The 57671-nt window shown below is 37.3% G+C and carries 56 protein-coding genes and 3 tRNA genes (2 of these 59 only partly in view); 45 read left to right on the forward strand and 14 right to left on the reverse strand.

What is annotated here, in order from left to right; translation table 11 throughout:
- A protein-coding gene (glgB, locus tag H8S40_RS01195; RefSeq protein WP_186864355.1) for a 1,4-alpha-glucan branching protein GlgB crosses the window boundary here: on the forward strand, positions 1 to 1380 show its 3' portion. Its footprint begins 603 nt before the window's first position; the window shows 1380 of its 1983 coding nt (coding positions 604–1983); its start codon lies beyond the left edge, outside the window; its stop codon occupies positions 1378 to 1380.
- Positions 1381 to 1426: 46 nt separating this feature from the next.
- On the opposite strand, the gene H8S40_RS01200 is transcribed toward glgB, so the two are convergent.
- The 9 genes from H8S40_RS01200 to H8S40_RS01240 all read right to left on the reverse strand — a co-directional run bounded on the left by H8S40_RS01200 (position 1427) and on the right by H8S40_RS01240 (position 10072).
- A complete protein-coding gene (locus H8S40_RS01200) occupies positions 1427 to 2050 on the reverse strand; it encodes a V-type ATP synthase subunit D (RefSeq protein WP_186864356.1) in 624 nt (207 codons plus the stop codon).
- A 56-nt stretch (positions 2051 to 2106) separates the two neighbouring features.
- Complete coding sequence (locus H8S40_RS01205; RefSeq protein ID WP_022075714.1) at positions 2107 to 3498, reverse strand: V-type ATP synthase subunit B; 1392 nt, start codon at positions 3496 to 3498, stop codon at positions 2107 to 2109.
- Between the two features lie 15 nt (positions 3499 to 3513).
- Positions 3514 to 5313, reverse strand: coding sequence for a V-type ATP synthase subunit A (locus tag H8S40_RS01210; protein WP_022075713.1), 1800 nt, complete (start codon positions 5311 to 5313; stop codon positions 3514 to 3516).
- Positions 5273 to 5860 (reverse strand): V-type ATP synthase subunit E, encoded by a 588-nt coding sequence (locus tag H8S40_RS01215; RefSeq protein WP_022075712.1) that lies wholly within the window; start codon positions 5858 to 5860, stop codon positions 5273 to 5275. Before H8S40_RS01215 ends, H8S40_RS01210 begins: the two co-directional genes overlap by 41 nt.
- Positions 5861 to 5872: 12 nt before the next feature.
- Positions 5873 to 6181 (reverse strand): V-type ATP synthase subunit F, encoded by a 309-nt coding sequence (locus H8S40_RS01220; RefSeq protein ID WP_022075711.1) that lies wholly within the window; start codon positions 6179 to 6181, stop codon positions 5873 to 5875.
- A 52-nt stretch (positions 6182 to 6233) separates the two neighbouring features.
- Positions 6234 to 6668 carry an ATP synthase subunit C gene (locus H8S40_RS01225; protein ID WP_022075710.1) on the reverse strand — a complete coding sequence of 145 codons (435 nt, stop codon included), beginning with the start codon at positions 6666 to 6668 and terminating at the stop codon, positions 6234 to 6236.
- Between the two features lie 27 nt (positions 6669 to 6695).
- Positions 6696 to 8642: a V-type ATP synthase subunit I gene (locus H8S40_RS01230; RefSeq protein ID WP_118738269.1), complete on the reverse strand. Its 1947-nt coding sequence runs from the start codon at positions 8640 to 8642 to the stop codon at positions 6696 to 6698.
- The gene (locus H8S40_RS01235; protein ID WP_186864357.1) at positions 8639 to 9685 is read right to left on the reverse strand and encodes a V0D/AC39 family V-type ATPase subunit; all 1047 of its coding nucleotides are present in this window, start codon (positions 9683 to 9685) and stop codon (positions 8639 to 8641) included. The genes H8S40_RS01230 and H8S40_RS01235 overlap by 4 nt, the downstream gene beginning before the upstream one ends.
- Before the next feature lie 75 nt (positions 9686 to 9760).
- The gene (locus tag H8S40_RS01240; RefSeq protein ID WP_022075707.1) at positions 9761 to 10072 is read right to left on the reverse strand and encodes a hypothetical protein; all 312 of its coding nucleotides are present in this window, start codon (positions 10070 to 10072) and stop codon (positions 9761 to 9763) included.
- Between the two features lie 269 nt (positions 10073 to 10341).
- Between H8S40_RS01240 and trmB the strand changes: the two genes are divergently transcribed.
- From trmB to H8S40_RS01255, 3 genes are all read left to right on the forward strand, one after another.
- Complete coding sequence (trmB, locus tag H8S40_RS01245; RefSeq protein WP_118738268.1) at positions 10342 to 10995, forward strand: tRNA (guanosine(46)-N7)-methyltransferase TrmB; 654 nt, start codon at positions 10342 to 10344, stop codon at positions 10993 to 10995.
- Positions 10996 to 11387: 392 nt separating this feature from the next.
- A tRNA-Lys gene (locus H8S40_RS01250) sits at positions 11388 to 11460 on the forward strand.
- Positions 11461 to 11603: 143 nt separating this feature from the next.
- Positions 11604 to 12440, forward strand: coding sequence for a hypothetical protein (locus H8S40_RS01255; protein ID WP_243238139.1), 837 nt, complete (start codon positions 11604 to 11606; stop codon positions 12438 to 12440).
- Between the two features lie 91 nt (positions 12441 to 12531).
- Here the strand turns inward: H8S40_RS01255 and H8S40_RS01260 are convergent, their stop codons facing one another.
- Complete coding sequence (locus tag H8S40_RS01260) at positions 12532 to 13800, reverse strand: ATP-binding protein (RefSeq protein ID WP_186864358.1); 1269 nt, start codon at positions 13798 to 13800, stop codon at positions 12532 to 12534.
- Positions 13801 to 14095: 295 nt separating this feature from the next.
- Between H8S40_RS01260 and H8S40_RS01265 the strand changes: the two genes are divergently transcribed.
- A complete protein-coding gene (locus tag H8S40_RS01265; protein ID WP_118738266.1) occupies positions 14096 to 15085 on the forward strand; it encodes a RelA/SpoT-related domain-containing protein in 990 nt (329 codons plus the stop codon).
- A gap of 235 nt (positions 15086 to 15320) precedes the next feature.
- Here H8S40_RS01265 and H8S40_RS01270 read toward each other — a convergent pair whose 3' ends face one another.
- A complete protein-coding gene (locus H8S40_RS01270; protein ID WP_186864359.1) occupies positions 15321 to 16649 on the reverse strand; it encodes an IS4 family transposase in 1329 nt (442 codons plus the stop codon).
- Between the two features lie 211 nt (positions 16650 to 16860).
- Positions 16861 to 17598 (reverse strand): GntR family transcriptional regulator, encoded by a 738-nt coding sequence (locus tag H8S40_RS01275; RefSeq protein ID WP_118738265.1) that lies wholly within the window; start codon positions 17596 to 17598, stop codon positions 16861 to 16863.
- 254 nt (positions 17599 to 17852) lie between these two features.
- Here H8S40_RS01275 and H8S40_RS01280 point away from each other — a divergent pair, with 254 nt between their 5' ends.
- The 9 genes from H8S40_RS01280 (at position 17853) to H8S40_RS01320 (ending at position 26847) form a co-directional block, all read left to right on the forward strand.
- Complete coding sequence (locus H8S40_RS01280; protein WP_186864360.1) at positions 17853 to 18638, forward strand: GNAT family N-acetyltransferase; 786 nt, start codon at positions 17853 to 17855, stop codon at positions 18636 to 18638.
- A gap of 9 nt (positions 18639 to 18647) precedes the next feature.
- Complete coding sequence (locus tag H8S40_RS01285) at positions 18648 to 20075, forward strand: MFS transporter (RefSeq protein ID WP_186864361.1); 1428 nt, start codon at positions 18648 to 18650, stop codon at positions 20073 to 20075.
- 34 nt (positions 20076 to 20109) lie between these two features.
- On the forward strand, positions 20110 to 20973 hold the full coding sequence (locus tag H8S40_RS01290; protein ID WP_186864362.1) for an SAM hydrolase/SAM-dependent halogenase family protein: 864 nt from the start codon (positions 20110 to 20112) through the stop codon (positions 20971 to 20973).
- Between the two features lie 2 nt (positions 20974 to 20975).
- Positions 20976 to 21815: an SAM hydrolase/SAM-dependent halogenase family protein gene (locus H8S40_RS01295; protein WP_186864363.1), complete on the forward strand. Its 840-nt coding sequence runs from the start codon at positions 20976 to 20978 to the stop codon at positions 21813 to 21815.
- Positions 21816 to 22068: 253 nt separating this feature from the next.
- Positions 22069 to 22551 carry a nucleoside deaminase gene (locus tag H8S40_RS01300; protein ID WP_121056414.1) on the forward strand — a complete coding sequence of 161 codons (483 nt, stop codon included), beginning with the start codon at positions 22069 to 22071 and terminating at the stop codon, positions 22549 to 22551.
- A 46-nt stretch (positions 22552 to 22597) separates the two neighbouring features.
- Positions 22598 to 23872, forward strand: a complete 1275-nt coding sequence (locus tag H8S40_RS01305; RefSeq protein WP_118689238.1) for a cytosine permease — start codon at positions 22598 to 22600, stop codon at positions 23870 to 23872.
- 4 nt (positions 23873 to 23876) lie between these two features.
- A complete protein-coding gene (locus H8S40_RS01310; RefSeq protein WP_172696980.1) occupies positions 23877 to 24050 on the forward strand; it encodes a hypothetical protein in 174 nt (57 codons plus the stop codon).
- 226 nt (positions 24051 to 24276) lie between these two features.
- The gene (locus H8S40_RS01315) at positions 24277 to 25041 is read left to right on the forward strand and encodes a GntR family transcriptional regulator (protein WP_186864364.1); all 765 of its coding nucleotides are present in this window, start codon (positions 24277 to 24279) and stop codon (positions 25039 to 25041) included.
- A gap of 219 nt (positions 25042 to 25260) precedes the next feature.
- Entirely contained in the window at positions 25261 to 26847 is a 1587-nt protein-coding gene (locus H8S40_RS01320) for an AAA family ATPase (protein ID WP_186864365.1), read from the forward strand.
- Positions 26848 to 26961: 114 nt separating this feature from the next.
- Here H8S40_RS01320 and H8S40_RS01325 read toward each other — a convergent pair whose 3' ends face one another.
- Positions 26962 to 27765 carry a ThuA domain-containing protein gene (locus tag H8S40_RS01325; RefSeq protein ID WP_118737690.1) on the reverse strand — a complete coding sequence of 268 codons (804 nt, stop codon included), beginning with the start codon at positions 27763 to 27765 and terminating at the stop codon, positions 26962 to 26964.
- Between the two features lie 193 nt (positions 27766 to 27958).
- On the opposite strand from H8S40_RS01325, the gene H8S40_RS01330 reads away from it, so the two are divergent.
- The 19 genes from H8S40_RS01330 (at position 27959) to nagB (ending at position 43730) form a co-directional block, all read left to right on the forward strand.
- On the forward strand, positions 27959 to 28846 hold the full coding sequence (locus H8S40_RS01330) for an exonuclease domain-containing protein (protein WP_186864366.1): 888 nt from the start codon (positions 27959 to 27961) through the stop codon (positions 28844 to 28846).
- 133 nt (positions 28847 to 28979) lie between these two features.
- Positions 28980 to 30221 (forward strand): ammonium transporter, encoded by a 1242-nt coding sequence (locus H8S40_RS01335; protein ID WP_022075223.1) that lies wholly within the window; start codon positions 28980 to 28982, stop codon positions 30219 to 30221.
- A 26-nt stretch (positions 30222 to 30247) separates the two neighbouring features.
- On the forward strand, positions 30248 to 30604 hold the full coding sequence (locus tag H8S40_RS01340; RefSeq protein WP_022075224.1) for a P-II family nitrogen regulator: 357 nt from the start codon (positions 30248 to 30250) through the stop codon (positions 30602 to 30604).
- 140 nt (positions 30605 to 30744) lie between these two features.
- Positions 30745 to 30816: transfer RNA gene (locus H8S40_RS01345), tRNA-Glu, on the forward strand.
- 37 nt (positions 30817 to 30853) lie between these two features.
- Positions 30854 to 30925: transfer RNA gene (locus H8S40_RS01350), tRNA-Cys, on the forward strand.
- 216 nt (positions 30926 to 31141) lie between these two features.
- Entirely contained in the window at positions 31142 to 32947 is a 1806-nt protein-coding gene (locus tag H8S40_RS01355; protein WP_186864367.1) for a Na/Pi cotransporter family protein, read from the forward strand.
- 170 nt (positions 32948 to 33117) lie between these two features.
- Complete coding sequence (locus H8S40_RS01360) at positions 33118 to 33882, forward strand: GntR family transcriptional regulator (RefSeq protein ID WP_118737692.1); 765 nt, start codon at positions 33118 to 33120, stop codon at positions 33880 to 33882.
- Positions 33883 to 34021: 139 nt separating this feature from the next.
- Entirely contained in the window at positions 34022 to 34741 is a 720-nt protein-coding gene (locus H8S40_RS01365; protein WP_186864368.1) for a GntR family transcriptional regulator, read from the forward strand.
- Positions 34742 to 34888: 147 nt separating this feature from the next.
- Complete coding sequence (locus H8S40_RS01370) at positions 34889 to 35311, forward strand: PTS sugar transporter subunit IIA (protein WP_121056416.1); 423 nt, start codon at positions 34889 to 34891, stop codon at positions 35309 to 35311.
- A gap of 32 nt (positions 35312 to 35343) precedes the next feature.
- Positions 35344 to 35817 (forward strand): PTS sugar transporter subunit IIB, encoded by a 474-nt coding sequence (locus H8S40_RS01375; protein ID WP_118737696.1) that lies wholly within the window; start codon positions 35344 to 35346, stop codon positions 35815 to 35817.
- An 11-nt stretch (positions 35818 to 35828) separates the two neighbouring features.
- Positions 35829 to 36596 carry a PTS mannose/fructose/sorbose/N-acetylgalactosamine transporter subunit IIC gene (locus H8S40_RS01380; protein ID WP_118737697.1) on the forward strand — a complete coding sequence of 256 codons (768 nt, stop codon included), beginning with the start codon at positions 35829 to 35831 and terminating at the stop codon, positions 36594 to 36596.
- Positions 36583 to 37410, forward strand: coding sequence for a PTS system mannose/fructose/sorbose family transporter subunit IID (locus H8S40_RS01385; protein ID WP_186864369.1), 828 nt, complete (start codon positions 36583 to 36585; stop codon positions 37408 to 37410). The genes H8S40_RS01380 and H8S40_RS01385 overlap by 14 nt, the downstream gene beginning before the upstream one ends.
- Positions 37411 to 37433: 23 nt before the next feature.
- Positions 37434 to 38435, forward strand: coding sequence for an SIS domain-containing protein (locus H8S40_RS01390; protein WP_243116280.1), 1002 nt, complete (start codon positions 37434 to 37436; stop codon positions 38433 to 38435).
- Between the two features lie 60 nt (positions 38436 to 38495).
- A complete protein-coding gene (locus tag H8S40_RS01395) occupies positions 38496 to 39353 on the forward strand; it encodes a PfkB family carbohydrate kinase (RefSeq protein WP_118737698.1) in 858 nt (285 codons plus the stop codon).
- 2 nt (positions 39354 to 39355) lie between these two features.
- Positions 39356 to 40000 (forward strand): HAD family hydrolase, encoded by a 645-nt coding sequence (locus H8S40_RS01400; RefSeq protein WP_118737699.1) that lies wholly within the window; start codon positions 39356 to 39358, stop codon positions 39998 to 40000.
- 84 nt (positions 40001 to 40084) lie between these two features.
- Positions 40085 to 41098, forward strand: a complete 1014-nt coding sequence (locus H8S40_RS01405; protein WP_022075235.1) for an SIS domain-containing protein — start codon at positions 40085 to 40087, stop codon at positions 41096 to 41098.
- Between the two features lie 71 nt (positions 41099 to 41169).
- The gene (gene pfkA, locus H8S40_RS01410; protein WP_186864370.1) at positions 41170 to 42129 is read left to right on the forward strand and encodes a 6-phosphofructokinase; all 960 of its coding nucleotides are present in this window, start codon (positions 41170 to 41172) and stop codon (positions 42127 to 42129) included.
- Positions 42130 to 42164: 35 nt separating this feature from the next.
- A complete protein-coding gene (locus tag H8S40_RS01415) occupies positions 42165 to 42980 on the forward strand; it encodes a Cof-type HAD-IIB family hydrolase (RefSeq protein WP_118737701.1) in 816 nt (271 codons plus the stop codon).
- Positions 42981 to 42998: 18 nt separating this feature from the next.
- On the forward strand, positions 42999 to 43730 hold the full coding sequence (nagB, locus tag H8S40_RS01420; RefSeq protein ID WP_118737702.1) for a glucosamine-6-phosphate deaminase: 732 nt from the start codon (positions 42999 to 43001) through the stop codon (positions 43728 to 43730).
- A 48-nt stretch (positions 43731 to 43778) separates the two neighbouring features.
- On the opposite strand, the gene H8S40_RS01425 is transcribed toward nagB, so the two are convergent.
- Entirely contained in the window at positions 43779 to 44723 is a 945-nt protein-coding gene (locus H8S40_RS01425) for an AEC family transporter (protein WP_186864371.1), read from the reverse strand.
- 723 nt (positions 44724 to 45446) lie between these two features.
- Between H8S40_RS01425 and H8S40_RS01430 the strand changes: the two genes are divergently transcribed.
- The 12 genes from H8S40_RS01430 to H8S40_RS01485 all read left to right on the forward strand — a co-directional run.
- Positions 45447 to 47360 carry a BglG family transcription antiterminator gene (locus tag H8S40_RS01430; protein ID WP_121056388.1) on the forward strand — a complete coding sequence of 638 codons (1914 nt, stop codon included), beginning with the start codon at positions 45447 to 45449 and terminating at the stop codon, positions 47358 to 47360.
- Positions 47361 to 47501: 141 nt separating this feature from the next.
- Entirely contained in the window at positions 47502 to 47813 is a 312-nt protein-coding gene (locus tag H8S40_RS01435; RefSeq protein ID WP_022075241.1) for a PTS sugar transporter subunit IIB, read from the forward strand.
- 18 nt (positions 47814 to 47831) lie between these two features.
- The gene (locus tag H8S40_RS01440) at positions 47832 to 48089 is read left to right on the forward strand and encodes an HPr family phosphocarrier protein (RefSeq protein WP_022075242.1); all 258 of its coding nucleotides are present in this window, start codon (positions 47832 to 47834) and stop codon (positions 48087 to 48089) included.
- Between the two features lie 95 nt (positions 48090 to 48184).
- The gene (ptsP, locus tag H8S40_RS01445) at positions 48185 to 49807 is read left to right on the forward strand and encodes a phosphoenolpyruvate--protein phosphotransferase (RefSeq protein WP_022075243.1); all 1623 of its coding nucleotides are present in this window, start codon (positions 48185 to 48187) and stop codon (positions 49805 to 49807) included.
- Between the two features lie 327 nt (positions 49808 to 50134).
- Positions 50135 to 52270, forward strand: a complete 2136-nt coding sequence (locus tag H8S40_RS01450) for a M28 family peptidase (protein ID WP_243238141.1) — start codon at positions 50135 to 50137, stop codon at positions 52268 to 52270.
- Positions 52270 to 52899 (forward strand): GNAT family N-acetyltransferase, encoded by a 630-nt coding sequence (locus H8S40_RS01455; RefSeq protein WP_022075245.1) that lies wholly within the window; start codon positions 52270 to 52272, stop codon positions 52897 to 52899. The genes H8S40_RS01450 and H8S40_RS01455 overlap by 1 nt, the downstream gene beginning before the upstream one ends.
- A gap of 56 nt (positions 52900 to 52955) precedes the next feature.
- On the forward strand, positions 52956 to 54257 hold the full coding sequence (locus H8S40_RS01460) for an amidohydrolase (RefSeq protein WP_186864372.1): 1302 nt from the start codon (positions 52956 to 52958) through the stop codon (positions 54255 to 54257).
- Positions 54241 to 54849, forward strand: coding sequence for a Maf family protein (locus H8S40_RS01465; RefSeq protein ID WP_186864373.1), 609 nt, complete (start codon positions 54241 to 54243; stop codon positions 54847 to 54849). The genes H8S40_RS01460 and H8S40_RS01465 overlap by 17 nt, the downstream gene beginning before the upstream one ends.
- Before the next feature lie 76 nt (positions 54850 to 54925).
- Positions 54926 to 55117, forward strand: coding sequence for a DUF6472 family protein (locus H8S40_RS01470; protein ID WP_186865702.1), 192 nt, complete (start codon positions 54926 to 54928; stop codon positions 55115 to 55117).
- Between the two features lie 14 nt (positions 55118 to 55131).
- Positions 55132 to 55923 carry a copper homeostasis protein CutC gene (locus tag H8S40_RS01475; RefSeq protein WP_366482139.1) on the forward strand — a complete coding sequence of 264 codons (792 nt, stop codon included), beginning with the start codon at positions 55132 to 55134 and terminating at the stop codon, positions 55921 to 55923.
- Positions 55924 to 56112: 189 nt separating this feature from the next.
- On the forward strand, positions 56113 to 56481 hold the full coding sequence (locus H8S40_RS01480) for a hypothetical protein (RefSeq protein ID WP_186864374.1): 369 nt from the start codon (positions 56113 to 56115) through the stop codon (positions 56479 to 56481).
- Positions 56482 to 57378: 897 nt separating this feature from the next.
- Positions 57379 to 57671, forward strand: partial view of a F0F1 ATP synthase subunit A gene (locus H8S40_RS01485; protein ID WP_366482141.1) — the beginning only. It continues 388 nt past the right edge of the window; only the first 293 of its 681 coding nucleotides appear in the window; its start codon is at positions 57379 to 57381; its stop codon lies off the right edge, out of view.

A 57671-nucleotide genomic window follows, 5' to 3' on the forward strand; every position in this document is an offset into this window, starting at 1 on the left:
GAGCTGATGGGAATTTCGGAGTATCCATATGATGGCTCCTGGGGTTATCAGGTGACAGGATATTATGCACCGACTTCTCGTTATGGAACGCCGGAAGATTTTGCTTATATGATTGATTATCTGCATAAGAATGATATTGGTGTTATTCTTGACTGGGTACCGGCACATTTTCCAAAAGATGCACATGGACTGGTTGAGTTTGACGGACAGCCATTGTTTGAATACGCAGACCCAAGAAAGGGAGAACATCCTGATTGGGGAACAAAGATTTTTGATTATGAAAAACCAGAAGTACAGAACTTTTTGATTGGAAGTGCATTATTCTGGATTGAACATTTCCATGTAGATGGATTACGTGTAGATGCAGTAGCATCTATGTTGTATTTAGATTATGGAAAAGAAGCCGGACAGTGGATACCGAATAAATTCGGCGGCAATGAGAATCTGGAAGCAATTCAGTTCTTTAAACATCTGAATTCAGTGGTACTTGGCAGAAATCATGGCAGTGTAATGATTGCAGAAGAGTCTACTGCATGGCCGAAGGTGACAGGAGATCCGGAGAAGGATAGCCTTGGATTTAGCTTAAAATGGAATATGGGCTGGATGCATGATTTTACAGAATATATGAAACTGGATCCGCTGTTCCGTAAAAATGCACATTATATGATGACATTCTCAATGGAGTATGCTTATAGTGAAGACTATATTCTTGTATTGTCTCATGATGAAGTTGTTCATTTGAAATGCTCTATGTTGAATAAGATGCCGGGAGAAGGATTGGACAAGTTCCGTAACCTGAAAGTGGCATATGCATTTATGGCAGGGCATCCTGGTAAGAAGCTATTGTTTATGGGACAGGAATTTGCACAGCTTCGTGAGTGGAGTGAGGAACGTGAATTAGACTGGTATCTGCTGGCGGAAGAACCACATCAGCATATTCAGAACTGGGTACAGGATTTACTTCATTTGTATAGAGACCAGAAAGCATTGTATGAATTAGATACGCAGCCAAGTGGCTTCCAGTGGATTAATAAAGATGATGTATTCAGAAGTATTTTCAGTTTTGTAAGATATTCAAAGGATAGAAAGAAGAGTTTATTGTTCATATGTAACTTTACTCCGGTAGAACGTCCGGATTATCGTGTCGGAGTACCAAGAGGATGTCAGTATAAATTAATCTTGGATAGTGAAGATCAGAGATATGGTGGACAGGACAGAAAAATAGGTTCTGTAGTCCGCGCAACGAAACAGGAATGTGATGGACAGGATTATTCATTCGCATACCCATTAGCCGGATATGGAGTGGCGGTGTTTGAGTTTGACGGAAACATAAGAACAACGAAAAAGACTCATGGAAAGCCAAGAAAGAAAAGAAAATAGCAGATGATTTGAAAAACCAATAAGAAAAAAGGGTGGAGCAAATGCTCTAACCCTTCTTTTCTTTCATACGTTTGATAACTTTTAGCCGAGTAAATTCTTCACGTTCTTTTTCTTCCAATGCATTACTGATCGTATAAACAAGATTTGTATACATTGGAATTGTAATATTCTGAAGTGCGTTTGCACGCTTTTGAGTTTTCTTTATATTCGTTGCAAGACGATAAGCTGCATTTTCGACCATGGATAATTTAACGGTCAAATCTTTTACCTTCTGAAATGCCTTTGTGGCAAGGTCTATGGACTCCCTGGTTGTGCTAAATGAATAGGTTGGCATAACATTGGCGGGAGTATATTTTACATGGGGAATCTCCGTTCCCATAATACTTCGGGTCTGTATTACGATAGAATTCTCAATCGGAACTGTATATGCAAGCTGGGAAACCTGGTTAATTCCATGTTCGATGTTTGCACGCTGCAGACATTGGTATGCATAGGTAAAGGTCGAATCAATCTCGTCCTGAATATCGCGGGCTTCGTCGATAAGATCCATCAGCTCCCGGATCAGGATGTTTCGTTTTTTGTCCATCAGATCGTAGCCTTGCTGTGCCAATGCCAAAGAATTCTTGGCAAGCATCAGATTTCCTTTTGTGGGAAATGTACGAGGATCCATGAAATCCCTCCTTTCATCTGAAAAATTGATAGTGCATTGATGTTAAAGATGAAAAGTTATTCTTCCTCAGTCTGCATAGGATGATAGTATTTATCCAGAATTTTAGTATCTACACGGTCTAATTCTTCTTTTGGTAATCTGCCAAGCAGTTCCCAACCGAGGTCTAAGGTTTCTTCTATTGTACGGTTTTCATTTACGCCTTGTCCGATGTAACGGGTTTCAAATTCTTTACCAAATTCCAAATATTTTTTGTCGATTGGAGAAAGCTCATCCTCGCCGATAACAGAGGCTAGGTTACGGGCATCTCCAACTTTTGCATAAGCAGAGAAGAGCTGATTGGCGAGATCTTGATGATCTTCTCTTGTATATCCTTTACCGATACCATCTTTCATCAGACGTGACAGAGATGGAAGAATATTGATCGGTGGATAAATGGACTGTCCATGCAATTGTCGCTCTAATACGATCTGCCCTTCGGTGATATATCCGGTCAGGTCAGGGATTGGATGTGTGATATCATCATTTGGCATTGTGAGGATCGGGAGCTGGGTAACAGAACCATTCACACCTTTTACGATGCCGGCACGTTCATAAATAGTTGCCAGTTCACTGTACAAATATCCTGGGAATCCTTTACGGCTTGGGATTTCTCCTTTTGATGATGAAACCTCTCGCATTGCTTCTGCGAAAGAAGTCATGTCGGTAAGGATAACGAGGATATGCATATTTTGCTCAAATGCAAGATATTCGGCAACGGTCAATGCAACCTTCGGTGTGATCAGACGCTCCACTACCGGATCGTTTGCCATATTCAAAAACATGGCTACGTGGTCGGCAACTCCGCTGTCTTCAAAAGTGCGGCGGAAGAAATCAGCAACATCATGCTTAACACCCATTGCGGCAAATACAATCGCAAACTGTTCGTCGGAATTTTCTCCCAGAGAAGCCTGTTTTACAATTTGTGCGGCAAGCTGGTCGTGTGGAAGTCCATTTCCTGAGAAAATCGGAAGCTTTTGTCCACGAATCAAAGTGGTTAATCCATCAATCGCAGAAATACCGGTACGGATATAGTTACGTGGATATTCACGTTCTACCGGATTTAAAGGAAGTCCGTTGACATCTCGTTTTAATGAAGAATGGATTGGACCGAGGTCATCGATTGGCTGTCCGATACCATTGAAGGTGCGGCCAAGCATATCCGGGGATAATGCAATCTCCATCGGATGACCGGTCAGTTTGGTATGTGTATTTTTTAAAGACATATTTTCGGAACCTTCAAAAACCTGAATGACGGCTTTGTCTTCATAAAGTTCAATAATACGTCCGATTTTACGTTCTGTTCCATCTACGACAAATTCTACGATTTCATCATAAAAAGCGTCCTGTATGCCCTCCAGTGCAACAAGAGGACCATTGATACTGCTTAAGCCTAAATATTCAATTGACATAGTATAGTTTCCTCCTTATGCATTCTTTTCCAGTACATGTTGATAGAACGCGTCAATATCACGATGATACTGTTTAAACATTTCAAGCCGGTCATTCGGCACATCATATTTGATGGCGATAACGCGGTCAAATATATTTTCTGATTTGAGAACAGACATTGGATGCCCCATAGTTACAAGAGCTCTTGCCTGTTTGTAAAGATACAAAATCGTATCCATCATAAGAAACTGTTTTTCCAGTGAAACGCAGGTATCATCTTTGTGGAATGCATTTTGCTGCAGGAATCCAAGACGGATAACACGTGCGATTTCAAGAATCAGCTTCTGGTCATCAGGAAGTACATCACTACCAATCAGCTTGACAATCTCCAAAAGACTGCTCTCTGAATTTAAAAGTGCCATCAGGCGGTTGCGGTAGTCCACAAATTTAGGAGAAACATGATCCTGATACCAAGGTGATAAATCTCCCAGATATTCGCTGTAGCTTGTCAGCCAGTGGATTGCCGGGAAATGTCTCGCATAAGCAAGACTTTTATCCAGTCCCCAGAAGCAGCGGACAAATCGTTTGGTATTCTGCGTTACCGGTTCAGAGAAATCACCACCCTGAGGTGATACTGCACCAATGATAGTAACAGAACCATCCGTTCCATTTAAGTTATGCATCATACCGGCACGCTCGTAAAAAGCTGACAGACGGGATGCAAGATAAGCGGGGAAACCTTCCTCGGCAGGCATTTCCTCCAGACGTCCGGAAAGTTCTCTAAGCGCTTCAGCCCAACGAGATGTAGAGTCAGCCATAATCGCTACATCATATCCCATATCGCGATAATATTCAGCCAGTGTCAATCCCGTGTAAATAGAAGCTTCACGTGCGGCTACAGGCATGTTGGAAGTGTTGGCAATCAGTGTGGTACGGTCCATCAAAGGGTTACCGCTTCGAGGATCTACCAACTGGCTGAATTCTTCCAGAACCTGCGTCATTTCGTTGCCTCGTTCGCCACAACCGATATAGATGATGATGTCGGCATTAGACCATTTGGCAATCTGATGCTGAGTCATTGTTTTACCGGTACCAAATCCACCAGGGACAGCAGCAGTTCCGCCTTTTGCAATTGGGAACATCGTATCAATGATTCTCTGTCCTGTAATCAGCGGAGTAGAAGCCGGAAAACGATGATGAGTTGGTCTTGCAACTCGGATAGGCCAGCGTTGTGTCATAGTAAGTTCTTTTGTAGTGCCGTCATTTAATTGCAGAGTAATAAGAGTTTCATCAATTGTGTAAGCTCCGTCGGGAACAACATGGACAACGGTTCCTTCCACTTCCGGTGGAACCATGCATTTATGAACGATGGCACGAGTCTCCGGAACCTCTGCGATAATATCTCCGCCACGAAGAAAATCTCCTTCTTTTACGGTGATGTGTGCTTCCCATTTCTTTTCACGGTCCAGAGAATCAACAGTGACACCGCGAGTGATAAAAGCTCCGCCGCTCTTGGCGATTTCTTCAAGAGGACGTTCGATACCATCAAAAATATTATTTAAGATTCCAGGGGCAAGAGTGACTGATACGGCACTTCCGCTGGCAACGACTTCCTCGCCGGGACGTAGACCGCTGGTCTCTTCATACACCTGGACAGTTGTCATATCTTTTGTCAGGGCAATTACTTCTCCGACAAGTTTTTCCTTTCCTACATAAACCATCTCGGACATGCGAAATCCTGTATTTCCCTTCAGATAAATGACGGGACCATTGATTCCGTAGATTGTAGCAGTATTAAGCAATTCCGTCACCTCCTGAGAATAAGAATTTATCATATTCATCTCGTAATTGTGTTTTAAATGAATGATCGATCAAAATATTTCTGTCGCGGATGACACAGCGGACTCCACCAATAAAATCTTCTGTACTGATTGTAAGCTGTGTGCCCGTAGCTTCCTCAAGAGAGGATTTCAAGGATTCATCTGACGGGTTAATATAAATCGTCATAGAAGATCCGTTCGCAAATGTAAGAGCATCCCGGATACAGCGAATCAAGAAATCCGGATAATCTGCTGATTTCATATAATCATGGACAAGCTCCAGAGTCTCTTTAAAAATCTTATCTTTCAGATCCTGCTGGATTTTGCTCTGCTCACGTTTTAAGTCAAGTTGTGCTTTGGCAAGCGATTGATTGATCTGCTGTTTTGCATTGATCGTCTCTGTTTTAATACGGATCTCAGATTGTCTTTGAGCTTCTACTTTGTGATCCTGTAATACTTTTTCAAGAGCATCCCGGTATGAGTCAATAATCTCATTGCCCTGAGCCCGGGCCTCCTCCATGGAGGTCGCCTGTAAATGTGCAATTTTTTCTTCTAAAGTCAAGGTACTACCTCCCTATAATTTTAATCCGATTGCTTCTGTGATATAAGAAGTGATAAAGTCTTTTTTACGTCCTGTACCATGTCGGTCAGGAATCTCGATCAAAAGAGGCATCTTTCGCTCCAGACGGAATTGATCAATGATGTCTGGAAATTCCTGACCGAATTTTTCTGTCAGGAGGACGATACCAATTGTTTTGTCGAGCAAGACCTTCTCCAATTCTTCACGAAGTTCGTCACGTTCATGGACAACAACACCATCTACGCCGGCAAGACGCATGCCGGTATAGGTGTCGACGTTGTCACTGATTAAATACATTTTCATAAAATACTCCATTCCGGCTGCTGTATTAAATACCTGCAGCCCAAGCGGTGTTTTACAACTTTCCTAAAATCATGAAGGAGATAATCAGTCCATACAGACAAACACCTTCTGCAAGACCTACGAAAATTAAAGATTTACCAAGTACGCTGGAATCTTCACTGATTGCACCAAGAGCAGCACTTGCAGCACTTGCTACGGCGATACCGCCACCGATACAAGAAAGTCCTGTAACAAGAGCGGCTGCGATATATCCAAGTCCTGTTGCAAGTGAACCGGAAGTAGCTGCTGCATCAGCGGCGTGTACAGTTGGTCCGCCCAGCATCATGATCGATGCGATGGCAAAAGCACCAAAGAAGAAAAATGCATTGACACCGATAGTACGTTTATAACGTTTTTTGTTTTTTTCTCCGATTAAGTAATATCCAAAAGGAATGATGATGCTCAGTACGAGAGCGACGATAAAAATAAGTTTTGTTGCAGTTGTCATAATAAACGCCTCCTATAAAATGATAATTTATTTCTTTGAGTTTGATTCAGTTTTTTGTGAATATGGTGAAAATGCATGTCCGGAACCACTGTAGAATCGACTGAACATTTCATAATATTCCAGACGAAGAACCTGAATTCCGACGATCAATCCCTCCATACCACACACGAACAAGTTACCGAGTACAATGACGATCCAGTTCGGATTACCCTCTTCGACACCGGCAAGCATCAGTACAACTTCCATCATTGCAGCATGACTGACAGCGAAAGCACCGATACGGACAAAGGACAAGGTGTTGGAGAAGTAGCTGAGCAGTGTTTCAAATAATTCAAAAAATCCCTGAATGAGGAACATTGCTTTGCTTTCTTCCATTTTGTTACTTTTCTTTTCAATCTTCTTTGTGAGTGGCTCACGGAATAAGATTAAAAGAAGAGGAATGCCAAACATAATGGCAAGAACCCATCCGGCAGGGGTTTTATGCCCTGTCATAAATAAAACGATAACAGCTACAATGGAAGCATAGAATACAAGTCCTGCAACACCATTGATATCAAACCAGGTAGCTTCTACATCGTGGCTACGAGCCGCATTTATAATATGGAGGATCATAGCAAATATAATGACACCCATACCAAAAGCAACAGCGACAATAAATACGGTGTTTAACTTACCGATAAAAGGTAATGTCGTCATATGGTCGATTGGTCTTAACCAAAGCGGCTGAATGATATCTTCAAATCCGAAAATGCTTCCGAATAAAAATCCAAAAATGGTGGAGAAGAAACCGGCACAGGATACAATTCCTGCCAGAGGAATCTTCTTAAAGTGATATAAAAGTCCGCCTCCGATCAAGAGGAGAAGTCCCTGACCAACATCACCGAACATTGCACCAAAGATGAAGGAATAAGTCAATGCAACGAAAATGGTAGGATCCATTTCATTGTGCGCAGGCAAACCATACATCTGTACATACATTTCAAAAGGTTTAAATAATTTTGGATTTTCCAGTTTCGTTGGCGGTTCTCCAAAATATTTATCCCGTTCTTCCTCTACAACAACAAAGACTTTGTCATCATTTTTAATTTCTTCTGTAAATTTTTCGACATCATCTTCTGCCATCCATCCGCATAAAATGTAATAATCTTCTTTGTTTTCTTCCATGCGGGCTGCCATCTTACGAACATCAAAGTTATTAGAAAGCTCTTGCAGACGTTTTTGTGCAGCAACCAGCTGAGGTCCCTGTTTTGTAAGGAAATCGGCAATTTGTTGATTTAGAGCTTCAATCTCTTTTTGTGATTTATCAATCTCACGTGAAAGTGCTCGATATGCCTGTGAAGGTGTTCCTTTGTATTCATCTGTTAAAGTGATTCGCTCAAAATGAAGCGAACGGAAAATAGCATCCGCTTTCGGGGCTTCACCAGGCGATACGAAGTAAGCTCCGTATACATAAGTATCATCACGTTCGCCTTCTACATAAATAGCATCCAGGTCATCAGCCAGATATTTCTGCATTTTATGATAATATTCAATAGGAAGTTTTCCAAAGCGGTAAGCAATAAATCGATAATTCAGAACCTCTTGAATGTTGCAGTCCAGTGGCTGGAAAGGCGAAATAATCTGTTGTTTCTGCTGAGCAGCTCCAATAGCCTGCTTCTGTTTTTCTTTTTTCTCTTGCAAATGTTCATACTCTTCATTTGCAGTACGTACAAGTTCAAACATATCGTCCAGAGCAAGTGTCGCATCTGGTTTGATCTTGTCGGGATTGTCCAGATAGCCAACAAATTTATTAGCCATACTAAGAGCATCTCGATATGGATTGAGTTCAACAAATGGTCGGAGATTGTCGACTGTTTTTAATTCAGACAATGCCGATTCCAATTGGATTTCATATTTGGAAAGGTATGTGTCGGTCACGCGGTCGATATCATTTCGAGGACCCGAAATGTTGATAAATTTCATTTTTACAATCATAGAGTTTTACCTCCAATATACGCTAACGTTTCACCAGGAGACAAATGGTAACGCACACATTCCATGGCGGTTGTCAGCTTTCTTAATTCTTCTTCTTTTAAGAACAGATACGTATTGAGCGTAGCAATAGAATAAGGATTTCTGCGTCGGTCTACCGTGTAAAGATGGTAAAGACAATCACGATACATCTGTTCAATTGTTAGTGTTTCATTGAAATCATAGTGCCTCCAGTAAGAAGTTTTTCGTAGAATATGATCAAATTCTTCTACAGAAGGTGTTTCAACCAGTTCTTTAACAAGTTCGGTTGAAAGTTTATAATGAATCGGTACTAATAATGCATAAATGTCTACCGGTTTCATTTCATAATATTTCTTTGCTCGATAAATCCATTGAAGATTTAACAGATCAATCTTTGAACCATAATCTCTTGTAAGAATCTCAAGCTCTTTTTTCTTTAAAACTTTTTTTCGCTTTTTCCAGACCTTGGCAAATGCATATTGATCCAGAGCAAGGTCGTAATCAAAAAGAGTAATGTTAGGTTTTTCCTTTAATCGCTTCAATGGTTCATAATATTCCGTATCTTTCAAATTCTCGATTAATTCATCCGTTGTACGTGATGTGATTAGTTTATCGATAGAAATCTGAGAATATTTATCGAAGAAATTCTTCTTATAATTTAAATCAAAAGGCTCGGAGTAATGATTGATCACAATACGGAAGCAATAATTGATCAAATCTACTTCATAGCGGGAAACATAAAGTTCCAGAAATTTTCGTTGTTCCAGCCCGCAAAAACGATAGATTTTAGAATAATCATAATATAATTGTCCAATTAAAACTTTCTCAATATTACCGCGATGAAGCTGCTCGTCAGACAAATCATTTAATACAAAGCTGTAAGAAGATTTCTCTTTTAGATAAGAAACAATTTCCGGGACGCTGTGAAGCTCGGCAATTTCTTCGAAATTTTTATCATTCAGAAGCCTTGCTTCCATTGCACGAATCTTAGTTACAATACCACTGTATGCCAGTAAATTTCCCATGTTTGTCACCTCGTTTGCATGAAAATGTGTTGTTACTTATAGTAAAATGTAAACAATGATGTGAAAACCTGTGATCTACACGGTCGTAATACGTGCTAAGATTTCCTGTGCATATTGCGAATGCCTTTCTTTATAATTCTTCTGCAAGGCAATGGTTGCAGAATTGTTATCACTACTTTGACCATTTAAAACATTTTGTGTATCAGTTTCCAGATGATCACGGATCTTTTGAATCTCGGACATGGTACGACTTTCTAATTCAATATCAAAGAGCCGTCGTTTTTCCTGATATTCTTTATCCAAAACTTCCTTTTGTGCCTCAGCATGCTCCACAATGGAAGAAGCGGCCGATTCGATTTCGGATAGTTTTTTTACAATAGAATCCATAAGAAGCCTCCCTTGTTGATTTTTACTTGTGATGTTTTTATCATACACCTTTTTGAAAAAAATACAATAAAAATAGCGGAATACAAACGATAAAATTATACAAAATCACCAGAAAAACAGAGGGCGAAAAAATATTATCAAAAATTGACCGGTAGGATTGGTTTATGATATGATGAAAAAAATTAAAAATAAAAATGATAAAAATGATGGAAAATAGCAGGTCAAACGAAGAATGACCTGATGAATGTTAGATAGTAGGAGGAAACAGTATGAGACTTAGAAATATTCCAAGAGCGGAAAGTACAATAGAGGCACATGATGTGGTAATCAATCAGCCGGAGGCAGAACGAGGAAAGTGGGCAAAGGTATTTGGGAATAGTAAACCAATTCATATTGAGATTGGGATGGGAAAAGGTCAATTTCTGCTAAATATGGCACTGGCTCATCCAGATGTAAACTATATTGGAATCGAACGTTATTCAAGCGTACTGCTTAGAGCAGTGGAAAAATTTGACAGAGATGAATACAGAGAACTTGAAAATATCCGTTTTATTTGTATGGATGCAAAAGAATTGGATAAAGTATTTGCACCGGAAGAAGTGGATAAAATTTATCTGAATTTTTCAGATCCATGGCCAAAAGCAAGACATGCAAAACGAAGACTGACATCGAAAGAATTTTTGAAAAGATATGAAGGAATCCTTGCTCAGCATGGAAAAGTTGAATTTAAGACAGACAACACAGAGCTGTTTGATTTTTCCTTAGAACAGATAGAAGAAGCAGAAGGCTGGGAGCTGCTTGCACATACCTTTGATCTGCATCACAATGAAGAGATGAATAAAGGCAATATTATGACCGAGTATGAAGCAAAATTTTCAGCAAAAGGTCAGCCGATCAATAAGTTGATTGCAACAAGGAAATAAAAAAGTAGTTGTTACATATAATATAAAAAGCTTACGTTACTGTTCACAATCTAAAGTGAGCAGTAGCGGTGTTTGTGGGGATGTGTAAATGAAGAAAAAACGCAGAACCTGGAAAGTAGCGTTGAGTCAAAAGCTATATTGTAATGTAAAGTGGAATAAAATTGTGGTGTGTGTGAAGGACTCGTTGGACGAAGTAAGCAAGGTCTTGAATTCTATAGGAAGAAAATGTTAAAGTAGCTTGTTTGAAAATGTAATTATTACCTTTGATAGGTGCAAAAATAAAAAAATGTTCGAAATATGAAAAAAATATAAAAAAATACTTGCATTTTTTAAAAGCCTCCGATATAATATCTATTGTGTCACAGATGAGGCATACAAATTTAATAAAAGATGCGCGATTAGCTCAGTTGGTAGAGCACCTGACTCTTAATCAGGGTGTCCAGGGTTCGAACCCCTGATCGCGCACTCAGGAATCACTGTTTTTAACGGCTGCGAACGTTGGGGGCGGTGGTTTTTTTGTATTCTTTTTTAGTAATTTTGCAGGACTTATGTTATACTGTGGATAAATCAAAATGCAGAGGAGAGGATGCAAATGGGAATCTATTTGAATGGGACAACAGCATATACTTTGTACAAAAGTGAAACAGTTTGATGAAAGGAAGCGTATGAATAACAAAAGAAAGCAAATTATAAAAATAGTTATACCATTAATAATTGCATTATTGTCTGTTTTTGTATTCGCTCGATTCACAACATCTACAGAATATCATGCCAAAACAATACAGTTTTTGAATGAAAAGAAGACAACGGTTATGGAATTGACAGCGGCTTCCACGGCAGCTTCAGCGGCAATCACGTTGATTCCGGGAGATACAGGAACTCCGATTGCGGAAAAACTGGCAGATTTGAGCTCGTATTTTCTGGTTGTATTATGTGCATTATTTTTGGAAAAATATTTGCTGACGATAACGGGCTATGCAGCATTTATGATATTAATACCAATTGCCTGTGTATTATATTCGGCGAGTGAGATATTTAAACGGAACATATGGAAGCAGTTTGCATATAAGTTGGTGTTATTTGGACTTGGTATCTATCTGATTGTGCCGGTCAGTGTAAAGGTATCGGATATGATAGAGACAACATATCAGACATCTATTGAGCAAACAATCGATTCGGCAAAACAGACGACAGAAGAAATCAAAGATAGTAGCGACGAAGAGGAAAGTAGTGGTGTGAGTGGATTTATTTCCAAAGTGAAAGATGGAGTATCGGATACAACGGCTAAAATACAAAATGTGTTGAATAATTTTATTGAGGCGTTGGCGGTTATGATCGTAACTTCATGTCTGATTCCGATATTGGTAATGATATTCTTTGTGTGGATTATTAAGAGCATGCTGGGAATGGATATGACCGGATGGAAGCGGATTGAGAGAATATAGGTATGGACCCAGACAGGGACGGAGTTTCATGGTTCTTTTGCTGAGCAAAAGACCATGAAACTCCGTCCCTGTCTGGTCTATACCTGTCTGGTTAGTTATCCAACAACCATTTCCAAATAGGAATTACCTCAATATTGATTCCATCGCAATCAATAACAGCCTCTTCGCTATTAGTAATGAGAATACATTTGGCGTTGGGGATAAAATTATTTAGCTTCACAAAGGCTCTGGTTTCACGTTCTCTTGTATCTATGTTATCCAGAACCTGCATACTGACCTGGATAGCAAGATTGTCTAATGGTACATAAAAGTCAATTTCTACATTATTCTCAAAGAAATAGACATTTTCGGTACCATAACGTCGCATCAGTTCGATTGCAACAAGATTTTCCAGTTGAGCAGATTTGCAGTCTAGCAGCATAAGTCCTAGAAGTCCGGTATCCATAAAGTAATACTTAGGAGAAGTCTCTTTTTCTACAAGTTTGGCGGCATAGTTTTGCAGAGTAAAGAGCAGGTAGGAGTCTGTCATATAATTGACATAGTTTATTACGGTTTGTTTACCGATAGACATTCCACTACTTTTTAATATATTAGTCAGTCGGTTATACGATAAAGGTTTTGTGACAGATTCTGCAATTTTCTTTAAAATCAGCCTTATTGCGAAATCGTTGGTGATTTTATTTCTGCTTATAATATCACCAAGATATACGGTTTGATAGATGCTGTTCAAAAAAGCCCTTTTGTTCTTTATTTCAACTAATTCAGGAAACGCTCCATAAGTTACGTATTCGTTATATTGATTTTGGACATCTGCCCTGTCTTTGGTGCTAATAACATCCAGATAATTCTTTGTCATATTATTTGCAATTAGATATTCAGAGAAAGAATATGGATAAACATTCATAATAACAAAGCGCCCACCTAAAGTAGAAGCTATTTCGTTACTTAGCATTTTACTATTACTGCCAGTAATATTGATTCGATATTTCATATCCGCAATTCTGCGAACGAACTTTTCCCATCCGTTAATATTTTGAATCTCGTCTAAAAATAGATATGGTTTGACATCAGTTCCGGATAGTTCTAATCCGATTTCTAAAATGAGATTTAGATCTTCAGCAGTCATTTCCAAAAGACGCTCATCTTCAAAATTTACATAAACAATTTGGGACAAGGGAATTCCATTGTCTTCTAATTGCTTTATTTGTTGATACATCATATATGACTTTCCGGTTCTTCTGATACCAACAAAGCAATAATTGACATTGGTTTCTAGAGAATATTGTCTTGTTATTAATGGATTGTTGAGATAAATATCTTTTTGATCAATCATGATTTGTTTTATAGTATCTCGATTCATAATATATGTCACCTCTTTCTATATGAGATAATTATATATCAATATTGTCTTGCATACAAGACAATATCATGAATAAGTTGTCTTGTTTAATGAGAATGGAGATATAAATAGTATATGCGTATTGATGGGTATTATAACAGGGACCAAACAGGAACCAGACAGGGACGGAGTTTAATGGCTTTTTTGCGAGTAAAAAGGCCATTAAACTCCGTCCCTGTGGCTTGCTGTGGGCTTGTATTTTGACGAAATATGGGTTAAATTGTTCTATATAAATGCTGACAGAGGGGATGATATCATGATTAAATTAAATGACTATCTGTACTCAGGAGATACCATATTCCGTATCCTGGATAAGTACATAGCAGATTTGCGAAAAGAAGCAAAGCGGACGCACAATGCGATTGATCTGACACATTGTAATTTTTTACTTCAGATCAGAGGTCTGTTGGAGCATAATGATTTCCTGACGGCACAGTCACAGCAAATCCGGGAGTTTTATAAATATATGGCAAAAGAATATCCATTCCTTGCATTTACTTTTAAAGGACGTATTAAATCATTAATTAGGGCAGAGGCAAAGTTTAATGGTTATATAGTAGAATATATTTATGATTACTATGTGGAAAGAGGAACGTATCCGTCTGTATCAGAAATCAAGGATCGGTTGAGTTGTTTTCGTGATTTTATTGCATATCGTATTGTCATCTCAATGCCAAAATGCCATTATCCAAATGAAGAAAAACGGAAAGCAGAGGAGTTAAAATGTTTGTACGAAATTGCAAATGTATTGCCGGGATTTTTGGAGGAACGCGGATTTACTGCTGAATCGGCATATGGTGTAAAGATAAGTGAATCACCACTTCTGAATGAGGAAGTGAAACCTTATTATCGAGATTATATTTCCAATCAAAGTGCAAACGGCTATCAGTCGTTACATATTACTTTTTTTGATAATTCATCCAGAAGCTTTATGGAAGTCCAGATTCGAACAAAAACAATGGACGATATTGCAGAAATAGGACAAGCAAATCATACAGCATATGAGAAGAAACAAAAAGAAGAACGTGCAAGGCGAGACGTAATTCCAAAAGGAGAGTGCAGATATTTTGATGAAGCATATGAACGAGGAATGGCTCTGCTGGGAATAGAACTGAATAAATTAGATGTTAATATGTTCGGGGCAGTGGATAACAATTTAATTAATGATGGATGTGGATTATATCGCGGACGACTGATTCTGCCGTATGAACATTTGTCACGTTTTCAAAATGATTTAATAGATTAGAACCAGATAGGGACGGAGATTAGTGGCTTTTTTGGGAGCCGATTGGGACGGAGTCAATAACATTTAGTTAAGCTTTTTTCATCATAGTATGAACCTATTGAAGTTCTCTTCCCTAAGCTTTTAAAAAGTATTATTATCATAAAAGTAGATGATTTTTATAAGAAAATATTTTTTTGCACCATAATCAGGCAGAGCCTTGCTTCTGCCTGATTAATACAATATAATATATCTTGTGTTAAGCTCTATTGTTTAACGGCTTTACAGTTTGTGATCTGACCTGTCGAGCGGTCTGTTGTTTCACCCTAATAGCTGTTTGATGTCGTAGCATTAGAGCTTTTACTATATCATTCGTCATTCGATGTTTTATGAATCTTCGTGCAATAGGAAGAACATCTTCAAAGGATATTTTGTATTCATATTTCCTTTTTTTCTTTCCTTGCTCTTTCTTTTTTTCTTCTGTAGCAAAGGTGTGAAGAAGTGAGGCAAAGTTATACATAATAAGTTTTGCATATACTTCTTGAATAATCAGTTCCCGATTAACCGAATGTAAATACACTAGTGAAAGCGCATATTTTAAGCGTCGGAAAGAAGTTTCAATAGACCATCTTTTCCAGTAAAGTTCTCGTAGATCCAGTGCAGAAAAATTTTTTAATGGTAAATTAGAAATCAAATATTCGTAGTTTCCATTTTCAAGTTGTATACAGGTGCATCGAATTTTCATGGTATATACACTTTTCTTATCATCAATCGGAATCGGCTCGAAGGTTCTTTTATTTTTTACTATTTTCATTTTATCCCCATGACAAAGATGCTTGTTTTTTTTCGATCTTGTTACGTCCAAAACAATCTCTCTATCTGATTCTGTTTCAGCTGGCAAAATATCTTTCAGAAAAGCAGATGGTGCAGACGGAGATTTCCAGCGAATGAGAAAAAATTTCTTTTTTTCAATTAAATGAGCCATTGTGTTTAGCGAGGCATATCCTCTATCTGCGATAAGTATCGTATTTTCTGGCAGATTACAGTGATCGACCATATGACAGAAAGCCTGTGTTTCATTCATTTTAGGGCGTGGTTGGGTAACAGCAGTAATATACCTGTTTTCACAGATATCAAACAAAGTGTTCAAATGCATCTGAAAAAACACATTGTCACTTCGAGCCTGTTTTATACGATATTCAAAATCATTTTTATTAGTAGGAAGATTAATATCAGAACCATCTACTGCAACAAGATGAAACCCTTTATACGTTTTGGTAAAAGGAATTTTTTCATTAAAAGATTTTAAAAGATACGGGAAAAAATCAGCAATTAGTTTTTTTCGCTGTTGTGTGAAAGCTGATTTAGATGGAACTTTCTTGTTTTGGGACATAAAAAAGTTAAATAATTCTGTATTTGTCCTATTCATGGTGAGGCAGAGAGTAGATTTTACCGTGTCAGAAAAAGGACAGAGTCTGTGTCTGGTCATATCTGAACCTGGAGTATTAACATACAAATGAATATTTTTCTCTGCTGTTTCAAGAACAGAGAAGAAACGTTTTCGAATAGTTGCTGGTGTCATGTACATGTGTGGTACCTCCTTGAAGTAAAAATATATCTAACTTCAAAGGGCACCTTACTGATTATAATAATCAGTAAGGTGCCGCACATTTTTACGATTTTGTCAACTATTAATTGAAAAAAGCTTAACTAAATGTTATTGGGACGGAGTTTAATGGCTTTTTTTGCGAGCAAAAAGCCATTAAACTCCGTCCCAATCGGCTCCTCATCTGGTTCCCCTATCTGTTGGATTTGCGATAAAGAGGAAAATGTAGTTGATAATATTCTGGTAAAACGTAAAATTTGTTGCGCGCCAGAGGTTGATTTTCCTTAGTGTAATGAATCGATTCTAATAAAAGTGCCGGAGTTTGCTCAGGAACTTTTAGAAAGTCAGTTTCCATATGATTAACATAAATTAATTTAATCGTTGTGTCCATTCGTTCTGTATGTGTAAATAATGTCTTCAATATAACTTCACGAATAGAGTCTTCTTGAGCAGTGTCCAAAAGAAGCAAATCAAAAAAAGTTGCCGGAATCTGTGTGAAGGAATAACTTAAGACAGTTTGATCGGAATGGAATACACAGTTGCATGCTAAAACTAAATCACAGGTTGTGAGTTCTAGTTTATCCCTTGCAATATCCGTTGGAGCACCGTAATTATAAGATAGTATCGTATCTGTTATAGGAAGCTTACATTGGGTTAGAAGCGGATGTTCCAAAAGATTTGTAGGGGAGGATGGAGAATGGGGAGCTATTAAAGTTCCTTTTCCTTGAGATTTAATAATCATACCATCTTCTTGCAAAATAGCAAGAGCTTGCCGAAGAGTATTTCTGCTGACACCATATTTCTGAGATAGAGCAGTTTCTCCAGGGAGATATTCTCCAGGTGGATAAGTTCCGTCCATAATATCCTTATATAGAGAATTGTACACATCTAAATATACGGGAATATTATCGGTATATAGTCGTGTTTGCATTATTCGACCTCCTTTGTTCAATCTTGATGAACAAGTTAATCATATCATGTTTTTTTTGTCTGTGCAATTATAATTCTGATAAGTAGGAAATGAAAAGAGACTGGAAATACAAAATGCACAAGATTGTATGTTAAACCTTGTGAGAAAGTTATAAAAATTAAAAAAGTATGGAGGAAATGTTGACAAACAGATAAAAACAATGCTAATCTTTGGACAAGATGAACATGTTCAACAAGATAAGAGGGGGAGGATACATGATACGTCTTTGCGAAGAAAAAGACAGAGGGCAATTATTAAACTATTTGCAAGAAAATCCGATTTATCATACATTTTTGCTTGCAGATATGGAACAATATGGATTTAATCATTCATTTCAACAGATTTATGTGCAGGAAGAAAATGGAGAATGTCAAGGTGTTTACTTGCGGTATTATCATAATTTGATTCTTGCAGGTGAACCGGACTACATAGATGGCAGGGCGGTTGCACAGTTAGTAAATGGAGAAATTAGAACCATAATGGGAAGAGGGGAACTTGTCAAACAAGTTTTAGATTATTTGGATAGTACATGGAACATGGTAGAAAGTAATTTGTATGTACAGCCTATTCCAGTACAAATTTTGGAAAAACCAATGGCAAACTTAAGAATTGCAAAATTGGATGATGTAGATGCTATTTATCAGTTTTTGATGAGTTTTCCAGAGTTTGTAGCACCATATGGTGAAAAGGAAATGATTGTAAATCGTATTACAAATAATGAGGGAATTCATGTGCTGCTTGAAGAAAATGGGAAAATTATTGCACACGGAAATAGTGCAGCAAAAACAGAAAAATCCTGTATGCTGGGAGGAATTTGTGTAGATCACGCATATAGAGGAAATGGGTATGCACAGAAGGTTTTATCTGTATTAAGTGAATATATACATCAAGAAGGAAAAATGCCTTGCATTTTTGCACCAGCAGATTCAGAATACTCAATTTTCGAAAAGACTGGATTTGAAATTTATGGGACATGGGCGGTTGTAAACCGCATTAAGTAGGAGGGACTCATGGAAACGATAAATAAGAAATTGAAAACAAAGGATATTTTAGGTTATACGATAGGATCTATTGGTGATAGTACATCATACAATTTTATTTTATCATTTTTATCTTTTTTTATGACAACAGTTGCAGGGGTGAGTCCAGCAGTAGCTGGAGCTATTATTTCAATTGCAATTGCATGGGATGCTATTACTGATCCGATTATTGGGTATATTGTAGATAATTCTAGAAGTAGCAAGGGAAAACGTCGCCCTTGGATTTTGCGATCAGTAGTTCCGCTCGGTGCTTCTATGGTACTATTATTTTTAAAAGTGGACTTTTCGGCTGCACAAAAAAACTTGTATTATTTGATTTTAGTCCTTGTTTTCTGGACAGCGTATACAGCATTTAATATTCCATACTATTCTTTTGGATCAGTACTTACAGATGTTGATAGCGAGCGTGTAAAATTGGCAGCTTTTCGTGAAGTACTTGGATATGTTGGAATTTTTTGTGCAAGTTCTGTTCCTACTTTTATTGTTGGAAAAATGGTGGCGAGTGGTTTCTCAGATGCAAATTCATGGTTTACAGTAGGTGTGATCACAGCAGTTATTTCTGTCATTACAATTTCATTAATGTGGTGGATGACTAAAGGTAAAGAGCCAATAGAAGAGGTCGCTGAGACTGAGAAGATGAATATAAAAGGATTTTTCGTACAGATTTGGAGTCTGATGAAGATGAAACCGTATGTGCTTGTAATTCTTTGTGCACTTTTAACTAATGTATACATGACATTATTTAACTCTAGTCTGATGTATTATGTAACGTACAACATGGGGTTGGCTGAAACACAAGCATCACTGATGTTTACAGCTATGAATATCGTATCAATTGTATTTATTCCATTTGTAACAAAAGGGGTGGAAATTTTTAGTAAAAGTAAGGTGTATGTTGGTTGTACTATTTTCAGTGGAAGTATTATGATACTTACAATGTTTACTGGTATTCCTAATATTGCAATGGGATGTGTTTATGTAGTACTGGTTGGTGTAGGAACTTGTGCTTATTGGATGTGTATTTTTAACTTTTTATATGACGTTGTAGATTATGATGAATTTCAGCGAGGAAAAAAACGTGACGGAATTATTATGTCTTATTACTCGTTTTTGTTAAAACTTGGTGGTTCTGTTGCTGCAGCGGTACAGGGCATACTATTGGAACAGAGTGGATTCAATCCAACTTTAGCTGTGCAGGGAGAAAATGCACTGAATATGATAAAAATAATGTTTACTATTCTTCCAGGGGTATGTTTATTTGGAGCTGGTGTAGTTATGGCAGTGACTCCATTAAAAGATAAGAGAATGAGTGCATTAAGAACAGCCTTAGAGAAGAAACGATTAGGAGAAAGTTATTCAGTAGAAGGCTTTAAAGAATTATTAGATAATCAACAATAGACTGATATAAAATTTAAAATTGAGGAGGAAAACTATGAATTCGAAAGCAGCAGTTGTAATGCAAACAGATTTTACAAAAGATATTTCCGTCTGTACTATGCAGGGCGTGTGTATGATGGTGGATCCGACATTACGTGTTTTTGATAATACACATGATATTAAGAGTTTTGATACATATCAGGCTTCTACGTGTTTAAGTTACGTAGTTGATTTCTGGCCAGCAGGCACAGTTTTTGTTTCTGTTGTAGATCCAGGTGTGGGAACAGATCGAAGAGCGTGTGTCGCAAAATTAAAAAATGGTAGTTATGTTGTAACTCCGGATAATGGGACTCTTACACATGTGGCAAAATATATCGGTGTAGAAGCTGTTCGTGTAATTAATGAAGAAGCTCATCGGTTAAAAAACACAGCGCAGTGTAACATTTTTCATGGAAGAGATGTATTTGCATACTGTGCTGCAAAACTGGCAGCAGGAATTATTACTTATGAAGAAGTCGGACCAGAGTATCCGATTGAGGAAATTGTTTTACATGAGATTATTCCATATCAGTGGGAAGGAAATAAATTTTTTGGAATGATTGATACTGCAGATTATCATTTTGGATTAATTTGTAGTAACATTCCGGCAGATGTATTTGAAAAAGCAGGAGTTTCCTATGGAGATTTATTAAATGTTAAAATAAGAAAACAAGGACAAGAAGAGCCGGTATTTTCTGGAAAAGTGCCATTCTGCGATTCGTTTGGTTCAGTAGCCGAAGGGGAACCACTTTTAATGGTTAGTGAGACACTTCAGATACAAATTGCAATTAATTATGAAAATATGTCAGAAAAATATGGAATTCAAGTAGGTCCAAACTGGACAATAGAGATGGAGCTCTGTGAAAAAGGGGGGAAATAGGCATGAAAAAACCAACAATAGTTATGCAATCGGATTTTGGGATTGATTCAGGATTAGTTGCGTGTATGCATGGAATGTGCCGTTTGGTAGATTCAGAATTGGAAACACATGATATTACTCATTTAATTCCAGCTTTTGATATTGAAGCAGCTTCTTATTGTTTGCAATATACAGTTCCGTTTTGGCCAGATGGTACGGTTTTTGTATCGGTAGTAGATCCGGGAGTTGGGACAAGTCGCAAGGCATCTGTTGCAAAATTAAAAAATGGAAGTTATGTTGTGACTCCAGATAATGGAACATTGACTTATCTGAAAAAAAGAATTGGAGTAGAAGAAATACGAGAAATTAATGAGGAAATAAATCGTTATCCATTAACAAAAGATGTGCATACTTTCCATGGAAGAGATTTATTTGCATATTGTGCAGCAAGACTTGCATCAGGAGTGATTTCCTTTGAAGAAGTCGGACCGGCATATCCAGTTGAAGAAATTGTATGTCATGAGTTAAAATGTGCGAAAATTTCAGAAGGTTTGGTGGAGACAGAAATTAAGAGTTATGACCCATTCGGAAGTGCTGAATTAACTGTTGAAAATAAAGAATTTCAAGAAGCTGGATTCCGAATAGGAGACAAAGTAAGAATGGTTCTTTTAGATGGAGAAGAACAGATACTTGATACAGTGATACCATATGAAAAATCTTTTGGATATGTAGAAAAAGGTGAAGATGTTATCTTTAATGATTTAGCTTCATATGTTACTATTGCAGCTAATGAAGCCTACTTTATGAAAAAATATAAGTTGGATCCAGAAAAAACATACCAGGTACGTTTGATAAAAGAATAATAAATCTTAAAGGGACCAGATAGGGACGGGAGCCAGACAGGGACGGAGTTTAGTGGCTTTTTTGCATAGCAAAAAGCCACTAAACTCCGTCCCTGTCTGCTTTCTTATATATTTTTATAAGTAATAATTATAAATAGTATAAAAAATGTTGTTGAAGAATTGTTATAACCATGATATATTAAATTTGTAATAGATAAGAGGTATTACCTTATACCTCAAAGAACGAAAATATATTTTAAAAGGAGTAAAAAATATGAAACAGTCACATGAATACTATTTAGAGCGTTGTATCGAAGTTTCAAAACATTCACGCGAAGCAGGGAACACACCATTTGGAGCATTACTTGTTGATGCAGAAGGAAACATTTTGATGGAACAGGAGAATGTAGAAATCTCTACACACAAAGCAACAGGACATGCGGAGACTCAGTTGATTGAGAGAGCGTCTATGGAATATAGCAAAGAATTTTTATGGAATTGCACATTATATACAACAGCAGAGCCATGTGCAATGTGTGCAGGAGCAATGTACTGGGCAAATATCGGAACTGTTGTATATGCAATGACAGAAAAAGATTTGTTGGCGCTTACAGGTTCAGATGAGCAGAATCCGACGTTTGATCTTCCATGTCGCGAAGTATTTGCACGTGGACAGAAAGATATTACTGTTATCGGACCTTTCCCAGAGTTGGCACCGAAGGTAGCAGAGGTTCATAAGGATTACTGGAACAACTAAAAAGCAAAAATAAAAGACAATGGAATGAAGACGTGAGGGCAGAAGAATGGAAAAAGAAAAGCAGATAGATAAAGAATATTCACTTTCTACCGTACCACAGGAAGAACGTAAAAGTTACGCCAGCTTGACAATTATCTGGATGGGATTTGTATTTGTAGTAACAAGTATGATGGCCGGAGGAGGTTTGGCAGAAGGATTAGACTTCCAACATATTTTGTTAGCTACTTTAATAGGAAATGTTTTCCTTTGCCTGATTGCATGTTTGGTAAGTTATATTGCATGCAAGACGGGATTAACATTTGCACTGATGACAAGATACAGTTTTGGTGAAAAAGGATCACGAATCGCATCCTTCTTTGTACCAATCGTAAACCTTGGCTGGTATACGATACAGGCTGCAACATATGGACATTTTGTTGCAACAGTTCTTCATTGTGGACAAGTTGGAGAGTACATCTGTATGGCATTAAGTGCAGTAATCATGGGAATTTTCTCATTTAAAGGAATCAAAGCAATCACAATCCTTGGATATGTTGCAATTCCGGCAATCATTTTCCTTTCTCTTGGAACATCACTTAAAGGAATCAATATGGTTGGTCTGGCAGGAGTAATCGGATTCACACCGGAAGGAAGCATTTCACTCGGAAGCGGAATCACAGCAATTATCGGAACATGGATTCTTTCTACAGCAACATGTATTGCAGACATCATGCGTTATGCAAAATCGACAAAAGCTGCAGTAGGAGCAACTTTGACAGGGCTTTTGATTGGTAATGTATTTATGATTTTGTGTGGAGCAATTACAACAATTGCTGTTGGAACCAGTGATTTGACAGAAGTTCTTCTTGCTATGGGACTTGTTATTCCAAGTTTAATTCTGATGACAACAAACATTTTTACAACAAATGCATCAAACCTGTATTCAACATCATTGAACTTGTCAAATGCGTTGAAAACAGACAGAAAGAAGATTATTGTTGTATTGCTTGTTCTTTCTGCATTAGCTACACTGACAAAACCATATCAGATTGGCTTCCTGTTCAGTTTTCTTGATCTGCTCGGAACAGTTGTGCCACCACTTGCAGGAATAATCCTGGTAGATTTTTATTTGCTTCATAAAAAGAACTATCCAATGCTCGAAGAAACAGAGTTTAAGAACTTTAATGTAATGACTTGGATTTCGTGGGTTGTTTCTATTGTTTTAGCAAATGTTCTTCCTATTGGATTACCATCTTTGACAGGACTGGTTCTCGGCGGAATTATTTACTTCATTTTAATGAAATTAACAGGCAAAAAAGTATTCAGAAAAATAGGAGAATAAGCCAATGAAAAATATGTTGAAATATAAGATTGCAGCTTTGATCGGAATTATATTAATGGGATGTGGATCTTTTATGACATGTCTTTCTACATCCGCAGGTGTTGTCATGGCAGGAAATGTATTATTGGTGATTAGTATGGTTATCACAATCTATGCATTCAATGTGTGGCAGCCGTAGAGGCAATGTTTAGTGTAATACAGTAGAATAAAAAGATAATCAAAATTGTTACTGTTCAGTTGATGGGCAGTAACAATTTTTTGCGATTTAAAATGGCGAGATGCGCTGCAGGTCAAAGGTACTGTAAATAGTAACCTATTAGGTGTATAAAAAGCATGATTCAACTGGAAATGCTTGACGATATGTATTAGATGCGAGTATGATTTTAAGTAGGAGATGAAATGGTATGGCGATTAAAAAAGTAAAGAAATTAGATTTAAAACAGACAGTAAAGGACATGTTGCTGGATCATATTTCGCAGATGGATCTTTCTGTAGAAACAAAGCTTCCAAGAGAAGAAGAGTTGGCACTTATGTTTGGTGTCAGCCGTATTACAATCCGTAGTGTTCTGGATGATCTTGCAAATGAAGGAATAATTACAAGAAAACATGGAAAAGGAACCTTCGTAAATCCTGTATCGGCAGGGATTCAAGTTAGTTTTAACCCAGTTATGCATTTCTCAGATATGATTCGAAACAGTGGATATACACCGTCTGTCAAGATTATTGAATGTCGTACGGAAGCTGCCTCTAAAGAAGTAGCACTGGCATTGAAAATAAAAGAAGGGCAGGATGTGATCGTCTGTGTAAAGGCATTTTTTGCAGATGATAAGTTATGTTCTATTGTGCAGGATTATGTAGATATAGAATTGCTGCCGGATTATGAAGATATGACAACAGAGGATATGGATTCCTTGTTTTATTATATTTATCATAAAACCGGACATACGATTCAATGGGACAAGACAGAGATTCAGGTAATCTACAGTAAGGAAATTCCAGAAATACATCATATTGTAAAAAAATATGGCGGGGATGATAAATCTTATCTTCTGCTTAAGGGTATTAATTATGATGAAAGAGACAGAGAAACGTTGTATGCGTTGGAGTATGTAGATACGGATTTGATTAAGTTTAATCAGATACGGAAGAAGGTAATTACGTATTCATAGAACCAGATAGGGACGGAGTTTAATGAGCCGATTGGGGACGGAGTTTGATGGCTTTTTTGCGAGCAAAAAAGCCATCAAACTCCGTCCCCCAATCGGCTCATTAAACTCCGTCCCTATCCGGCTCACGAATAAAAGGATGAATATCGGTAAACCTTATGATACAATAATATGAGAGATACAATATTTGGTGATTGCTATATTATAAGGCGGGTGACACATATGAGTTTATTTGTAAATCCAGATAACAGTGCATTTCAGGCAGCTTTAAATGCCAGTATTTACGTAGATAAAACAGAACTTATCCAATATACAAATAGTATTCTTGAATCGACAGAAGCATTTATATGTAATAGTCGTCCACGAAGATTTGGTAAATCAATTACAGCGGATATGCTTACAGCATATTACAGTAAGGGATGTAATTCTAGGCAGATGTTTTCAAATCTGCAGATTGGACGGGATAAAAATTGGCAGGAATATATGAATCGATATGATGTGATTCATTTTGATGTGCAGTGGTGCATGGAACCAGCCGGGGGACCGGAGAAGGTGGTTGGTTTTATTACAAAAAACATTCTTGCCGAATTACATGAGATATATTCTGAATACCTTCCGGAGGAAATTGCTTCACTACCGGAAGCTTTGTCTTTGATTAATGCATCCACGAAGAGAAAATTCGTAATTATTATTGATGAATGGGATGTTTTGATTCGTGATGAAGGAGCGAATCAGAAGATACAAGAAGAATATATTACATTTCTCAGAGGAATGTTTAAGGGAACGATGCCGACAAGATATATTGCCTTAGCATATTTGACAGGAATTTTGCCGATTAAGAAAATACAAACACAATCTGCACTTAACAACTTCAATGAATTTACGATGTTAGATGCAAGAGGATTTGCAAAGTATATTGGTTTTACGGAAGAGGAAGTCAAAGAATTATGTCAGCAGTATAATCGGGATTTTGACAAAGTAAAGCATTGGTATGATGGTTATTTATTAGAGGAGTATCAGGTGTACAATCCGAAAGCAGTAGTAGAAGTACTGTTGTGGAATAAGTATCAGAGTTATTGGTCAAAAACCGGTACATATGATGCGATTGTTCCATTGATCAATATGGATTTTAATGGCTTAAAGAGCGCAATTATTACTATGCTTTCAGGGGCACAAGTCGAAGTTGATGTTTTTTGTTTTCAGAATGATACAATAAATTTTACGAACAAAGATGATGTGCTTACCTACTTGATTCATTTAGGATATCTGGGATATGATCAGAAAACACAAAATGCATTTATTCCAAATGAAGAAATTCGACAAGAACTTACAGCAGCTACAAGAAGAAAACAATGGGATGAAATGATTACATTTCAGAGAGAATCGGAAGAACTTCTTGATGCGACATTAGATAGAGCATCAGAAATGGTTGCTGAAACAATTGAAAAAATTCATATGGAATATGCTTCAACAATTAAGTATAACGATGAAAATTCATTGAGTAGTGTTCTGACAATTGCATATTTGAGTTCTATGAAATATTACTTTAAGCCGATGAGAGAACTGCCAACAGGAAGAGGATTTGCAGATTTTGTGTATCTTCCTAAACCAGAATATGCAGGAGAATATCCAGCGTTGCTGGTGGAATTAAAGTGGAATAAGAATGCTATAACAGCGATACAGCAGATAAAAGACAGACAATATCCAAAAACATTAGAGAAATATACCGGCGATGTTCTTTTAGTTGGAATTAATTATGATAAAAAGAGTAAGATACATGAGTGTGTAATAGAAGAATACTATAAATAGATGCCAGGAGCCGGATAGGGACGGAGTTTAATGGCTTTTTTGCTCGCAAAAAGCCATTAAACTCCGTCCCTAATCGGCTCAAAATCGCCCCCACCCGTTTGTGGGGGCGAGCGACTATTTCTGATACTTACTTTCCGGTGACACCTCTACATGGGGGCATTCGATTTTTTCTTTAATCGGAGCAGCAGGTGCAGCCCAACGGATTGCATTTTTAATAATCTGTAGAACATGTGGGTTATGATAAGTAGGATTTGTCTCGTGTCCAGGCTGGAAATAGAACACTTTACCATAACCTCTTGTCCATGTACAGCCAGAACGGAAGACTTCTCCTCCGCGGAACCAGCCGGTGAAGATAACATCATCCGGTTTTGGAATATCAAAGTATTCTCCGTACATTTCTTCCACATCTAATTCGAAACTTGCAGGTATACCCTGTGCAATCGGATGAGTCGGTGAAGTTGTGAAAATACGTTCAAAATCACCCTCACGCCACTGTAAAGTGCAGCTTGTACCAAGCAGGAAACGAAGTGGCTTACAAAGGTGGGCAGAATGCAGGGCGATAAATCCCATTCCGCGAAGCACACGATCCTGAATCTTGCGGGCAAGGTCGTCTGGTACTGCATCATGTCCGACATGAGCCCACCAGACTAAAACATCTGTCTTTTCAAGAAGCTCATCAGGCAGTCCAAATTCCGGCATATCAAGAGTGACAAGTGTCACAGACACATCGTCCATCTGTGAAATATAATCTTTCAATGTTCCACCAAGTCCGAGCGGATAAGCTTCTTTGATTGCTTTGGAGCCTTTTGCGTGATACTTTTCAACTTCTTCTCGTTTGTCTTCTGGAATCTTAACAAAACGATAATCCGGAGTCGTCATTTCCTGAAGCTTTTCATACCAAATTGTAATGTTTATCATGGAATAGTAACCTCACTTTCTAAAAACTAATCTTATTATAACAGATTTGCAGATAAATTCACGTATAAATCTGTTATAAAAATGTAAATGGGTTGCCTGAAAACTCAGAATATGATATTGTTTTTCTGGCTGAAATAACAAATGCTAAGCTCAAAAATACTTCGCTAAGTGTTTAAAGTAGGGAGTGAATCCGTTGGAAAATACAAAAAAAAAATATAGAAAAAAAACAAACAAAAAAGAACAGGCAAAAGAAACTCTTGTTGTAAGAGATATTTTAAAGGAAGAAACAGTTGCCTTTTTGGATACAGAATTTCTTACGTCTCAGCGTAAAGGTGGTGCACCATCAAAACTAGTATCAATAGGATTTGTAATCTGCCGCAAGGATTTTAAAGAAGTGGACAGATTTCATTCGTATATCTATATGGATGACGAATTGCATAATCGTTTCCGGGAAGTGACAGGAATTACGGAAGAAGATTTGCTGAATGCACCAGAGTATGAAATGGTGATGGAAGAAGCTGCACAGCGTATGGCCATCTGGAATGTAACGAGAATTTTTGTCTGGGGGCCGGATCAGACGGTTATTCAGAGAGACCTTCAGGCATATCGGGGGGATATTTCTAAACGAGCAAGAAAATCGGTCAATCGAATGATACGTATGATCAAGGATATCGAAGGCATTTATTCCAAAAAGTTAAAAATACACAATATAGGAATCGCTAATTTGAAATTACTCTGTGGACTTGGTTCGGAAGTGAGTCATGATGCATTAGATGATTCAATTGATTTGAAAGAAGTAGTACAATATCTTGATACAAAGGGATGTCCGGATTATATGGTACAGGCAATGAAAACGTACTTATCGGACAAGGAATTATATTGCCGTTATCGCAGATTTCATGAGAAATGGGATGAAGTACCTGGAAATTTGCTTGAAAAAAGTAAGGAATTGCTGTTGGAGTTAGAGAAGATCAATTCGATGGAAGCGAAAGCACTGCGAGATGATATTCATGTAATATGTACAGGGAAAGATACTATATTTCCTACACCGGAGGAATATCTGGAACAAGAATTGTTATAAAATATTATACTTGCGAATAACATAGTATTGTGGTAGAGTAATGAGCAGACGGACGAGGGCGTTTGAAGTATGGAGATACTTTGAACGCTCTTTTTTTGTTTGTTGTATAGAAAAAGAAAGAGGAGGATGAAACATGAACACGGGAGATACAGCATTTATGATGATTTGCACAGCATTTGTGTTTTTTATGACACCCGGACTGGCGTTTTTTTATGGAGGACTTGTCAGACGAAAAAATGTCGTTAATACAATGATGGCATGTGTGGCAATTATGGGATTGTCAGTAGTTATGTGGACATTATTCGGATATTCATTATCATTTGGTGGAAATCATGGAGGAATTATCGGAGATTTCCGCTGGTTTGGGCTAAATGGAGTTGGAATGGAGCCAGGACCATACGCAGATACGATACCGCATTTGGTATTCTGTGCATTTCAAATGATGTTTGCGATGATCACACCTGCTCTGATTACAGGCTCTCTTGTAGGAAGAATGAGATTTAAGGCATTGTTCTTATTTGTAGCATTGTGGTCAGTTGTAGTATACTATCCATTGGCACACATGGTATGGGGAGAAGGCGGATTACTGGCAGCAATCGGTTCTGTAGATTTTGCAGGCGGCGATGTAGTACATATCAGTTCTGGTATTACGGCACTGACATTGGCAATTATTCTTGGACGCCGTAGAGGCTACGAAGTGATGACATATCGAATCCACAATATTCCGTTTGTTGTATTAGGTGCAACAATTCTCTGGTTTGGCTGGTTCGGATTCAATGCAGGAAGTGCACTTGAAGCAAATGGTTTGGCAGCACATGCTTTTATGACATCCGCAATTTCAGCTGCAGCGGCATTGCTTTCATGGATGCTCTTAGATGTATTACATAATGGAAAATCAACGTTGGTTGGTGCAGCAACAGGTCTTGTTGTTGGTTTGGTGGCAATCACACCAGGTGCAGGATTTGTTCCAATCTGGTCCTCCTTTATCATAGGAGCATTGGTAAGTCCAATCTGTTACTATGGAGTTGCATTAATAAAGAAAAAACTGAAAATAGATGATGCGTTGGATGCTTTTGGCTGTCATGGAATAGGAGGAATCTGGGGCGGAATCGCAACAGGTATTTTCGCACAGAGCTCAATCAATGACGTTGCCCGCTGGGATGGATTAGTATTCGGAGACTATCATCTGTTTGTAGCACAAATCGTAGGAATCATCATTACAATGATAATTGCTGTTGTAGGAACATTGATTTGCGTAGCTATAGTAAAAATATTTACGCCTCTTCGCGTGGATGTAAAAGATGAGCAGGTAGGTCTGGATATTTCACAACATGGAGAAAGTGCATACCCAAGCTTCAATGGATTGGATCAGTAAAATAGTTATTTAGGAGGTCACTCAAAATGATGATTAAAATAGATGCAATTGTGAGAGAAGAAAAGTTTGAAGATGTCAAACAGGCATTGCAGGATATAGAAGTGAATGGAATAACAGTGTCGCAGGTAATGGGGTGTGGTGCTCAACGTGGATACACAGAGATTGTACGTGGTATGGAAATTGGGATTCAAATGAGACCCAAAATAAAATTTGAAATTGTTGTTTCTTCTGAAGAGTGGGAGAAGAAAACGATTGATGCGATACAGAAAGCGGCATATACAGGAGAAATGGGAGATGGAAAGATATTCAGTTATGAAATTCGTTCGGCATTGAAAATCCGTACAAAAGAGACTGGATATGATGCCATTCAAGTGACAGAATAAAGGAAAAGTCAGCTTTACATTACAATAATAATGAAGATATTGAAAAAAGATAAAAAAAAATAAAAAAAAGCTTGCATTTTTCAAAATGCTATGATAATATAAATTTCGGCTGTTACAGACGGCACAGCCGAAATGAATAAGGCTCCATGGTCAAGCGGTTAAGACATCGCCCTTTCACGGCGGTAACACGGGTTCGATTCCCGTTGGAGTCATTTAAAGTGCTTTATGCACTTTTTACATATAGAATAAGGCGCAGTAGCCAAGTGGTAAGGCGTGGGTCTGCAACACCCTGATTCATCGGTTCAAATCCGATCTGTGCCTCTTACAAAAAGCTCGAAAACACGTAGTTTTCGAGCTTTTTTGTTCTGTATTCATACAAATGATTATCAAAGAAAAATGTTGTAATCCGATTATTGATATGGCATAATAAAAATGGCAATGTTAAAAATATGCCAAAAAAAAGTAAATAATAAGTAAAAAAATAGTACAGAAGATGTCGTCCCCGGACATTAAAAGGGGACATCAAAGGAGAAAGTTATGGCAATCGTTTCAATGATTTTATCTTTGTTGAGTGGAGTGGCGCTGTTTTTGTTTGGAATGTCACTTATGGGAGATGGACTAAAGTCTGTCGCAGGTAATAAGCTGGAAGCATTTCTTTACAAGATGACGAATACTCCGCTGAAGGGAGTCGCACTTGGTACCGGAGTAACCAGTGTTATTCAATCTTCCTCTGCAACTACGGTTATGGTAATCGGTTTTGTAAACTCCGGTATGATGAAGCTAAAACAGGCTATCGGTATCATCATGGGAGCTAATATTGGAACCAGTATTACAGGATGGATTTTATGTCTCTCCTATATTCAAGGTTCCAACGGAGTGGCAAGTCTTTTATCTACAGCAACAATTTCTGCAGTAGTGGCAGTAATTGGTATTATCCTGCGTATGTTCGGTAAAAGAACAGTGCATAAGAATCTTGGTAATATCATGTTGGGATTTTCAATCTTGATGACAGGTATGCAGACCATGAGTGGGGCTGTGGCACCATTGAAAGAAAGTCCGGTATTCGTAGATATGCTTACAATGTTCTCGAATCCATTGGCAGGTATTTTAGTAGGTATCTTATTTACAGCAGTATTGCAGAGTGCATCCGCAACAGTCGGTGTACTGCAGGCACTCTCAGTAACAGGATTATTAACATTTGCAAGTGCGTTTCCGATTGTTCTTGGAATCGGTGTAGGTGCTGCCTGTCCAGTTTTAATTTCAGCTATTGGAGCTAATAAGAACGGTAAAAGAACAGCACTTGTATATTTGATGAATGATTTATTCGGTTTGGTTGTATGGTCAGTTATTTTCTATACAGTGAATGCGTTTGTTCATTTTACATTTATGGACATGATCATGTCACCAGTAAGCATAGCGTTGTTAAACACAGTATTCCGTGTAGCAACTGTATGTGTGCTCTTCCCATTTATTCCGAAGCTTGAGCAGTTAGTCTGCTATCTTGTAAAAGACAGTGCGGAAGAATTGGAAGACGAAGCGGATTTTGATCTGTTGGAAGAACGTTTGATCAATTATCCGGCATTAGCTATCGGACAGTGTCACAGAGCTATGAACGGAATGGCAAAGAAGCTTCGTAAGAATGTAAACAGGGCGATGAACCTGATCAATAATTATCAGCAGGATAAGTTTGATAAGGTACAGCGAAAAGAAGATTTGATAGATAAATATGAAAGCCGACTTGGTGAGTATCTTATTAAACTGACAAAACACGAGATGAATACACTGCAGACCACACAGGTATCTTTGTATCTGCATACAATCAATGACTTTGAACGAATTGGAGATCATGCATCTTATATCGCACATTTATCGAATGAGATGCACGATAATCATATTCAATTTTCACAGTCGGCATGGGATGAATTAAATGTGGTAATGGAAGCTGTCCGTGAAGAAATCAATATAACATGTAATGCATTTATGAATGACGATAAAGAGGCCGCTGAACGTGTGGCACCATTGGGTATGCTTATTACAAAAATGTGTGACGAGTTGAAACTGCACCATGTAGCACGTCTTAGTGATGGAATTTGTGGTCTGGAAGAGGGAACGGTATTCAATGATATTTTGAATAGTTTTAACCGTATTGCAGCACACTGTGCAAGTGCAATGGTAGCGTTGATGAAGAGTGGAGAGGTAGATTCAGATCCACATATCCATGACTCTAAGATTTATCCATCGAATAGTCCGCGATATCTTGAGTATCTGAAAGAGTATTGCGAAAAATATGATATGAAAAATGAAGGTCATGTGTTAAGCATGGAGCCTGAAGAAATTGAATAAGTTAGAGTGAAGAAAAGAAACTTGTAGAAATTGTATGATTTTGCAGGTTTCTTTTTTTGAATTAAAATAATTATCGTGCTTTTGAAAAATATCTGATATAATATATTGTATAGATACATCATATGACATATTTAGAGTCTCGTTAATAAAAAAAGAGAGGGCTATCGTAAATGATAAAATTAAATAGTGCGATACCACTGTATCAACAAGTGGCAGAAGATTTGAAAAATAGAATAGAACAAGGTGAGTTTTGTTCGGGACAATCTATTCCAAGTGAAGCAAAATTGTGTGAACAATACGAAGTTAGCAGAATTACAATTAGAAATGCAATTGCAGAACTGGTTGAACAAGAAATTTTAGTGAAATATCAAGGTAAGGGTGTGTTTGTACGTACACCTAAAATTTCCTCGAGTTTGACAACATTCAAAGGCTTCACATATTTTTGTCAAGAAAATCATATAAAAACTTATACAAAGATTCTTGAAAATAAAGTGATTTCAGCTAACGCGGTGATGGCAAAAAAATTAGAACTAAAAGATGGGGAAAAGCTTGTATATTTGAAGCGTCTACGACACGTAAATGATAGACCTGTTATGATAGAACATGTATATTTGCCATATTCGAAATATGGATTTCTTTCAAAAATAGATATGGAAAATTGTTCGCTTTATGAGAAAATAACAGAGAAAACAGGATTACAGATAGAAGATAATTGTTATACTTCGATTATGCTTGAAACTAATATAACAACAGAAGAAGAGATTGTTTTGATGGGACTTTCAGAACCTGATGCAGTGTTTGTATTAACAGAAACGGTTTATATGAATACAGGAAATCCTCTACATATTACAAAACAGGTACTTTTGGGGGATTATTTTAAATTTTTCATGTCAAATAAAGTAAATCAGTTATCGATGAATTGGAAAAAAATGTAACTGTAGTTATCTATAATAATTTCGAAGAGAAGAGTATATTGTATGGATTTTCAGAAGACACTATAGACATTGAACAATAAATGTTATATAATGTATTATTATGTAACATAACGCATTGTGATAAATGGGGAGAAGTAATATGGGAAAAAATAACAACATAAATCCAGACAGTATGATTCCGATGTATAAGCAAATAGTGAATCTATTAAATGAAAAAATTGAAAAAGGTGAATTAAAACCTGGAGATAAGCTTCCATCAGAGGCTGAACTAATGGAGGCATATTCTGTAAGTAGAATAACCATTCGTTCAGCAATCAGTGAGTTAGAAGAAGATGGTCTCGTAATCAGATCTCGAGGAAAAGGGACTTTTATTGCATCTAAGAAAGCTATGTATTCGGCAGATGATACGGTTGGATTTACACATTCATGTCAGCAGGAGGGAAAACAAGCTACTACAAAAGTGGTGGATGTGTCATGGATATATCCGACGATGTCAGACACACAATATCTAGATATAGAAGAGGATACAACGATTTTATGCACAAAGCGTTTACGCTTTGTAGATGATGTTCCTACAATGATTGAAACCAACCATTATGGAAAAGGATTCTCGTTTTTGGAAGGAGAAGATTTAAACCAGTCGTTGTATGATATTTTACAAAAACATAAAATTACACTTGGAAAAAGCATCCGTACATTAGAAGTTGTATATGCAAATGCTCAGGAAGCAAGTTTATTGAATATAAAAAAGGGAGAAGCATTGTTACTTTTTACAGATAAGCATCAAGATGAAAAAGGAAAACCATTGTTTGTATCAAAACAAGTGTATTGTACAGAACGATTAAAATTCTATCTTTAAAATAAAAATCAGAAAATAAAAAATAGTGCTTTTGCATAAAAAAATGCAGAAGTACTATTTTTTTGTTGACAGAAACGTCAGACAGTAGTAAACTTATTGTAACGAGATGTTATATGATGTTATATCACAAGAATAGGAGGAGTGATAATGAACAAAATATTGCTTGCTAGTCATGGGCCCTTGGCAAACGGAATGAAAAAGACAGCGGAATTTTTAATGGGGCAAAATGAAAATGTAGAAACTCTATGTGCATATGTAGATGAAAAATCTAAAGATCTTCCGGAAATGATAGAAAAGTGGATGAATGAAAGAAATCCAGAAGACCAGTGGGTTGTTATCACAGATATATTTGGAGGGAGCATCAATAATGAATTTATGATAAGAGCACAAGAGGGGGGATATTGGCTAATAGCAGGAATGAATCTCCCATTAGTTCTTAGTTTGTGGTATGAAACGGAAAATTTGACAGAGAAACAACTGGAAACTAATATTTCAGAAGCAAGTGAAGGTATTGTTTTATGTAATAAGTTATTGTCTAAGGATAAAATAGAGGAAGACGATGAATTTTAAAACCAATTAAAACGAGATACGGAGGATGTAAAATGATTAAATTATTAAGAGTAGATCACAGATTATTACATGGTCAGGTCGCTATGGCGTGGACACAATCGTTAGATTCAGATTGCATTTTAATTGCAAATGATGCGGTTGTGAATGATAACATTCGGAAAACAACAATGAAACTGGCTAAGCCAAATGGGGTGAAGCTCGTTATGAAAAATATTGAAGATTCCATCACTGCATTAAATGCAGGTGTTACAGATAAATATAAATTATTTATCGTTGTAGAGAGTATTGAGGATGCATATCGATTGGCCAAAGGACATGCGGGAATACGCTCTATCAATCTTGGCGGTTGTAAGCCAAGGGAGGACATTGTTAAGACACTTTATAAGACAATTCCAGTTACTGCCCGGGATGAGGAAATGTTAAAAGAGTTGTTAAATGATGGGATTGAAATTGAAATCAGGCAGGTGCCTGGTGAACAGAAAGTAAAAGTATCAGAGAACATGTGAGGAGGAAAATTATGTTAATTCAGGCAATTCTAATAGGGTTGATTGCCATGTTTGTTACTTTTGAGTGGATGTTTGGAACAAACTTAGGATCACGTCCAATCATTACAGGAATGCTTGTTGGATTGGTTATGGGTGATTTGAAAACGGGAATCATTCTTGGTGCAACCCTTGAAATGGTATTTATTGGTTCTATTACACTTGGAGCAGCAGTTCCACCAGACGTAATCACAGGTGGTATTCTGGGTGCTGCATTTGCAATTTCAACGGGAAAAGGTGCAGATGTAGCACTGGCTCTGGCATTCCCAATTGCAACGTTATATTTGGTTGTTGACAATGTACTTACACTTGGAATACTTCCATTCTTTTTACATAAAGCGGATAACTATATAGAAAAAGGCGATTTTAAAGGAATGGAGCGAATGCATATACTAGGTGGATTTGTGGTGAAAAGTTTACCAAGAGGAATTATATGTGCAGTAGCATTTTATCTTGGAACACCAGTTATGAACCGAGTTCTTGAAGCGATTCCTGAGTTTGTTCAGAATGGACTTGTGGCAGCAGCAGGATTTATTCCGGCACTTGGAATTGCTCTGCTTGCACAGATGATTTTGTCTAAGAAAACAATGGTATATTTTATTCTTGGATTTGCATTAGCTGCTTACCTTAAGATTCCAATGCTTGGAATTGCAATGATGGCAGGATGTTTAGCAGTTATCCTTGTGCAGATGCAGGGAACACAGAAAGTAGCAGTACAGGAGGTGGAAGATGATGACTTCTAATACAGCAGAACAGAAGAATGTAATTGGAAAGAAGGAATTAAGATCAATCTTTTTACGTTCATTATCTTTGGAATACTCATGGAATTATGAGAGACAACAGAATATGGGATATTGTTTTGCAATGCTTCCTGCGATTAAAAAGATTTATCAGAAAAAAGAAGATCAGATAGCAGCAGCAAAACGCCACATGGAATTTTTTAATACAACACCATACATTTCAACGGCAGTGTTTGGAATTTCAACAGCAATGGAAGAGAGCAACGCTAGAAATGAAGATTTCGATACATCATCTATTAACAATGTAAAGGTTGCATTGATGGGACCATTAGCAGGTATTGGAGATTCTATGTTCTGGGGAACACTTCGAGTAATTGCAACAGGAATAGGTACATCCCTTGCTATGCAAGGTAGTATCCTAGGACCACTTTTATTTTGGCTTATATTCAACGTGCCGGCATTTGCAGTTCGATATATTTGCTTAAAATTCGGATATAAATTTGGAACAAGTTTTCTGAATAAAATTGAAGAATCAGGTATGATGCCTAAATTGACATTTGGTGCAGCGGTACTTGGACTTATGGTAATTGGTGCAATGATACCGAGTATGATAACGGTTAATATTGCTGGAGCTATCGGAAGTGGCGATGCAGCAGTAAAGGTACAGGAAATCTTAGATGGTATTATGCCAAACCTTGTTCCATTTGCAATGACATTAGGTATTTATGGGCTTTTGCAGAAAAAAGTCAAAGTTTCATGGATATTGATCGTACTTATGGTTGTAGGAATTGTTGGAGCACTTGTAGGTATTTTTTAATTTAGATTTAGGAGGAAATTATCATGATGGTAAAGTTTGATGAAAATCAGATTTTGAAAAACGGAGAATATATTTATGCTCAGAGAGCAGAGATTGAAAAAATAGCAGATGCTGTTTGCGAGAAAGGGTTTGACAATATTTTGTTTACTTCTTCAGGAGGTTCACTTGCAATGATGCAGCCTTTTGATTACATGATTTCAGTAATGTCTAACCTGAATGTACAATCACAGATTTCAGCAGAACTTCTTGTTGAGGGAAATAATCATCTTACAGATAAGACATTAGTATTTATGGCATCAAAATCAGGCGATACAAAAGAGACAGTTGCTGCTGCTAAGTATGTAAAAGAAAAAGGAGCAACGATTGTGTCTGTTTTAGGAGTTGACAATTCGCCGCTGGGTGAGTTATCAGATTATTCAGTTGTATACAAAGATGGAAGACCACAAGAGTATGTTTTGTATATGCTAATTGGAAAAATGTTGGAAAATAAAGGATTCTTTGATGATTACAAACAGTTTGCAGATGAATTGAAGAATCTTCCGGCAGCCCTGGTATCGGTAGGAAAAGCAAGTGAGCCAAAAGCAAGAGCATATGCAGAGAAGTATAAAGATGATCCATATCAGATTTGGATTGGTTCAGGTAATTTGTGGGGACCTACATATTCATTTGCAATGTGTGTATTAGAGGAATCACAGTGGCTGAGAACAAAATCTGTAACATCTCCGGAATTTTTCCACGGAACAATTGAATTGGTGGAAAAAGGAGTTTGTGTAGCCTTAAATATGACAGAAGGACAGACTAGAAAATTGGATCAGCGAGTAAAAGATTTTGTAGGACAGTATACAGATGACTTTACAGTATTTGATACAGCAGATTATGAATTGCCTGGTATTAGTGACAAATTTAGATGGATGCTTTCTCCGGTTGTGATTAACGCGGTATTGTCCAGAGTGAGCAAGAATTTTGAACAAATTAGAAATCATTCACTTGATATTAGACGTTACTATAGAAAAGTAGAATATTAGATTAATGAGTAGGATACCGCGAATAGAATTTGCGGTGTCCTTTTTTAGAGGTAAAAAAATATGAAAATAGCAGGAATCGGCGATAATGTAATAGATCGTTATATGAATATGGGGATTATGTTCCCAGGTGGGAATGCAGTTAACGTTGCTGCTCATGCAGCACTTCTTGGCGCAGAGGCTGCATATGTAGGAAGCATCGGAGCAGACAGAGAAGGGAAAATATTGAAAAATGCTTTGGAAAGTTTAGGAGTAGATTTATCTCAATGTATCTTTGATCCGGAAGCAACAACAAAAAAATGTGATGTGAATGTAATTGATGGTGAAAGACATTATATAGGATGTGATTTGGGGACAAAATGGGCACATACAACGACAATTCGTACAGAAGAGGTGGAATATCTAAAAACTTTTGACGTGATCCATACAAGTTGTAATGCCAAATTGCATGAAGATGTATATAAATTAAAAGATTTAACAGGAATGGTGACCTTTGATTTTTCAGTAAAAGATAAATATCGTACAGAAGAGTTTTTAAATATGACATGTCCATACTTGGAATTGGGACAATTTTCCTGCGACCATATGGAAGAACCAGAAATACAGGAACTATTAAAAAAAGTTTATGCGCATGGGTGCAAAAATGTAATTGCGACTATGGGTGGCCGTGGACAGATTTTTTACAATGGAAGCGAATTTATAAAAGGAAAAGTCTATTTTGTAGAACCTGTTGACACAATGGGAGCAGGTGATTCTTATCTTGCGGCATTGATTGTATCTTTGCTGAAAAAAGGATGGAAAAAGGGCGTTGTTTTGCAGGCAGATGTGATCAAGGCAGCCATGGATGATGCAGCACATTATTCATCAGACAACTGCTTGCGAGAGGGTGGCTTTGGGTTTAAAAATCAGATTGAGGAATAGAAATGAAATATATTATTTTTGATTTAGATGGAACATTGAGTCGAACAGATAAATTTATGATTCCATCAATTGAATTGGCAATGGAAAAAATGAATATACCAGTTTGGACAGAAGATGCTATTCGCTGCACGATAGGTGAACCGGTAGAAGTGACCAATCTCAAATTTTTTGGACAGAAAAAAAGCGAAGAAGCGGATAATTTCTGGAAATTAGTATCTGGTTATTATAGAACAATATTTCATAATTCTGTTGAGGAATATGAAGGTGTAGGAGATATGCTGGATTCTCTTCATGAAAGAGGATATAAAACAGCAGTATGCTCAAACGCCGATGAAGAGTATATAGAAGAGGTATTGGACAAACTTGATTTGCGTGAAAAAATAGATCGAGTAAGACCTATTATTCCAGGAAAAGGAAAAGTGGAATCATTAGCCCGTTTTTTACAGGATGAAAATCCAGAGTTCGCAATATTAGTAGGTGACAGGTGTTATGACTTTGAAGCAGCGCAGGCAAATCGTATTTTGTTTGTTGCCTGTAAATATGGATGTGGAACAGAGGAAGAGCTGAAAATGGCAGATTATTCCATAAATGAGCCACGGGAACTATTGGATATTTTGAATGAAATAAAAAAATTTTTAAAAAATTAAAAAAACCACTTTACATATAATGTTATATGATGTATTATTACATCAACGAACAAGATAACACTTAAATTTAAGGAGGAAAATAAGATGTTTAATTTTGATGTACCACGTTACGAAAAAGTTGTAGGAGATGCAATTGCATTAAGACCACAGATTGAGAAAGCAGTTGATGAGATTTGCCAGGAGGGGTATTCAAACATTTTCTTTATTGGATGCGGCGGAACTTATGCACATTCACTTCCAATGAAATATTGGTTTGATACAACTTCAGAGATTGAAACACACTCAGTAATTGCAGCAGAATTCATGGTATCAGGACATAAGAGATTCACAAAAGATTCAGTATGTGTATTCTCTACAAGAAGTGGAAATACAAAAGAGATTGTAGCAGCAATCAAATATTGTAAAGAGGCAGGAGCAAGAACTCTGGTATATGTATCAAATGATAATACACCAGCTTGTGAATATGCAGATTATAAGTTCTTCAGTTTCGCAGAAGATGATTGCCTGTGTGAAGCAATTTATACATATATGATTACATTACTGGCAAGATTCAAAAAGAATGCAGGAGAATTTGATAAATATGATGAGTTTGTAGAGCAGTACAGCAAGATTGTTCCATATCTCTTGAAAGCAAAAGAGCAGTATGAAGATAGATGTGCAAAAATGGCAGTAGAACATAAAGATACAGATTATCATATGGTAATCGGATCTGGAATGCTTTGGGGAGAAGCTTACGACTATGCAATGTGTATCCTCGAAGAGATGCAGTGGATTAAAACAAAATCTATCCATGCAGCAGAATATTTCCATGGAACACTGGAACTTGTAGAAGAAGATACAAGCTTAATCCTCTTCTACGGAGAAGATGAGACAAGACCATTAATGGATCGTGTTAAAAACTTCTCTGAGAAAGTAACAAAAGTTATTAATATTTTTGATACAAAAGAAGTTGAACTTCCATTTACAGATGCTGAATACAGAAAAATTGTTTCTCCAATGATCATGTATGCAATTACAGAAAGATTAAGTTGCCATCTTGAAAAAGAGAGAAATCATCCACTTACAACTAGAAGATACTATCGTCAGATGGAATATTAATAAATAGAAAACAAGCGAAAGGGAGGCAGGGGGATCTGCTTCCCTTTTGTAATATGAGGAAGGTGAACATAATGAAAAAAATAGGAGTACTTACTAGTGGTGGAGATGCTCCGGGAATGAACGCGGCAATTCGTGCGGTTGTAAAAACGGCAATTGCAAATGGAATTCAACCGATAGGGTTTATTAAAGGATATAATGGGATTCTTGAAAAAAATTATCATGTTATGGACAGAGAAAGCGTTTCGGGAATAATCCATTCGGGAGGAACTATTTTAAAAACAGCAAGATGTATGGAGTTTTATGAAGCTGCATATCGCGAAAAAGCATTTCAAAATGCAAAAGAAATTGGATTAGATGGATTGGTCGTAATAGGAGGAGATGGTTCATATCGAGGAGCAGGATATTTGTCAGAATTAGGTTTGCCATGTATTGGGGTTCCAGGAACAATAGATAATGATATTGCTTCAACAGAATATACAATTGGATATGATACAGCAATGAATACTGTAGTAGAATGTGTAGACAAATTAAATGATACGTGTCAGTCACATGAACGGTGTAGCGTAGTCGAAGTGATGGGAAGACATGCAGGACATATTGCATTAAATACAGGTATTGCAACAGGAGCTGTTCAGATTATCACAGAAGAGATTCCTACCCCAATTGATGAAGTTGTAGAAAATATCAAAAAAATTCGTGAGTCAGGAAAAGACCATTTTATTGTTATTGTTTCAGAAGGGTACGGAAACCCTGTAGAAATAGCCACGCAGATTCAGGAAAAAACAGGAATTGATAGTCGTGCCACAATATTAGGACATGTTCAAAGAGGTGGAAATCCGACATTGAAAGATAGGGTAAATGCAACTCGCATGGGATATTATGCAGTGAAGCTTCTTGAAGAGGGCAAAACCAATCGTGTAGTTGCTTTGCAACAGGGAAATCTAGTAGATTATGATATCCAAGAAGCTCTGAAGATGAAGAAACCATTGGATATGGATTTATATAATATGATGATGGAAATTAGCTTTTAAGAAACATAATAAATTGAATTTTGGAGAGATATAGAATGAAATATAAAGTTCTTGTTCTTGATTTAGATGGAACATTAACAAATTCAAAGAAAAAAATTACAGATTATACTAAGAAAATATTATTAAATTTACAAAAAAAAGGAGTACATATTGTACTTGCTTCAGGTCGTCCAGAATATGGAATCTGGCCGTTAGCAAGAGAGTTAGAATTAGAAAAATATGGTGGCTATATTCTAGCGTTTAATGGAGGAAAGATTGTAGAGTGCAGTACAAAAAAAACAATATTTGAACGAACAATAGAATATTCGTATGTTCAAGAAATTTATGAGCAGGTAAAGGATAAAAAAGTAGCACTTCTCACATATGAAAATGATTCGTTGATAACAGAAACGCCGAAAGATTTTTATGTAGAAAAAGAATCTTTTATTAATAAGATGAAAATAAAAGGGGTAGAAGATTTTATACAATATATTTCCTTCCCAATTACAAAATGTCTTATTACAGGTGATGGAACATATTTAGAAAGATTAGAGAAAAAATTACAAGAATATTTTAAAGATGAGTTAAGTATATATCGATCCGAACCATTTTTCCTGGAAATTATGCCACCTTTAATTGATAAAGCAAAATCTTTAGAAAAACTCTTGCGATATCTGGATTGTTCTCGAAAAGAGATGGTAGCATGTGGAGATGGGCTAAATGATCTTACGATGATTGAATATGCAGGAATAGGTGTGGCAATGGATAATGCACAACCAGTGCTAAAAGAAAAATCTGATTTTGTTACACTTTCGAATGATCAAGATGGTGTTGCTGAGGCCGTAAAACATTTTTGGAAAGAAATCGCATGAAAATAAAGGAGACCAAATATGAGGATTATAGAAGCACAGGATTATAAAGATATGAGTAGAAAAGCAGCAAATGTTATTTCTGCACAAATGATATTAAAGCCGGAATCAGTCATAGGATTAGCAACAGGATCTACTCCGATAGGAGTTTATGACCAATTGACAGAATGGTATAAAAAAGGAGATTTAGATTTTTCGAAAATACATACAGTAAATTTGGATGAATATAAGGGGATTGATGCAGAAAATAAGCAGAGTTATCATTACTTTATGAATCAGCATTTATTTTCGAGAGTAAATATTGAACTACAGAATACATTTGTGCCAGACGGAATGAATGAGAATCAAAATGAGGAATGTCAAAGATATGAGAAACTAATTGCAGGTCTGGGTGGTGTTGATCTTCAGTTATTAGGGTTGGGACACAATGGTCATATTGGTTTTAATGAACCAGCTGAAGTTTTTGTAAAACAAACACACTGTGTTTCTTTATCAGAGAAAACAATTCAAGCAAATCAACGTTTTTTTGAATCAAAAGAACAGGTGCCGAAACAGGCATATACCATGGGAATAGGAACAATTATGTCAGCTAGAAAAATTCTCATTATTATTAGTGGAGAAGATAAAGCGGAGGCAGTGAAAAAATCGTTTGGAGAGGAGATATCGCCACATGTACCGGCATCAATACTTCAATTACATCATGATGTAACAGTGATTGCAGATAAAGCAGCATTGAGTAAATTAGATATTTGAAAAAACCACCGGCAGAATCATTCGAAGAGAGATTCTGCCGGTGGTTTTTTAAATTAATCTAAGTGTCTTTAAAATATATAGCCATCCGGTTACGGTAAAGGAACTAAACAATGTTGTCAGCATAACAACACTGGATGTTAATACACCCTCATGCCCCATATTACGAGACATGACATAGCAGGCAACAGTTGTTCCTGATCCGAGCATTACGAGTATTGCAAGTAATTCTTCGTTTCGAAATCCAAGCAAAATTGCAATCGGAAGAAATATGGCACAAAGTCCGATAAGTTTGATAAAAGTTGCGGTAATTGCAGGTTTTGCCTTGCCAAGAGCCTTGTGAATATCAAACATAGCTCCCATAGCCATTAACCCAAGCGGTGTTGCGGTAGCTCCAATGCTGGTTGCAGTCTTATTTAAAATCTGTGGCATTGGTATTTTTAGTGCAGACCATACAAATCCGGCAATAATACCAAGAATAATCGGATTTGTGAGGATCCCGATTAGAGTCTTTTTCAAAACCTTCGAGTCCAGACCTTTTTGTTCCGGCTGGAAAAATGACAGGACAATAACTGCCATAATATTATAGAGAGGAACGCTTCCGATGATCATAAGCGGAGCCATACCGGTATTGCCGTATATATTTTGAATAAATGCAATACCGAGAATGGCGGCACTGCTTCGGTAAGACGCCTGAATAAACTCTCCCTGAATGGTTTTATCTTTCCAAAGAAGAGAAAGAAGCGCAACTAAAATAATGCTCAGCAGTGTTGCTATAAAACAGAAAAGAACGAATTTACCATTCCAGGCACTTTTAAAGTCAACTTTTGCCAAATCAGCAAACAGCATAACCGGGAGTGGGACACGAAATACAAAAGCATTCATTTTCGTGGCAAATTCTTCATCAATCCAGTTCAATTTTCGAAAAAATAGTCCCAGAACCATAAGTAAAAAGATTGGGACGGTAGCATTTAAGCTAAAAATTAAATTATCCATTTAAATAAGCCTCCTAAAACATATGCTTATCATAGCATATGTTTTAGGAAATGGCGTGTTTTTTGTATAAAACAAAATGTGGATATTAAAAAAGAACAAACTAAAATCCACTGCACTATCATAATAATTGTAGTACAGTGGACTTTAAATTATTTCATCCATCGGATGTTGTCCTCCTTATTTATTTGATATCTATTTAAAACTATTATCTCAAATAGTATTCTTATGGTATTTTATTTTAATTTCCCATTGGATTTTACCTCTTTCACGTATTTGGATATTCAGTTTTTATTTAGTATCCCATTGGATTCTACCTCTTTCGTTAAATTTGTATTCGAATATTTTATTTAACGTCCCATTGGATTTTACCTCTTTCATTAAATTAAATATTGTTTTTTATGTCTGTCCCATTGGACTTTACCTCTCTTTCGTTAATATTGTGTCTGTTTTAAAATACTCTTTCTGGTGGTCCGTACCTCTTTCTTTAAATTTTATCTTTAAATAAGATTTATTTTCTTAGGAGGTTTTTGTTCTCCTTGTTTTGTTGTCTTTATAATATCTCACTATGCTGAAAAAGTCAATAGAAAATCAGAAAAAATATTAAAAATATTTAAATTAACAGATAATTAAGAAGAAAAGTGGTAAAAAACAGATTAAAAAAACAAGGTGAAAATATGTTACAATTAGAATATGTAAGGAAATCGTTGCGAAAGGAGTCAGAAGATGTTCAATTCACAGGAACAGAAGATTTTACATTTATTAGTAAAAACGGAATATATGACAGCAATAGAATTGTCAGAGAAGCTTGGTATTGGTGTTAAAACGGTGAGAACAAGAATTAAAGAGTTAAATTTACAGCTGACGCAATATGATGTGGCGATTTCTTCAAAGCCACGTTATGGATATTATTTGAATAAGGAAGAAAAAGAACAGATAGAGGTACTTTTGAAAAATGGAATCCATAATGAAGGACAAATCCCGGCAACATCAAGGGAACGTATTCACTATTTACTTGCATATTTGTTGAATCAGAAGGATTATGTGAAGTCTGAGAATTTATGTGAGTTTCTTTACATTTCGAAAGGAACTCTTACGAATTCGCTTCGTCAGGTGGAGGAAGTTTATCAAAAATATCATATTACTATAGATAAGAAACCGAATTATGGAATTAAGGTTAAGGGACGAGAATTTGATATCCGTCAATGTATGATGGATGTGTTTGTTAAAAAGGACGGCTTAGAAGGTGTTGGGAGAATTTATCAGACGCAGGAGATTCGGTCACTTGGCAAACACGTTTATCAGTGTATGCAAAAGTACGGGATAGAATTTTCAGAAATCGCATATAATGATTTTATTGAACATATTTATATTGCGATTCGAAGAATCCGTCAAGGGCAATTTGTGGAGGAGATGCAGGGTCTGAAAACAGGACAGGCCGAGACAGAGTTTATTAAAGAACTGGCAGAGTTTATTGAAGGAGAGTATCATGTGACATTTCCAAAAGTGGAGCAGGAGTATCTGTTGCTGCAATTGGCGGGAAAAGGTATAGTGAAGGAAGGACAGCAGCAAGACAATTTTGTGATGCAAAGCGAGATGGATGAGCTCGTAGATCAGATGTTGAATATGGTCTACAGAGAATTTCAAATTGATTTTCGCAATAATCTGGGACTGCGTATGGAATTGAATCAACATCTGGTTCCGCTTAGTATTCGATTAAAGTATCATATTTTTTTCAGAAATCCGATGCTGGAAGAAATTAAAAAGAATTATATTTTTGCGTATACAGTCGCATTTCAAGTGTCATCTATTTTGAAGGAATACTATGAATGTGATATTCCTGAGGATGAAATAGGAGAACTGGCTGAAATTTTTGAACTGGCTCTTGAGCAGAGGGAGAGTGACAAGAAGAAATATTCCATTCTAATCGTATGTGCTTCTGGGCGAAGCAGTTCGCAGCTTTTGAAATACCGATATAGCCAGGAGTTCAAAGAAAATATCAAAGAAATATATGTATGTAATCTGTATGAAGTGGAAGCATTTGATTTTTCAAAAGTAGATTATGTTTTTACAACTGTTCCAATTCAGACATATGTACCGGTGCCGATTTTAGAAGTGAGTTCTTTCTTAAAAGAGAGCGATATTACAGCGGTCAGAAAGTTGTTTGAGCAGGAAAGTAAAGAGTTTTTGAGAAAATATTATCGGCCGGAATTGTTTTTTACAGATATACACGGAACAACAAGAGATGAAGTGTTGGCAAAATTATGCGGTCGTGTGGAGATGGCTACGAGAAAGAATACTGTATGGGGAAATGTTGTATCAGCTGCAGATTTATTTGCATCTGTATTAAGCAGAGAGGAATTGTCTCCTACAGACTATGGCAATCTGGTTGCAATTCCGCATCCTGATAAAGTATTTTTGGAAACTACGTTAGTGGCAGTAGCTATATTAGAAAAGCCGATAATCTGGAATAGAGAACAGGTGCAAATAATTATTTTGACTCTGATAGGAAGTGAGGAAGATCCGGACATTCAAAAATTTTATGAAGCAACTACGGATTTATTGCTGAGGACAGAAGATATTTCAGAGCTTATACATAGAAGAACATTTGACTCTTTAATTGGAATGCTGAAAAAATAAAAATGTCTGATCTGATTATATTTTTTTAAATTCAGGTTAGAATAGTAATACAAAAATTGCCACATTAAATGTGGCTTTTTTTTCGTTGGAGTTTTATGTAAAGGAATGGTAAAGTAGGGATTAAGAGAGAGAGGAAACGATATGAAGTACATTACATTACTTTGTAACGCCGGGATGTCTACCAGTCTCATGGTTAATAAGATGAGAAGGATAGCGACAGAGCAGAATATAGAAGTAGAGATTCATGCGATGGCAGAGTTTGCATTTCAAAAGTATGACAAGCCAACCGACGTATTGCTTCTTGGACCACAGGTCAGATATAAGTATGATGTCTTGAAAGAACAGTTTGAATCGACCGGAACCCCAATTGCGGTAATCGACTCTCAGGCTTATGCATCGATGGATGCAGAGGCAGTGTTAAAAACAGCATTAAATATGATAAAAGAAAGATAATAAGAGGAGGACAAAACAATGGCAAAATTTACTTATGTAATCACAGATGAGGTAGGACTTCACGCAAGACCAGCAGGACTTCTGGTTAAGAAAGCAAAAGAGCTTGGAGCAAAAATCACACTTGCATGCAATGGAAAAACAGCAGATGCTACAAAGATCATGGCAATCATGGCTATGGGAGTTATGAAAGATATGGAAGTTGAAGTAACTGTTGAAGGTGACAATGCTGATGCAGCAGCTACAGAATTAGAAGCATTCTTCAAAGAAAATCTGTAATTAGAAGAATAAGAAGCATTTGAATAACTGTTCGGTACAGAAATAGGGTGTGCTGGACAGTTATAAATTTATTATTAAGTTAAGGCGGGGTCATTATGGAAATTATTCAGGGAAAAGCTATTTTCGGTGGAATTGCAATCGGTCCGATTTCGTTTTTTGCAAAAGAGCAGAAACAGGTAAAACGTACAAAAGTTGAGGATACAGAAGCTGAAATTGCACGCTATGAAGCGGCATTGGCAACAGCAATTGAACAGTTGGGAGCATTGTATGAGAAAGCCCTCAAAGAAGTGGGCGAATCTGAAGCACAGATTTTTGAAGTACATCAGATGATGTTGGAAGACGATGATTACAATGATTCTGTTAAAAATATTATTACTAGTCAGGGACTTAATGCAGAGTATGCAGTAGCTACTACAGGAGACAATTTTTCGACAATGTTTGCAGCAATGGATGATGAATATTTCCAGGCAAGAGCTGTGGATGTTAAAGATATTTCTGAACGTATCATTAATATTTTGATGGGAATCGGAGAAGCGAAAGTGTCTGATGAGCCATCTATTATTGTTGCAGAGGATCTTGCACCTAGTGAGACTGTTCAGATGGATAAGAGTAAATTACTTGGTTTTGTTACAAGACTTGGGTCTTCTAATTCTCATACAGCAATTCTTGCAAGAACAATGAATATTCCTGCTCTGATTCAAGTAGATATTAAAGAAGAATGGAATGGAAAACAGGCGATCATTGATGGATTCAGTGGTAAATTTATTATCGAACCAGAAGCAGATGTATTGGAAGAGTATCAGAAGAAACAGGCAGAACAACAGGAAAGAAGACGTCTTCTTGCAGAGCAGAAGGGTAAACCGACTGTGACAAAGAACGGAAAAGCAATTAAGCTTTTTGCAAATATTGGTTCTGTATCAGATCTTCAATCTGTAATGGAAAATGATGCAGCTGGAATAGGATTGTTCCGAAGTGAATTCCTTTATCTGGAGTCTGATACATATCCGACAGAAGAGGAACAGTTTAAGGCTTACAAGATGGTAGCAGAGACGATGGCAGGTAAGAAGGTTATTATTCGTACATTGGATATCGGAGCTGATAAACAGGTAGATTATTTTGAGTTAGATAAAGAAGAAAACCCGGCAATGGGACTTCGTGCTATCCGCATCTGCCTGACAAGACCGGAAATCTTTAAGACACAGTTGCGTGCACTTTTAAGAGCAAGTGCATTTGGTAATATCGCAGTGATGTATCCAATGATCATTTCTGTTGAAGAAGTTCGCAAGATTAAAGCTATTATGGAAGAAGTAAAGGCTGAACTGGATGAAGCAGGAATCCCATATGGCAATGTAGAACAGGGAATTATGATTGAGACACCTGCAGCAGTAATTTTAAGTGATCTGCTTGCAAAGGAAGTTGATTTCTTTAGTATTGGTACAAATGATTTAACACAGTATACATTAGCAATTGACCGTCAGAATGCAAAATTAGATGAGTTCTATAATCCTCATCATGAAGCAGTTTTAAGAATGATTCAGATGGTTGTTGAAAATGCTCATAAGGCCGGAATCTGGGCTGGAATCTGTGGAGAACTTGGAGCAGATCTGGAACTTACCGACAGATTTATGGAGATGGGTGTAGATGAATTGTCAGTATCTCCAACATTTATCTATCCTGTAAGACAGAAAATCAGAGAATATGACGGAGAGACAAAATAGGTTACTGTTCACAGTACCTGTGAACAGTAACCAAAATAGTTGCCGTGCTCATAGAAATTTGAATAATGGCATAATTAAATAAGGTTATATGGTAGCTCATATAAATATAGAGGCATCCCGGCGTTTCCGCCAGGATGCCTCTTGCTGTTTACAAATACTGTGAACAGTAACTATTTGGCAATTTTTTAAAGAGAGACAGAGATAAAAATATATTGAGAATATACCAGAGTGCGTTATAATGGGGAATAGAAAACAAAAGATTATCATTGCGTGTTCTTATGGAACAGACAGTTTATAGATTCAGTCAGAAAAGAAAGAAGATGCATCATGGAAGTAATAAAACAGAAAGAATTGTGGGAAAATCAATTGCAGACATGTTTGAGCAAGTTAGATGTTGAATATTCGTATCAACTTGCAAAACGAATGGAAAAGGAAAAAACAAATCCGGTGCTGGGATATCGAACAGCAGGCTCAAAGGCAGAGATTGCCACAGGTAATATGTTGTATGAGGAAATGAAACGGATTGGTTTGTCGGATGTGACAAAAGATGAATTCCGTCTGGATTCGTGGGAGTTTGAGAAAGCTGTTTTGAAATTCAAAGACAAAAAAGGGAAGGAATATAGTTGTCAGTTAGGAGCGTATCAGACCAACTTTGTAACGGATGGATTTCAGGAGTATGAGATTGTATATGTAAATAAAGGAACTGCTGAAGATTATGAAGGGATGGATGTAGAAGGTAAATTAGTTCTTGCAGAAATCAATCAGCGGGATGAATGGTGGATTAATTATCCTGCTTATCAGGCATATTTGAAAGGTGCGGTCGGATTTATTGCAGTGCAGGAGCATGGATACGGAGAAAAATACGATACCTCTCTAAATGCACAGGATATCGCAGGTCCGGAATATGCGGCAGCATTTTCCATGTCACAGGCAGATGCAAAGAAGTTAAAAGAATGTATGGGAATATCGGCTGAGTATAATATGGGTTCAACATGTGTGGAAGTAAAACAGCCAATTTCAGCAAAAGTATGGTTGGATGCCAAATCTATGGTTCGGCGAAATGTACCGGCATATAATATTGTGGGAAAGATTCCGGGAGAAGAGACGGAACAGATGATTTTGTTGACGGCACACTATGATTCATATTTTGATGGATTTCAGGATGACAATGCCGCAGTCGCAATGATTATCGGAATGGCGAAGGCAATGTTGGAGGGCGGTTATCGCCCGGCACATACGATTGTAGTTTGTGCGGTGGCTGCAGAAGAGTGGGGTGTATCAGATTCTAAATTTGACTGGTCAACCGGCGCATACAATCAGGTCTTTCGAGTGCATCCGGAGTGGCGGGGACATATAATTGCGGATTTAAATTTTGAATTGCCGGCACATGCACATCACAGTCGAGATGCAATCCGGGGAACATATGAATATGCGGATTATTTCGAACAGTTTGTAAAACAGATTGATGTACCGAAAAAAGCATATCCGGATGGAATAACAGTATTGTATCCGATCGAGACATGGTCGGATGATTTCTCTATTTCAATTGCAGGAATTCCTTCGCTGGTAAATGATTTCAGTGATGGACCATTTATGGAAAATTATTATCACTCTCAGTATGACAATGAAGAACTGTATGAAGAACCGGTGTATCGTTTTCACCATGAATTGTATTTGAGATTGATCTTGGAAATGGACAAACTGGTACTTCCGCCGCTGAATTTTGGAAGGATGTTTAAGGCAATGAAAGAAAGTCTGGATGAGAAGGAGATATTGCAGGAAACAGAGAATGCAGTGATTCAGGAAAAAGAACAGTCAGACGAGGTGAAGGATAATCCGGTTCATGTATTAGAAAGACTGATAGATTGCGGCATCTATCAGGCAGACGAGATATACAAGTGGATACAGGGGGTAAATCTGGAATATCAAAATTTGGAATCAAAGGAAGAACGAAAAGTTTATCGGGAGCAATATTCGAAAAAGGGAGAAGCATTGCTTCGAATTTATCAAAAAACACAAGATTATTTTACACGTCTGGATTGGGAAGATGAGGTAAAATTTCCACAGGAGGCGGTGAAACGCAATATCAGGGAACTTAAGTGTGCGTTGGATGCGTTGAAAGAGGGAAAAATTCATGATACACTGGAATCCATTTATAAAGTAGATAATAACTGTTTTGCATTTTTGTTTGATGATGAAGTGTATTATCATTTTACAGAATATATTTTACACCAGCCGAAGGAACGATTAATGTGGGGCGCAGGGAGAATCTGGCACCATGAGAATCTTTATGGAATCGTGCAACGGTTGAGAGGTAAGATGAAGGAAGAGAATCCGAAATTGAATGAGGAAATAAGACGATTGGAAGCAGCTATTTACAGACAGAAAAATTGTTATGAGGATGATATTCGATACATGATTCGTTCGTTGGAGAAAATCCGAAAAATGATGGGAGAGTTATAATGGATAATTTATATAAAGTACAAGAAGAGGATTTGGAGAGATTAAAGCGAATACTGACGGTATGTTTTGCAGAAGATCCGCTCTATTGTACGTTGATTGAAGATGAAGAAACAAGGGAACGACTTTTACCGGAGCTGTTTGAGAGTGACTTGACAGAATTTTTTGAAACCTGTGACATCTATTCCGATAGTGAGGAACTCAACAGCATTCTTGTAGTGTCAGATGAGACGGAGCATCAGAATCCAATCTACCATTATCTGGCACAGCTTAGAGGGACGATTAGAACAGACGAAAGCTTGATCAAAGAAGACCACAGCCTGAAAACATTTTGGAACTTTGCACTTGGCAAGGATTATTTGAATGCAAGCTGGACAAGTCAGCTCCATCAGACAAAGCGGATACATATTATATATTTAGCGGTTGCACCGAGCCATCAGCATCATGGACTGGCAGAACATTTGATGAAAGAATTGATCGAACATGCAGAAAAGAATGATTTGATGCTGTCCTTAGAGACGCATAATCCGCAGAATGTACCGTTTTATGAGCATCTTGGATTTAAAGTATATGGTGTGGTGGAAAATTCACATTTTGATTTGAAGCAGTATTGTATGATCCGGGAAATATAATCTCAAAAGTTAGAATATGAAAGAAATTTTACTAGGAAAATGAGGTAATAGTGAGTATGGATACAAGAAAACAGATTACGACATGGGTGGATACAAATAGAGAAGACCTGATTGAGACAGCAAATGAAATTTTTAAACATCCTGAAATTTCTTTGGAGGAGAAGGTGTCTTCGAAGATTTTGGCAGATTATCTTGAAAAGCAGGGATTTACGGTGACTTGGGGAATTGCCGGATTTGAGACAGCATTTGTCGCTGAATGGGGATATGGTAAGCCGGTTCTCGGATTCCTGGCAGAGTATGATGCCTTGCCGGGACTTGGACAGGAAACCTGCAGTACACGAAAAGCAATCGAAGGACCGGGACACGGATGTGGTCATAATTTACTTGGAACAGCATGTGCCGGGGCAGCCGGAGCACTTAAAAGCTGGATGGAAACGGAAGAAAAAGAAGGAACGATACGTGTATATGGATGCCCTGCAGAGGAGATTGTAATTGGTAAGATTCGTATGAATGAGGCGGGAGTGTTTGATGATTTATCCGCAGCAATCACATGGCATCCGTTTGATCGAAATCGTGTGAGTTACGATATCTGGCAGGCTCAGGATATCAAAAACTATAAATTTTACGGAAAAGCTGCACATGCCTCAAAGCATCCGGAAATGGGAAGGAGTGCACTTGACGCAGCAGAATTGATGAATGTGGGAGTAAATTATTTGCGGGAACATGTGGCAGACGATGTGCGTATGCATTACACTTATACCAATACGGACGGTCCGGCTAATATTGTACCGCCATATGCTTCAACAAATTATTTTATCCGCTCAGCAAAATGGGAGAGAACAAAAGATGCATCTGAGAGGGTTGATAATTGTGCAAAAGGTGCGGCACTTATGACTGGAACAAGAGTCGAAATTGAACGTGTGACGAAGAATAAGGAAATGAAAGTGAATCGTGTCCTGGCAGAGACATTTTATCATGCAATGGAACAAATCCAGACACCGGAGTATACAGATGAAGAAATTTTATTTGCAAAAGAAATCAGCGAAGAGGCGGGGCTGGAAAATGATGGAGTGTATTTCACAGGATTAGAGCCTTTAGAAGAAAACCCGGTTATCTTATCGATTGGAACAGATGTGTCTGACGTAAGCCATACAGTTCCAACAGTAATGTTGAGCGCAGCGGCAATGTGTAAAGGAACGCCATTGCATCACTGGGCAGCTACAGCACAGGTTGGCATGAGTATTGGGGAAAAAGCGATGCTGTATGTGGCGGAGTGTATGGCACTGGGGGCAACAGATCTGGTGAAACAGCCGGAATTATTGAAGAAAGCGTGGGAATTACATGATAAAACAAAATAAAAAGCGAATCGTGCTTGGATCGGCTTCGCCAAGACGAAAAGAGTTATTAGAGCAGATTGGCATAGAATTTGAAATTAAAACAAGTGATAAGGAAGAAATATATGAAAGTACAATTCCGACAGAAATTGTTCAGGAACTGGCATTGATGAAAGCAGGAAATGTGGCAATGGAGCTGGAAGAAGCGGAAGGAAATGTGATAGATACAATTGTAATCGGAGCGGATACGGTTGTTGTTCATGATAATAAAATATTGGGAAAACCGTCAGATGAAGCGGAGGCATTTCACATGTTAAAGAGTCTGGCAGGAGATACACATCAGGTTTATACAGGAGTTGCAATGCTTGTGTATGGAGAAGATGGCGAAGCCAAAGAAATCTGTCATGCAGAAAGGACAGAGGTATTTGTACATGAAATGAGTGATGAGGAGATTCGGAACTACATTGCGAGTGGAGAACCGATGGACAAAGCAGGTGCATATGGAATTCAGGGAAAATTTGCTGCATACATCGACAAGATAGAAGGAGATTATTATAATGTGGTCGGACTTCCGGTGGCGTATGTATACCAGCAGTTGAAGGCACTGGATGCGTAAATAATGTTGATAATAAGAAAATTACCGGGATATGTGAATAATAAGTGTGAAAAAAACGATCCGGAGGTGGATAACTTTGCAGAAAAAGAAGAGCAATGTGAATTGTGAGAGTTGTATGAATTATGAGTATGACGAAGAATATGAATACTATGTTTGTACACAAAATTTGGATGAGGACGAAATGTATCGATTTGTTCAGGGAAGCTTTCATGACTGTCCATATTATCAGTTTGGAGACGAATACCGCATTGTGAGAAAGCAGATGTAAAGATAAAATTGAAAATGCGAGCAGAGCGAGTGCTGAATTATTATGAAAGTAGAGGAATGATCAAATTGAAAAAAATAATATTAGAGGCATGTGTAGATAGTGTGCAGTCTGCTATTTATGCACAAGAAGGCGGAGCAGACAGATTGGAGCTGTGCAGTAATTTGCTTATTGGCGGGGTGTCGCCGGGAAAAGCATTATATGATCAGGTGAGAAAGAACACAGATATTCCGGTACGTGTACTGCTTCGTCCAAGATATGGGGATTATTGTTATGACGGATATGAGTTTGAGCAATTAAAAGAAGAAGTACAGATGTATTGTGAGGCGGGTGCTGACGGAATCGTCATTGGTTTGTTACGTCCAGATGGCAACTTGGATGTGGAAAGAATGGAAGAGTTGATTAAACTAACAGGAAATAAAAAGAAAACACTACATCGGGCATTTGATGTGTGTGTAAATCCAATGAAAGCATTGGAAGAGGCAATAGAAATCGGCTTTGATACGATTCTTACAAGTGGTCAAAAAGGAACTGCGTGGGAAGGAAGAACAATTCTGAAAGAATTACAAGAAAAATCCAAGGGTAGAATTGAGATCCTTGCAGCGTCCGGGATTAGTGCAGAGGCAATCAAGAAGCTGATTCCATATACTGGGATTATGTCTTATCATATGTCAGGGAAGGTTGTGCTGAACAGTCAGATGGAATATCGAAAAAAGGGAGTAAGTATTGGGATGCCGGGAGAGGATGAGTATGTGATCTGGCAGACTGCGAAGGAGAAGATAGCGGAAGCGAGTGGGATTGCTATTTAGTTCATTAAATGGCAATACGTTCCTTACAAAAAATTGATATAAGAATTCTTGCTCAGATTCCATGAGCGTGAGACACATAAGAGCGTAAATTTTTGGGTAAGTAATGTATTGGCTCAAGTTGTGAAGTGAATAGAACTCAAAGGATATCGAGCGACAATATCTGCGATAGTGGATTCTAGGGGATTGAAGATGCAAAATTTTGATGGGGAGCATCTTCACGTTATCGAAAATGTGGGATGTAGATGCAAAATTTGCGAAGGGAGTATCTTTAAATCCCAGAAAAGGCAAGATGCAGATGCAATTGTACATGATAGACAGGCTGAAAAGCATCTGCAAGTTCAAAGAAGAGCAAGTTGCAGATACGTTGATCCCCAAAAGAGCATCTACAACAGCGAATATCAAGGGATTGCAGATACATCAGCTACCAAAAGAGCATCTGCAACAGCGAATATCAAGGGATTGCAGATACATCAGCTACCAAAAGAGCATCTGCAACAGCAAATATTAAGCCAGTGCAGATACAATGGTTGCCACAAAGGCATCTGCACAAGCAAATAACCCCATGATATAGATACATCAGACACCAGAAAAGTAAATCCCTCATCGCTCCACCTATTTCAACCACGATACACAGTAAAGTTTTGCTTTTTGTTCATTAGATTTGCGATAACGTACTGAGAAAAAATATTGGATATGAATTTCTGCGAATACAAAGGAAGCGATTGGAAATAGTAAAAGGCCAGAATTTTACGTTAGAGCTTAGAAACTTGCTGTTTGAGGGCACAGCCCGAGTTGCTGGTTTCTAAGCTCTGTTTTCAGTAATAATTCTGACCTTTATGTATTTCCCGCTGACGGAGTCTGAACAGAAATTCATATCTAATATTTTTCTCAGGGACGCTTATCCAACTTAATGAACTAAATAGCAAAAAATTCACAGTAATAACAGAAACAGTCCTACAATCTATTGGGAAGAATGTGAGTGAAAGTATTTATAAGCGTTAAAAAATGATAAAAGTAAATGGATGATATATATATAAATAAAGAAAGCAGTGTGCAAATTTCACAAAAATTCACATTTTTTTCGTGGCAAATAGAATAAATACGTGACGACAAATTTGGAAATGTGTTTCCGTACAAAAAAAATGGAAGAAAAAATGCATGAAAAAGAGAAATGAATCAATAAAAATAAAAGGAATTTTGAATAAAAATTCCATGAAAAAATGATAAAAAGTAGAAGTAAAAACAGCAATAACAAAAGATTGACAAAAGAATTTTGTGGGAGTATATTTACAATAGCTTTTGAGAGATACAATCTTGAAAGGTGCGATAAGGCAAAAGTTCTTCTGTGAAAGAAGTTCTTTTTTTGTACCTAAAATGAGGAGTTTCTTCTTATTGAATGGAACCTTATCGTAAATAACAATTTGATAAAGAAAGGGAGGGAGCGATACGGGCAATTTGACAGACAGGTTGCTGGAAGAACTGCAGTGTGAGACGGTCATAAAGATTCCATTCTTGAATGGGTTGCTGGATATTAAGGAATCGGTAGTCGTCACATGGATTATCATGGCAGTGATAGTCGCCTTGTGTATCATCTTTGTGAGAAATCTAAAAGTTGAGAATCCGGGGAAAGGGCAGTTGTTATTAGAATCCGCTATTAGCACGGGTCAGAACTTCTTCGAAGATGTCATGGGTAAGGAAAACAGAAAATATATTCCATACTTATTGACTGTTCTGATTTATATTGGAAT

The organism is Ruminococcus hominis, from assembly GCF_014287355.1.
GTDB classification, from domain to species: domain Bacteria; phylum Bacillota; class Clostridia; order Lachnospirales; family Lachnospiraceae; genus Schaedlerella; species Schaedlerella hominis.

Bases quoted from the DNA above. Each gene is read 5' to 3' on its own strand.
- H8S40_RS01265 (WP_118738266.1), top strand. From the start codon at position 14,096: ATGATTAAATTAAATGACTATCTGTACTCAGGAGATACCATATTCCGT.
- H8S40_RS01220 (WP_022075711.1), bottom strand. From the start codon at position 6,181: ATGAAAATGTATTTAATCAGTGACAACGTCGACACCTATACCGGCATG.
- H8S40_RS01455 (WP_022075245.1), top strand. From the start codon at position 52,270: ATGGATAATTTATATAAAGTACAAGAAGAGGATTTGGAGAGATTAAAG.
- H8S40_RS01320 (WP_186864365.1), top strand. From the start codon at position 25,261: ATGAGTTTATTTGTAAATCCAGATAACAGTGCATTTCAGGCAGCTTTA.
- H8S40_RS01465 (WP_186864373.1), top strand. From the start codon at position 54,241: ATGATAAAACAAAATAAAAAGCGAATCGTGCTTGGATCGGCTTCGCCA.
- H8S40_RS01385 (WP_186864369.1), top strand. From the start codon at position 36,583: ATGATGACTTCTAATACAGCAGAACAGAAGAATGTAATTGGAAAGAAG.
- nagB (WP_118737702.1), top strand. From the start codon at position 42,999: ATGAGGATTATAGAAGCACAGGATTATAAAGATATGAGTAGAAAAGCA.
- H8S40_RS01475 (WP_366482139.1), top strand. From the start codon at position 55,132: ATGCGAGCAGAGCGAGTGCTGAATTATTATGAAAGTAGAGGAATGATC.
- H8S40_RS01435 (WP_022075241.1), top strand. From the start codon at position 47,502: ATGAAGTACATTACATTACTTTGTAACGCCGGGATGTCTACCAGTCTC.
- H8S40_RS01360 (WP_118737692.1), top strand. From the start codon at position 33,118: ATGATAAAATTAAATAGTGCGATACCACTGTATCAACAAGTGGCAGAA.
- pfkA (WP_186864370.1), top strand. From the start codon at position 41,170: ATGAAAAAAATAGGAGTACTTACTAGTGGTGGAGATGCTCCGGGAATG.
- H8S40_RS01225 (WP_022075710.1), bottom strand. From the start codon at position 6,668: ATGACAACTGCAACAAAACTTATTTTTATCGTCGCTCTCGTACTGAGC.
- H8S40_RS01200 (WP_186864356.1), bottom strand. From the start codon at position 2,050: ATGGATCCTCGTACATTTCCCACAAAAGGAAATCTGATGCTTGCCAAG.
- H8S40_RS01205 (WP_022075714.1), bottom strand. From the start codon at position 3,498: ATGTCAATTGAATATTTAGGCTTAAGCAGTATCAATGGTCCTCTTGTT.
- trmB (WP_118738268.1), top strand. From the start codon at position 10,342: ATGAGACTTAGAAATATTCCAAGAGCGGAAAGTACAATAGAGGCACAT.
- H8S40_RS01210 (WP_022075713.1), bottom strand. From the start codon at position 5,313: ATGATAAATTCTTATTCTCAGGAGGTGACGGAATTGCTTAATACTGCT.
- H8S40_RS01230 (WP_118738269.1), bottom strand. From the start codon at position 8,642: ATGATTGTAAAAATGAAATTTATCAACATTTCGGGTCCTCGAAATGAT.
- H8S40_RS01260 (WP_186864358.1), bottom strand. From the start codon at position 13,800: ATGAATCGAGATACTATAAAACAAATCATGATTGATCAAAAAGATATT.
- H8S40_RS01235 (WP_186864357.1), bottom strand. From the start codon at position 9,685: ATGGGAAATTTACTGGCATACAGTGGTATTGTAACTAAGATTCGTGCA.
- H8S40_RS01280 (WP_186864360.1), top strand. From the start codon at position 17,853: ATGATACGTCTTTGCGAAGAAAAAGACAGAGGGCAATTATTAAACTAT.
- H8S40_RS01255 (WP_243238139.1), top strand. From the start codon at position 11,604: ATGGGACAACAGCATATACTTTGTACAAAAGTGAAACAGTTTGATGAA.
- H8S40_RS01430 (WP_121056388.1), top strand. From the start codon at position 45,447: ATGTTCAATTCACAGGAACAGAAGATTTTACATTTATTAGTAAAAACG.
- H8S40_RS01460 (WP_186864372.1), top strand. From the start codon at position 52,956: ATGGATACAAGAAAACAGATTACGACATGGGTGGATACAAATAGAGAA.
- H8S40_RS01480 (WP_186864374.1), top strand. From the start codon at position 56,113: ATGCAAAATTTTGATGGGGAGCATCTTCACGTTATCGAAAATGTGGGA.
- H8S40_RS01405 (WP_022075235.1), top strand. From the start codon at position 40,085: ATGTTTAATTTTGATGTACCACGTTACGAAAAAGTTGTAGGAGATGCA.
- H8S40_RS01450 (WP_243238141.1), top strand. From the start codon at position 50,135: ATGGAAGTAATAAAACAGAAAGAATTGTGGGAAAATCAATTGCAGACA.
- H8S40_RS01305 (WP_118689238.1), top strand. From the start codon at position 22,598: ATGGAAAAAGAAAAGCAGATAGATAAAGAATATTCACTTTCTACCGTA.
- H8S40_RS01355 (WP_186864367.1), top strand. From the start codon at position 31,142: ATGGCAATCGTTTCAATGATTTTATCTTTGTTGAGTGGAGTGGCGCTG.
- H8S40_RS01240 (WP_022075707.1), bottom strand. From the start codon at position 10,072: ATGGATTCTATTGTAAAAAAACTATCCGAAATCGAATCGGCCGCTTCT.
- H8S40_RS01325 (WP_118737690.1), bottom strand. From the start codon at position 27,765: ATGATAAACATTACAATTTGGTATGAAAAGCTTCAGGAAATGACGACT.
- H8S40_RS01335 (WP_022075223.1), top strand. From the start codon at position 28,980: ATGAACACGGGAGATACAGCATTTATGATGATTTGCACAGCATTTGTG.
- H8S40_RS01275 (WP_118738265.1), bottom strand. From the start codon at position 17,598: ATGCAAACACGACTATATACCGATAATATTCCCGTATATTTAGATGTG.
- H8S40_RS01340 (WP_022075224.1), top strand. From the start codon at position 30,248: ATGATGATTAAAATAGATGCAATTGTGAGAGAAGAAAAGTTTGAAGAT.
- H8S40_RS01300 (WP_121056414.1), top strand. From the start codon at position 22,069: ATGAAACAGTCACATGAATACTATTTAGAGCGTTGTATCGAAGTTTCA.
- H8S40_RS01270 (WP_186864359.1), bottom strand. From the start codon at position 16,649: ATGTACATGACACCAGCAACTATTCGAAAACGTTTCTTCTCTGTTCTT.
- H8S40_RS01415 (WP_118737701.1), top strand. From the start codon at position 42,165: ATGAAATATAAAGTTCTTGTTCTTGATTTAGATGGAACATTAACAAAT.
- H8S40_RS01290 (WP_186864362.1), top strand. From the start codon at position 20,110: ATGAATTCGAAAGCAGCAGTTGTAATGCAAACAGATTTTACAAAAGAT.
- H8S40_RS01315 (WP_186864364.1), top strand. From the start codon at position 24,277: ATGGCGATTAAAAAAGTAAAGAAATTAGATTTAAAACAGACAGTAAAG.
- ptsP (WP_022075243.1), top strand. From the start codon at position 48,185: ATGGAAATTATTCAGGGAAAAGCTATTTTCGGTGGAATTGCAATCGGT.
- H8S40_RS01370 (WP_121056416.1), top strand. From the start codon at position 34,889: ATGAACAAAATATTGCTTGCTAGTCATGGGCCCTTGGCAAACGGAATG.
- H8S40_RS01365 (WP_186864368.1), top strand. From the start codon at position 34,022: ATGGGAAAAAATAACAACATAAATCCAGACAGTATGATTCCGATGTAT.
- H8S40_RS01285 (WP_186864361.1), top strand. From the start codon at position 18,648: ATGGAAACGATAAATAAGAAATTGAAAACAAAGGATATTTTAGGTTAT.
- H8S40_RS01375 (WP_118737696.1), top strand. From the start codon at position 35,344: ATGATTAAATTATTAAGAGTAGATCACAGATTATTACATGGTCAGGTC.
- H8S40_RS01425 (WP_186864371.1), bottom strand. From the start codon at position 44,723: ATGGATAATTTAATTTTTAGCTTAAATGCTACCGTCCCAATCTTTTTA.
- H8S40_RS01400 (WP_118737699.1), top strand. From the start codon at position 39,356: ATGAAATATATTATTTTTGATTTAGATGGAACATTGAGTCGAACAGAT.
- H8S40_RS01390 (WP_243116280.1), top strand. From the start codon at position 37,434: ATGATGGTAAAGTTTGATGAAAATCAGATTTTGAAAAACGGAGAATAT.
- H8S40_RS01295 (WP_186864363.1), top strand. From the start codon at position 20,976: ATGAAAAAACCAACAATAGTTATGCAATCGGATTTTGGGATTGATTCA.
- H8S40_RS01380 (WP_118737697.1), top strand. From the start codon at position 35,829: ATGTTAATTCAGGCAATTCTAATAGGGTTGATTGCCATGTTTGTTACT.
- H8S40_RS01395 (WP_118737698.1), top strand. From the start codon at position 38,496: ATGAAAATAGCAGGAATCGGCGATAATGTAATAGATCGTTATATGAAT.
- H8S40_RS01440 (WP_022075242.1), top strand. From the start codon at position 47,832: ATGGCAAAATTTACTTATGTAATCACAGATGAGGTAGGACTTCACGCA.
- H8S40_RS01310 (WP_172696980.1), top strand. From the start codon at position 23,877: ATGAAAAATATGTTGAAATATAAGATTGCAGCTTTGATCGGAATTATA.